At 63.2% G+C, this 55985-nt stretch carries 51 protein-coding genes, 1 tRNA gene and 1 riboswitch (1 of these 53 running past the window's edge); of the genes, 37 read left to right on the top strand and 15 right to left on the bottom strand.

Annotated elements, in window-relative coordinates; all coding sequences use genetic code 11:
• The 4 genes from ACF8EA_RS14430 to ACF8EA_RS14415 all read right to left on the bottom strand — a co-directional run.
• On the bottom strand, positions 1-202 hold the beginning of the coding sequence (locus tag ACF8EA_RS14430) for an META domain-containing protein (RefSeq protein ID WP_021782541.1). 203 nt of this gene lie to the left of the window's left edge; the window shows 202 of its 405 coding nt (coding positions 1-202); the start codon lies at positions 200-202; the stop codon falls past the left edge of the window.
• Positions 199-636, bottom strand: a complete 438-nt coding sequence (locus tag ACF8EA_RS14425; protein ID WP_021782540.1) for a hypothetical protein — start codon at positions 634-636, stop codon at positions 199-201. The genes ACF8EA_RS14430 and ACF8EA_RS14425 overlap by 4 nt, the downstream gene beginning before the upstream one ends.
• 31 nt (positions 637-667) lie before the next feature.
• Complete coding sequence (locus tag ACF8EA_RS14420; RefSeq protein WP_021782539.1) at positions 668-1657, bottom strand: 2-hydroxyacid dehydrogenase; 990 nt, start codon at positions 1655-1657, stop codon at positions 668-670.
• Between the two features lie 284 nt (positions 1658-1941).
• A complete protein-coding gene (locus ACF8EA_RS14415; protein WP_392522403.1) occupies positions 1942-4695 on the bottom strand; it encodes a response regulator in 2754 nt (917 codons plus the stop codon).
• Positions 4696-4888: 193 nt separating this feature from the next.
• On the opposite strand from ACF8EA_RS14415, the gene ACF8EA_RS14410 reads away from it, so the two are divergent.
• The 10 genes from ACF8EA_RS14410 (at position 4889) to ACF8EA_RS14365 (ending at position 17662) form a co-directional block, all read left to right on the top strand.
• Positions 4889-5608 (top strand): response regulator transcription factor, encoded by a 720-nt coding sequence (locus ACF8EA_RS14410; protein ID WP_021782537.1) that lies wholly within the window; start codon positions 4889-4891, stop codon positions 5606-5608.
• 3 nt (positions 5609-5611) lie between these two features.
• Entirely contained in the window at positions 5612-7003 is a 1392-nt protein-coding gene (locus ACF8EA_RS14405; protein ID WP_274118842.1) for a sensor histidine kinase, read from the top strand.
• A gap of 141 nt (positions 7004-7144) precedes the next feature.
• The gene (gene cysM / locus ACF8EA_RS14400; protein WP_392522401.1) at positions 7145-8044 is read left to right on the top strand and encodes a cysteine synthase CysM; all 900 of its coding nucleotides are present in this window, start codon (positions 7145-7147) and stop codon (positions 8042-8044) included.
• Entirely contained in the window at positions 8045-9403 is a 1359-nt protein-coding gene (rlmD, locus tag ACF8EA_RS14395) for a 23S rRNA (uracil(1939)-C(5))-methyltransferase RlmD (RefSeq protein ID WP_392522399.1), read from the top strand.
• A 96-nt stretch (positions 9404-9499) separates the two neighbouring features.
• Positions 9500-11740 (top strand): GTP diphosphokinase, encoded by a 2241-nt coding sequence (gene relA / locus ACF8EA_RS14390; RefSeq protein WP_021782534.1) that lies wholly within the window; start codon positions 9500-9502, stop codon positions 11738-11740.
• A 123-nt stretch (positions 11741-11863) separates the two neighbouring features.
• Entirely contained in the window at positions 11864-12697 is an 834-nt protein-coding gene (gene mazG, locus ACF8EA_RS14385) for a nucleoside triphosphate pyrophosphohydrolase (protein WP_028698018.1), read from the top strand.
• A gap of 26 nt (positions 12698-12723) precedes the next feature.
• On the top strand, positions 12724-13263 hold the full coding sequence (locus ACF8EA_RS14380; protein ID WP_021782532.1) for a DUF2058 domain-containing protein: 540 nt from the start codon (positions 12724-12726) through the stop codon (positions 13261-13263).
• Positions 13264-13570: 307 nt separating this feature from the next.
• On the top strand, positions 13571-14911 hold the full coding sequence (locus tag ACF8EA_RS14375; RefSeq protein ID WP_392522398.1) for a cytochrome C: 1341 nt from the start codon (positions 13571-13573) through the stop codon (positions 14909-14911).
• 4 nt (positions 14912-14915) lie between these two features.
• Positions 14916-15407: a sorbitol dehydrogenase gene (locus tag ACF8EA_RS14370; RefSeq protein ID WP_104962419.1), complete on the top strand. Its 492-nt coding sequence runs from the start codon at positions 14916-14918 to the stop codon at positions 15405-15407.
• Positions 15404-17662 carry a GMC oxidoreductase gene (locus ACF8EA_RS14365; RefSeq protein ID WP_392522396.1) on the top strand — a complete coding sequence of 753 codons (2259 nt, stop codon included), beginning with the start codon at positions 15404-15406 and terminating at the stop codon, positions 17660-17662. The genes ACF8EA_RS14370 and ACF8EA_RS14365 overlap by 4 nt, the downstream gene beginning before the upstream one ends.
• A 99-nt stretch (positions 17663-17761) precedes the next feature.
• On the opposite strand, the gene ACF8EA_RS14360 is transcribed toward ACF8EA_RS14365, so the two are convergent.
• The 4 genes from ACF8EA_RS14360 to purM all read right to left on the bottom strand — a co-directional run bounded on the left by ACF8EA_RS14360 (position 17762) and on the right by purM (position 20575).
• On the bottom strand, positions 17762-17944 hold the full coding sequence (locus ACF8EA_RS14360) for a hypothetical protein (protein WP_021782528.1): 183 nt from the start codon (positions 17942-17944) through the stop codon (positions 17762-17764).
• Between the two features lie 200 nt (positions 17945-18144).
• A complete protein-coding gene (locus ACF8EA_RS14355) occupies positions 18145-18855 on the bottom strand; it encodes a DUF3108 domain-containing protein (protein ID WP_084850379.1) in 711 nt (236 codons plus the stop codon).
• An 8-nt stretch (positions 18856-18863) separates the two neighbouring features.
• Positions 18864-19517 (bottom strand): phosphoribosylglycinamide formyltransferase, encoded by a 654-nt coding sequence (gene purN / locus ACF8EA_RS14350; protein WP_021782526.1) that lies wholly within the window; start codon positions 19515-19517, stop codon positions 18864-18866.
• Positions 19517-20575 (bottom strand): phosphoribosylformylglycinamidine cyclo-ligase, encoded by a 1059-nt coding sequence (gene purM / locus ACF8EA_RS14345; protein ID WP_021782525.1) that lies wholly within the window; start codon positions 20573-20575, stop codon positions 19517-19519. Before purM ends, purN begins: the two co-directional genes overlap by 1 nt.
• A 369-nt stretch (positions 20576-20944) precedes the next feature.
• Here purM and ACF8EA_RS14340 point away from each other — a divergent pair, with 369 nt between their 5' ends.
• From ACF8EA_RS14340 to ACF8EA_RS14245, 20 genes are all read left to right on the top strand, one after another.
• Positions 20945-22012, top strand: coding sequence for a DUF2066 domain-containing protein (locus tag ACF8EA_RS14340; protein WP_392522394.1), 1068 nt, complete (start codon positions 20945-20947; stop codon positions 22010-22012).
• A gap of 12 nt (positions 22013-22024) precedes the next feature.
• Entirely contained in the window at positions 22025-23098 is a 1074-nt protein-coding gene (locus ACF8EA_RS14335) for an AI-2E family transporter (RefSeq protein WP_135192383.1), read from the top strand.
• 179 nt (positions 23099-23277) lie between these two features.
• Complete coding sequence (hda, locus tag ACF8EA_RS14330) at positions 23278-23985, top strand: DnaA regulatory inactivator Hda (protein ID WP_003252443.1); 708 nt, start codon at positions 23278-23280, stop codon at positions 23983-23985.
• Positions 23986-24112: 127 nt separating this feature from the next.
• Entirely contained in the window at positions 24113-24751 is a 639-nt protein-coding gene (locus ACF8EA_RS14325) for a C40 family peptidase (RefSeq protein ID WP_021782522.1), read from the top strand.
• Positions 24752-24891: 140 nt separating this feature from the next.
• The gene (locus ACF8EA_RS14320; protein ID WP_021782521.1) at positions 24892-25425 is read left to right on the top strand and encodes a C40 family peptidase; all 534 of its coding nucleotides are present in this window, start codon (positions 24892-24894) and stop codon (positions 25423-25425) included.
• Positions 25426-25547: 122 nt separating this feature from the next.
• Positions 25548-25769, top strand: a riboswitch (cobalamin riboswitch).
• Between the two features lie 119 nt (positions 25770-25888).
• Positions 25889-26500: a cob(I)yrinic acid a,c-diamide adenosyltransferase gene (gene cobO / locus ACF8EA_RS14315; protein WP_014754250.1), complete on the top strand. Its 612-nt coding sequence runs from the start codon at positions 25889-25891 to the stop codon at positions 26498-26500.
• A complete protein-coding gene (locus ACF8EA_RS14310; protein ID WP_021782520.1) occupies positions 26497-27792 on the top strand; it encodes a cobyrinate a,c-diamide synthase in 1296 nt (431 codons plus the stop codon). The genes cobO and ACF8EA_RS14310 overlap by 4 nt, the downstream gene beginning before the upstream one ends.
• On the top strand, positions 27789-28439 hold the full coding sequence (gene bluB, locus ACF8EA_RS14305) for a 5,6-dimethylbenzimidazole synthase (RefSeq protein WP_392522392.1): 651 nt from the start codon (positions 27789-27791) through the stop codon (positions 28437-28439). The genes ACF8EA_RS14310 and bluB overlap by 4 nt, the downstream gene beginning before the upstream one ends.
• Positions 28436-29344, top strand: a complete 909-nt coding sequence (gene cbiB, locus ACF8EA_RS14300; protein WP_103443846.1) for an adenosylcobinamide-phosphate synthase CbiB — start codon at positions 28436-28438, stop codon at positions 29342-29344. Before bluB ends, cbiB begins: the two co-directional genes overlap by 4 nt.
• Complete coding sequence (gene cobD / locus ACF8EA_RS14295) at positions 29337-30329, top strand: threonine-phosphate decarboxylase CobD (RefSeq protein WP_392522389.1); 993 nt, start codon at positions 29337-29339, stop codon at positions 30327-30329. The genes cbiB and cobD overlap by 8 nt, the downstream gene beginning before the upstream one ends.
• On the top strand, positions 30326-31780 hold the full coding sequence (locus ACF8EA_RS14290) for a cobyric acid synthase (protein ID WP_319298464.1): 1455 nt from the start codon (positions 30326-30328) through the stop codon (positions 31778-31780). Before cobD ends, ACF8EA_RS14290 begins: the two co-directional genes overlap by 4 nt.
• 1 nt (position 31781) lies before the next feature.
• Positions 31782-32303 (top strand): bifunctional adenosylcobinamide kinase/adenosylcobinamide-phosphate guanylyltransferase, encoded by a 522-nt coding sequence (cobU, locus tag ACF8EA_RS14285; protein ID WP_003252463.1) that lies wholly within the window; start codon positions 31782-31784, stop codon positions 32301-32303.
• On the top strand, positions 32300-33355 hold the full coding sequence (cobT, locus tag ACF8EA_RS14280; protein WP_392522387.1) for a nicotinate-nucleotide--dimethylbenzimidazole phosphoribosyltransferase: 1056 nt from the start codon (positions 32300-32302) through the stop codon (positions 33353-33355). Before cobU ends, cobT begins: the two co-directional genes overlap by 4 nt.
• Positions 33352-33918 carry a histidine phosphatase family protein gene (locus ACF8EA_RS14275; RefSeq protein WP_021782514.1) on the top strand — a complete coding sequence of 189 codons (567 nt, stop codon included), beginning with the start codon at positions 33352-33354 and terminating at the stop codon, positions 33916-33918. The genes cobT and ACF8EA_RS14275 overlap by 4 nt, the downstream gene beginning before the upstream one ends.
• Before the next feature lies 1 nt (position 33919).
• Complete coding sequence (locus tag ACF8EA_RS14270) at positions 33920-34642, top strand: adenosylcobinamide-GDP ribazoletransferase (RefSeq protein ID WP_319298467.1); 723 nt, start codon at positions 33920-33922, stop codon at positions 34640-34642.
• Positions 34643-34874: 232 nt separating this feature from the next.
• Positions 34875-35990: a glycoside hydrolase family 5 protein gene (locus tag ACF8EA_RS14265; RefSeq protein WP_392522442.1), complete on the top strand. Its 1116-nt coding sequence runs from the start codon at positions 34875-34877 to the stop codon at positions 35988-35990.
• Positions 35991-36051: 61 nt separating this feature from the next.
• Positions 36052-36456, top strand: a complete 405-nt coding sequence (locus ACF8EA_RS14260) for a MarR family winged helix-turn-helix transcriptional regulator (protein ID WP_003252473.1) — start codon at positions 36052-36054, stop codon at positions 36454-36456.
• A gap of 64 nt (positions 36457-36520) precedes the next feature.
• Entirely contained in the window at positions 36521-37723 is a 1203-nt protein-coding gene (locus tag ACF8EA_RS14255; RefSeq protein ID WP_103469341.1) for an MFS transporter, read from the top strand.
• Complete coding sequence (locus ACF8EA_RS14250; RefSeq protein ID WP_010952738.1) at positions 37720-37842, top strand: hypothetical protein; 123 nt, start codon at positions 37720-37722, stop codon at positions 37840-37842. Before ACF8EA_RS14255 ends, ACF8EA_RS14250 begins: the two co-directional genes overlap by 4 nt.
• 46 nt (positions 37843-37888) lie before the next feature.
• A complete protein-coding gene (locus tag ACF8EA_RS14245; RefSeq protein WP_014592086.1) occupies positions 37889-38440 on the top strand; it encodes a glutathione peroxidase in 552 nt (183 codons plus the stop codon).
• 213 nt (positions 38441-38653) lie between these two features.
• On the opposite strand, the gene ACF8EA_RS14240 is transcribed toward ACF8EA_RS14245, so the two are convergent.
• The 3 genes from ACF8EA_RS14240 to ACF8EA_RS14230 all read right to left on the bottom strand — a co-directional run bounded on the left by ACF8EA_RS14240 (position 38654) and on the right by ACF8EA_RS14230 (position 41044).
• A complete protein-coding gene (locus ACF8EA_RS14240) occupies positions 38654-39940 on the bottom strand; it encodes an OmpP1/FadL family transporter (RefSeq protein ID WP_101196191.1) in 1287 nt (428 codons plus the stop codon).
• 147 nt (positions 39941-40087) lie between these two features.
• Positions 40088-40570, bottom strand: a complete 483-nt coding sequence (locus tag ACF8EA_RS14235; protein ID WP_392522384.1) for a hypothetical protein — start codon at positions 40568-40570, stop codon at positions 40088-40090.
• 249 nt (positions 40571-40819) lie between these two features.
• Positions 40820-41044 carry a hypothetical protein gene (locus ACF8EA_RS14230; RefSeq protein ID WP_016501083.1) on the bottom strand — a complete coding sequence of 75 codons (225 nt, stop codon included), beginning with the start codon at positions 41042-41044 and terminating at the stop codon, positions 40820-40822.
• A gap of 949 nt (positions 41045-41993) precedes the next feature.
• On the opposite strand from ACF8EA_RS14230, the gene ACF8EA_RS14225 reads away from it, so the two are divergent.
• Entirely contained in the window at positions 41994-42413 is a 420-nt protein-coding gene (locus tag ACF8EA_RS14225) for a tetratricopeptide repeat protein (RefSeq protein ID WP_028698010.1), read from the top strand.
• Between the two features lie 445 nt (positions 42414-42858).
• Positions 42859-44232 carry a DNA recombination protein RmuC gene (gene rmuC, locus ACF8EA_RS14220; RefSeq protein WP_162149588.1) on the top strand — a complete coding sequence of 458 codons (1374 nt, stop codon included), beginning with the start codon at positions 42859-42861 and terminating at the stop codon, positions 44230-44232.
• Here the strand turns inward: rmuC and ACF8EA_RS14215 are convergent.
• Complete coding sequence (locus ACF8EA_RS14215) at positions 44204-47683, bottom strand: PAS domain-containing hybrid sensor histidine kinase/response regulator (protein WP_021782506.1); 3480 nt, start codon at positions 47681-47683, stop codon at positions 44204-44206. The genes rmuC and ACF8EA_RS14215 overlap by 29 nt on opposite strands.
• A 126-nt stretch (positions 47684-47809) precedes the next feature.
• Positions 47810-48988: an MFS transporter gene (locus tag ACF8EA_RS14210; RefSeq protein ID WP_392522382.1), complete on the bottom strand. Its 1179-nt coding sequence runs from the start codon at positions 48986-48988 to the stop codon at positions 47810-47812.
• A 242-nt stretch (positions 48989-49230) separates the two neighbouring features.
• On the opposite strand from ACF8EA_RS14210, the gene ACF8EA_RS14205 reads away from it, so the two are divergent.
• The 4 genes from ACF8EA_RS14205 to ACF8EA_RS14190 all read left to right on the top strand — a co-directional run bounded on the left by ACF8EA_RS14205 (position 49231) and on the right by ACF8EA_RS14190 (position 54225).
• Positions 49231-49962 (top strand): GntR family transcriptional regulator, encoded by a 732-nt coding sequence (locus ACF8EA_RS14205; protein ID WP_392522380.1) that lies wholly within the window; start codon positions 49231-49233, stop codon positions 49960-49962.
• 95 nt (positions 49963-50057) lie between these two features.
• Complete coding sequence (locus ACF8EA_RS14200; protein WP_021782503.1) at positions 50058-51332, top strand: MFS transporter; 1275 nt, start codon at positions 50058-50060, stop codon at positions 51330-51332.
• A 24-nt stretch (positions 51333-51356) separates the two neighbouring features.
• On the top strand, positions 51357-52190 hold the full coding sequence (locus ACF8EA_RS14195; protein ID WP_103443850.1) for an amidohydrolase: 834 nt from the start codon (positions 51357-51359) through the stop codon (positions 52188-52190).
• A gap of 157 nt (positions 52191-52347) precedes the next feature.
• Complete coding sequence (locus ACF8EA_RS14190) at positions 52348-54225, top strand: MFS transporter (RefSeq protein ID WP_028698006.1); 1878 nt, start codon at positions 52348-52350, stop codon at positions 54223-54225.
• 3 nt (positions 54226-54228) lie between these two features.
• On the opposite strand, the gene sugE is transcribed toward ACF8EA_RS14190, so the two are convergent.
• Complete coding sequence (sugE, locus tag ACF8EA_RS14185; RefSeq protein ID WP_010952753.1) at positions 54229-54546, bottom strand: quaternary ammonium compound efflux SMR transporter SugE; 318 nt, start codon at positions 54544-54546, stop codon at positions 54229-54231.
• 223 nt (positions 54547-54769) lie between these two features.
• Positions 54770-55690 carry a recombination-associated protein RdgC gene (gene rdgC, locus ACF8EA_RS14180; RefSeq protein WP_176685465.1) on the bottom strand — a complete coding sequence of 307 codons (921 nt, stop codon included), beginning with the start codon at positions 55688-55690 and terminating at the stop codon, positions 54770-54772.
• 216 nt (positions 55691-55906) lie between these two features.
• Here rdgC and ACF8EA_RS14175 point away from each other — a divergent pair.
• Positions 55907-55982: transfer RNA gene (locus tag ACF8EA_RS14175), tRNA-Val, on the top strand.
• The last annotated feature ends 3 nt before the right edge of the window (positions 55983-55985 follow it).

The raw sequence follows: 55985 nt of genomic DNA, 5'->3' as shown, positions 1-55985 counted from the left end.
GCGCAAACCAGTGGTTGCAGCCGCCGTTGCCATAGGCACGGCCGTCGCTGGCCAGGGTCAAGGTCAGGTGGCTGTAGTCGATCAGTGGTCGTTCGCCAATCCACTCCAGCACGTAGCTGCGCTCCTGCTGCAGCTTGGAAGGTTCTGTGGCGCAGCCGAGCAGGCCGGTTGCAATCAGCACGCCGGTCAGCAGATTTTTCACTCGGCGCTCTCCTGGCAACGTGGGCACAGGTGTTTTTCGCCACGGCTGGTCCAGCCCAGCTCTGCAATACGGGCGCTGGCCGCCGGTTGACGAGCTGCCTTGCCGAGCTTGGCGTCTACCGCGAACTCGAAGCCCAGCACCGCATCGCAGTTATCGCATTCGACCTGCCAGGTGAGGATTTCCAGCTCGTTGAACACCGGGCCGCTCGCCACGGCAACCCACTGGCCGCGTGGGTTGATCAGGTGGCGCACGCTTTCCACGGTCAGGCGCATGGACAAATCCTTGCTGCCCTTGAGCGTGACCAGCAGGCTGTCGCCTTTGTGCATCGAGCCGCCGTTGCCAGTGACCTGATAGCGGCCCGGCACCAACGCACGGCACTCGATCAGGGTGTGTTGCGGGTTGAAAAGGGTGTAGCGAAAATCGTGTTCGACCATGGGTCCTCCAGAAATGCCGCGTATCCTAGCACTAACCCATCACCAGATTCTGTGGATTGCCTGCCGCCCAGCGGTTGATGTTGTGCAGTGTGGTCGCGGCAATGGCATCCAGCGCCTCGCGGGTGAGGAAAGCCTGGTGGGCGGTGATGATTACGTTGGGGAAGGTCAGTAGCCGAGCCAGCACATCGTCTTGCAAGGGCAGGTCGGAGCGGTCCTCGAAGAACAGTTGGGCTTCTTCTTCGTAGACGTCCAGGCCCAGGTAGCCAAGCTGGCCGCTTTTCAGTGCGTCGATCAGCGCAGGGGTGTCGACCAGCGCACCGCGACCGGTGTTGATCAGCATGGCGCCGGGCTGCAACTGGGCCAGGCTTTGCGCATTGATCAGGTGGCGAGTGTGCTCGGTCAACGGGCAGTGCAGGCTGATGATGCGGGCTTCGCGCAACAGCTCGGGCAGGGGCATGTAGCGGGCGCCAAGGGCCAGCAGCTCTGGGTTGGGGTAGGGGTCGTACGCCAGCAACTGGCAGCCGAAACCGGCCATGATGCGGGCAAAGGCGGCACCGATCTGGCCGGTACCGACCACCCCGACGGTTTTGCCGTGCAGATCGAAGCCGGTGAGCCCGTGCAAGGTGAAGTCACCTTCGCGAGTGCGGTTGTAAGCCCGGTGCAGACGCCGGTTGAGTGCCAGGATGAGCGCCACGGCATGCTCGGCAACCGCGTGTGGCGAGTAGGCCGGCACCCGCACCACGGTCAGGCCCAAGCGCTCGGCGGCGGCCAGGTCGACGTGGTTGTAGCCGGCTGAACGCAGGGCGATCAACCGCGTGCCGGCGGCGGCCAGGCGCTGCAGCACCGGCGCGCCGAGATCGTCATTGATGAAGGCGCAGACCACCTCAAAGCCATCTGCCAGGGCGGCGGTGTCGAGCGTCAGGCGGGCGGGCTGGAAATGCAGCTCCAGGGTGGTGCCGCGGGCAGCCTCGGTGAAGCTTTCCTGGTCGTAGTGCTGGCTGCTGAACAACAGGACGCGCATGGTGGGGCTCCTTGGGTTGGTTGCTGGCTGTGAGATCGAGCGCCGCCCGCGCGGTGCAACGCGAGCTCCTACGTTTGTTTCGGCCCAATTATTCCTGAGGATGTGCGCGCGAGTATTTTGCTGCATGGCGCGATATCACGTTGGACGAACAAAGCGGTCGCGCGCGTCTGGCACAGGCGTTACTGGCCCGAAACAAACGTAGGAGCGAGCATGGCTCGCGATGCGCCGCGCGGGCGGCGCTCGATCTCACAGGCGCCGCATGCTCCAAGCCAGGCCCCATGCGCTCACACATTCAGCCGGGCCTGCGCAGCCAGGCGACCGATCGCTGCATCCAGTTCATCCAGGGCCTGCTGCGCCAGCAGACTGTCCTGCTTCAGCAATGTCTCGCTACGCTGACACGCTGCCCTTAATTGCGGCACACCGCAATAGCGCGAGGCACCGTTCAGACGGTGTACTTGCTCGATCAGGCCATTGTGGTCATCGGCTGCGCGGGCGGCGCGTATGGCTTCGCGGTCGGTATCCAGCGAGGCCAGCAGCATGCTCAGCATGTCAGCCGCCAGATCTGGCTTGCCAGCGGCCAGGCGCAGGCCCTCTTCGGGGTCGAGTACCTTCAGTTCGTCACCGTTGGGCAGTAGCTCGGCCTGCGCCTGCTGGGGTGTGCCCAGGCTCAGGCCGGTCCACTTCATCACCACCTGGGCCAGTTGCCGTTCGCTGATCGGTTTGGTCAGGTAGTCGTCCATACCGCTGTGCAATAACGCGCGCTTCTCGTTGGCCATGGCATGGGCCGTGAGGGCGACGATCGGAAGGGGGTTGCCGCTTTGGGTGTTTTCCCATAGGCGAATCTGTTCAGTACAGGCGCGGCCGTCCATGCCGGGCATCTGCACATCCATCAGCACCAGGTCGAACAGCTCGTCCTGCACGGCCTGTACCGCCGCATAACCATTGTTGACGGCCAGTACCTCGGCACCCAAGTCTTCGAGCAGGGTTTTTACCAGCAGCAGGTTGGCGGCGTTGTCGTCGACGCAGAGTATTTTCGGCCGTCGCTGGCCGTTGACGTTATTCACATCGGCCAGCGACCGGCGTGGCTGCACAAGCTCCAGCAAGAGGCGCCGCAGTTTGCGAGTGCAGGTTGGCTTGGACAGCAACTGGCCATGGCCGTTGGGCAGGTATGGGTGGTAAAGCGCCTGTTCGGTGGTCGGGCACAACACCACGCATTGGCAGTGGTAACGCTCGAGTTGCTGGTGATAATGGCCCAGTTGCTCGGGCGACAGGCTACCCAGGTTAGCCCCGAGCACGGCGAACTCGAACGGCAGGCCAGCCTGGCTGGCGGCCTGTACCCCTTGCAGCAACTGGTCGTAGGAGCCGAACAGGCTCACGCTGAGGCCGCAGTCTTCCAATTGGTGTTCCAGCGCCTGGCGTGCCAGTTCGTGGCCATCGACAATGGCGGCACGGCGGCCAAGCAACGGCTGCGGTGGCAGGGCTTCGACATCGTCATGAGCCTTGGGCAGGTTGAGGCTGATCCAGAACTGCGATCCTTCACCCGGGGTACTGTCTACGCCGATCTCGCCGCCCATCTGTTCGATCAGGCGCTTGGAAATCACCAGCCCCAGGCCGGTGCCGCCGGGCTGGCGGGCCAGTGAGTTGTCAGCCTGGCTGAAGGCCTGGAACAGTGTGCGCACATCCTGTGGTGACAGGCCGATGCCGGTGTCCTGCACGCTGATGCGCAACTGCGCGCAGTCTTCGTGCTCGTCTTCCAGCATGGCGCGCACGACGATGGTGCCTTCGCGGGTGAACTTGATGGCGTTGCTGACCAGGTTGGTGAGAATCTGCTTGAGCCGCAATGGGTCGCCAACCAGCGAAGCAGGCGTGTCGCGGTAGATCAGGCTCAGCAACTCCAGCTGCTTGGCGTGGGCGGCCGGAGCGAGGATGGTCAGGGTGTCCTGGATCAGGTCACGCAGGTTGAACGGTATGCTGTCGAGCACCAGCTTGCCGGCCTCGATCTTGGAGAAATCGAGGATCTCGTTGATGATCCCCAGCAAGTTGTCAGCAGATTTCTCGATGGTGTTCAGGTAGTCGAGCTGGCGCGGTGTCATCTCGCTTTTTTGCAGCAGGTGGGTAAAGCCGAGGATGCCGTTGAGCGGGGTGCGGATTTCGTGGCTCATGTTGGCCAGGAACTCCGACTTGATACGGCTGGCCTCAAGTGCCTCTTTGCGCGCCATGTCCAGCTCGATGTTCTGGATTTCGATGGTTTCCAGGTTCTGGCGCACGTCTTCGGTGGCCTGGTCGATGCTGTGCTGCAGTTCTTCGTGGGCGTTTTGCAGGGTTTCGGCCATGCGGTTGATGCCGTGGGCCAGTTCGTCCAGCTCATGGCTGCCCATGGTTGGCAGGCGTTCTTCGAGGTGGCCGTCCTTGAGTTGATTGACCGCGTGCTTGATGCGTTCGATGGGGTCGTTGATGGTGCGGCTCATGCGCAGCGCCAACAGGCCGCTGAGTGCCAGGCAGGCGAGGATCAGCAACAGGCTGGTAAACAGGTTGCGGTAGCCGCGCAGCAGCGTGCCGTCGTGCGACAGCTCGATCTCTACCCATCCCAGCAGGCGCTCGGCTTCGGCCGGCACGGCGTCGGTGGCCAGGTCGCGATGGTGGCCGAACACGGGCATCAGGTAGCGGGTGGCGTCGTTACCGCTGCGCTGCAGGAGTTGGGTGCCAGTACCGCCGCTGGGCGGCAGGTTGAGCATGCTCGGGCCTGCGTGGGCCAAGCGCTTGCGGTCGGGGGCCAGAAACGCAACTGCGCGCACATCGGCCTGCTCCAGGGTTTGTGCGGCAATTCTCTCCAGTTGCGCAGGCGCGAGCCGGGCCATGGCGGGTGCGGCCAGTGGCGCCAGTTGTTCGGCGATCATTTTGCCGCGCTGCAACAGCTGGGTGCGCAGGTCGTTCTGTTGCAGCCAGGTGAAATAGCTACCCAGCACCAGGGCCATCAAGCCGGCCGGTAGCAGTGCCAGCAGCAGGACCCGACTGCGGATTCCCAAACGATCGAGCACACTCGCCTCCTTTGATGTGCCTGGATGCCGTCAAGTGGTAACGGCCAAGCCGCGAAGTTACTCCGCCTGCCGCACCATTGCATCTCTTTAGTATGTGTCATGCGCTGTTGCCGGGGTTATGGTCACAGCGCGGTTGCCTGGCAGGTGGCGAATACTCAATAATCGCTCAATTGAGAATTAGTGGCAGTTGCCAATGAATCCTGTAGCTATTTACAACTCCAACATCCTTGCCATCGAGGACGACCCGGTTCTTGGCGCATATCTGCAAGAAGAGCTGCAGCGCGGCGGCTTCCAGGTCACCTGGTGCCGCAATGGCCTGGAGGGCCTGGAAAAGGCTGGCCGCCAGGCTTTCGATGTTGTGCTCATGGATATACTGCTGCCCGGGCTTGACGGGCTGGACGCCTTGGCACAATTGCGCAGGCGCAGCGCCACGCCGGTAATCCTGATGTCGGCGCTGGGGGCCGAGGCCGACCGTATCAGCGGCTTTCAGCGCGGCGCCGACGATTACCTGCCCAAGCCATTCAGCATGGCCGAGTTGCAGGTGCGCATCGAGGCGATTCTGCGCCGCGTGGCCCTGGAACGGCGGCATCAGGGCCCGCTGGAACCAGCCAACGGCGGCGGGCTGCAGTTCGACGAGGGGCTGTGTGACGTGTGCCTGGATAGCCGCCTGGCGGGCCTGACCCCCAGCGAATATCGCCTGCTGGACATCCTGAACCGCAACCTCGACGAGGTCCTCAGCAAGCCGTTCCTGTACCAGCAGGTGTTGCAGCGCGGCTATTCACGGCATGACCGCAGCCTGGACATGCACGTCAGCCAGATCCGCCGCAAGCTAAAGGGCATTGGTTATCACGAACGGCAGATCCGCACCGTGTGGGGCAAGGGTTACGTGCTCAGTGCCGGCGAGGCGGAGTGAACCATGCTCGACCGCCATTCGCTGTTCTGGAAGCTGGCCGTCTTGCTGGTGGGCTTCTGCCTGCTGATGATCGGCCTCAGTTACACCTGGGGCCGGCACATGGAAACCCAGAACGCCTTCCTCTCGGAGCCGGCACGGCAGACCTTGCGAGGTTATGCCGCCGAAGCTGAGCAGGCCTGGCGCAGCGGCGGGCGGGCAGGGCTGGACCAGTGGGTGGCGGCCATGCATCAGCGCGAACGGGGCTGGGTGGGCGTGCTCGACATCAACCTGCGCCCGCTCGACAACGCCACACTCAACCCGCAGATCATGCAGCGTCTGACACGCCTGCGGGGTGTCGATTGGCCGATGAGTCGGCGTAGCGTCGACCAGCCGTGGGTGCGCATACCGTTCCCGGGGGCCCCGGAGCAGGGGATGCTGGTGATCGAACTGCCGCAGCGCTTCAATCCGGGCCAGCACCGCTTGCTGTGGCGCATCGTCACCAACGGCATCATTCCGGGGTTGTTCACCTTGCTGTTGTGTGTAGGCCTGTACCGCATGTTGATCGTGCCGCTGAATCAACTTCGCGAGCAGGCCAATGCCTGGCGGGCCGATCAACTGTCGGCCCGCCTGGACTCGCGCACCATCGCCCGGCATGACGAGCTGGGTGAGCTGGCGCGTGCCTTTGACCAGATGGCTGAGCGGCTGCAAGGCACGGTGGCTATGCAGCAGCAGTTGCTGCGCGACCTGTCCCACGAAATGCGTACGCCGCTGAGCCGGCTGCGGGTGGCCTGCGATGGTGAAACCGACCTGCAGCGTCTGCGTGATCGCCTGATCCGTGAAGTGGACTGCATGCAGCACCTGGTCGAAGACACCCTGCAACTGGCCTGGCAGGACGCCGAGCGTGCACCGATGAACCTGGAACCGATCGAGGTCCACGCCTTGTGGGAGTTGCTGGCCGAAAATGCCAGCTACGAGAGCGGCTGGTCGCCTGCGCAATTGCGCTGCGAAGTACCGGCCGACTGCTGGGTGCAGGGCAACCTCAACCATCTGGCTCAGGCGCTGGAGAACATGTTGCGCAATGCCATTCGTCACTCGCCGGCCGAGGGTGTGGTGCGGCTGGGAGGCCAGCGCGAAGGCGGTTATTGGTGGCTGTGGCTGGAGGATGAAGGCGGCGGTGTGGCTGAAGAGGACCTGGAGCGGATCTTCGCGCCGTTCTCGCGGCTGGACGGTTCTCGACCGGGGGATGGGGGCTTCGGTCTGGGCTTGAGCATCGCCCGCAGTGCCATTCAGCGCCAGGGCGGGACCTTGTGGGCACAGAATGGCAAACGCGGGTTGCGCTTGTGGATGAGGTTGCCGTTGCATGTGCCGGCCTTTTCGCGGGTAAACCCGCGCCTACAGGGATCCGCTAGCCTTTAGGCGCGTTTTTACCCGCGAAGAGGCCCGCACATGTCTCACCGTTATAGCTTGTAGCTATATGTACTACAGATTGCGTGATATGGCCGCGAAGGGTTTGCCGGTATGATAGGCACCCCGCCGTCCGGATTGCGAAATACGCCCATGACCGTGCAGTACCCAACCATCGCCGATTGCGTCGGCAATACGCCACTGGTTCGCCTGCAGCGCATCGCTGGCGAAACCAGCAATACCCTCCTGCTCAAGCTTGAAGGTAACAATCCCGCCGGCTCGGTGAAGGACCGCCCGGCACTGTCGATGATCGCTCGCGCCGAACTGCGGGGCCAGATCAAGCCGGGCGACACCCTGATCGAAGCCACCTCCGGCAACACGGGCATTGCCCTGGCGATGGCGGCGGCGATCAAGGGCTACAAGATGATCCTGATCATGCCCGACAACTCCACCGCCGAGCGCAAGGCCGCCATGACGGCCTATGGCGCCGAGCTGATCCTGGTGACCAAGGAGGAGGGTATGGAAGGCGCCCGTGACCTGGCCGAGAAGCTGCAGGCCGAAGGCCGTGGCCTGGTGCTCGACCAGTTCGCCAACGGCGACAACCCGATCGCCCACTTCAACAGCACCGGCCCGGAGATCTGGCAGCAGACCCAGGGCACCATCACCCATTTCGTCAGCTCCATGGGGACCACCGGTACCATCATGGGCTGCTCGCAGTACCTCAAGGAACAGAACCCCGCGGTGCAGATCATCGGCCTGCAACCGATGGAAGGCTCGGCCATTCCGGGCATTCGCCGCTGGCCCGAGGAATACCTGCCGAAGATCTTCGACGCCACCCGGGTCGACCGCGTGGTCGACATGTCGCAGCAGGAAGCCGAAGACACCACCCGTCGCCTTGCGCGTGAAGAGGGCATTTTCTGCGGCGTGTCTTCTGGTGGTGCGGTGGCGGCCATGTTGCGCCTGTCCCGCGAAGTGGAAAATGCCGTGATGGTTGCGATCATTTGCGACCGCGGCGACCGTTATCTGTCCACTGGCCTGTTTGATCCACGCTAAATGTCCAAGAAAAAAAGCAACAGCGGCCTGCGCTTCCAGCCGGCCGGCGGCAATCGCACCCCCCAGGTCCCCGTGGGCAAGAAGCAGCGCCTGGACATCGAGCGCCTGGCCGGGGACGGCCGTGGCATCGCCTTCCTCGACGGGCGTACCTGGTTCGTCAGCGGCGCTTTGGCCGGTGAGGTCGTGGAGGCGCGGGTGCTCAACGCCCGTGGCAAAGTGGTCGAAGCCCGCCTGGAGCGGTTGCTGCAGGCCGGGCCCGAGCGCCGTGAGGCGCCATGTCGCTACTACGCCCGCTGCGGTGGCTGCAACCTGCAGCACCTGCCGCACGAAGCGCAACTGGCGCTGAAGCAGCGCACCCTCGCCGAGCAGCTGCAGCGGGTGGCCGGCGTGCAACCTGAGGAATGGGCCACCCCCCTGAGCGGGCCGGAATTTGGCTACCGGCGCCGGGCCCGTGTGGCTGTGCGTTGGGACGTCAAGGCGCGTCAACTGGAGGTGGGCTTCCGCGCCGAAGCCAGCCAGGACATCATTGCCATCGACGATTGCGCCGTGCTGGTACAGCCCTTGCAGTCGATTCTGCGCCACTTGCCGACTGTGCTGCGCTCGTTGAGCAAACCGCAGGCGCTGGGCCATGTGGAGCTGTTCAGTGGCACCGCCGAGGCGGTTCTGGTGCGCCACGTCATGCCGTTGCCGGCTGAGGACCAGGCCAGGCTGCAAGCGTTCTGCGAGCAGGCCAATGCCCAGCTGTGGCTGCAAGGCGAAGCTGAGCCGGCGCCCGTGGACGCTGCTGCACAGTTGGGCTTTGCCCTGGCACCCTGGCAGCTGGAGCTGGCCTGGCGCCCGGGCGACTTCGTGCAGGTGAATGCCCAGGTCAATACCGCGATGATCGAGCAGGCCTTGGCCTGGCTCGCGCCACAGGCCGACGAGCGTGTGCTGGACTTGTTCTGCGGGCTGGGCAACTTTGCCCTGCCGCTGGCTCGCCAGGCGCGTGAGGTGGTGGCAGTGGAAGGTGTACAGGCCATGGTCGATCGGGCCGCGGCCAATGCCCGGAACAACAATGTGCATAACGCACGGTTTTTTCAGGCCGATTTATCGCAGCCTTTGGCAGGCACCGGATGGGCCGCCGAGGGCTTTTCTGCGGTACTCTTGGATCCACCGCGCGACGGTGCTTTCGAGGTGGTGCAAGGCATCGCCCGCCTCAAGGCCAGAAGGCTGGTCTACGTATCGTGCAACCCGGCCACGCTGGCGAGAGACGCCCAAGTGCTGGTCGGCCAGGGGTACCGGTTAAAAAGGGCCGGGATTCTCGACATGTTTCCTCAGACGGCGCATGTCGAGGCCATGGCGTTATTCGAAGCGGGCTAGCTGACTGGCCCCTTGGTGCGGTTGCCACGGAAGGGCGGCCGCACGGTGATCGCCAGCACACCCGTATGGTGTGCTGCATGGAAAGGTAAAACAAAGATGGTACAGGTGAGAGTGCACCAGCCGGTCAATACAGACGGCAGTATCAATCTCGAAGCATGGTTGGACCATGTGGTAAGCGTCGATTCGGCACTGGATCGCGCAGCGCTGAAAGAAGCCTGCGAGTTTGCTCTTGAGGTAGAGAAAAAGGGCAACCCGGCCAAGCATTCCTGGGCGGATGGTACGTCCAGCTTCCAGGCTGGCCTGGAAATCGCCGAAATTCTGGCTGACCTCAAGCTCGACCAGGATTCCCTGGTGGCTGCGGTGATCTACCGTTCGGTGCGCGAGGGCAAGGTCACCCTCGCCGAGGTCAGCCAGTGTTTTGGCCCGGTGGTGTCCAAGCTGATCGACGGCGTGCTGCGCATGGCCGCCATCAGTGCCAGCCTCAGCCCGCGACAGTCGCTGGTGCTGGGCTCGCAGGCGCAGGTCGAGAACCTGCGCAAGATGCTGGTGGCCATGGTCGACGACGTGCGCGTGGCACTGATCAAGCTGGCCGAACGCACGTGCGCAATCCGTGCGGTCAAGTCCGCCGACGATGAGAAACGCCTGCGCGTCGCACGTGAAGTGTTCGATATCTATGCGCCACTCGCGCACCGCCTGGGTATCGGTCACATCAAGTGGGAGCTGGAAGACCTTTCTTTCCGCTACCTGGAGCCCGACCAGTACAAGCAGATCGCCAAGCTGTTGCATGAGCGGCGGCTGGACCGCGAGCGCTTCATCAGCGACGTGATGACCCAGCTGCAGAACGAGTTGCTCGCCACTGGCGTAAATGCCGACATCAGTGGTCGGGCAAAACATATCTATTCGATCTGGCGCAAGATGCAGCGCAAAGGCCTGGAGTTCAGCCAGATCTACGACGTGCGTGCGGTGCGCGTGCTGGTGCCGGAAATCCGCGACTGCTACACCGCGCTGGGCATCGTGCACACCTTGTGGCGGCATATTCCCAAGGAGTTTGACGACTACATCGCCAACCCCAAGGAGAACGGCTACCGCTCCTTGCACACGGCGGTAATCGGCCCCGAGGGCAAGGTGCTGGAAGTGCAGATCCGTACCCACGGCATGCACGAAGAGGCCGAGCTTGGGGTATGCGCGCACTGGCGCTACAAGGGCACCGACGTCAAACCCAGTTCCAACCACTACGAAGAGAAGATTTCCTGGTTGCGGCAGGTGCTGGAGTGGCACGAAGAGCTGGGCGACATCGGTGGCCTGGCCGAGCAGTTGCGGGTCGACATCGAGCCTGACCGGGTTTATGTGTTCACGCCCGACGGCCACGCCATCGACCTGCCCAAGGGCGCCACGCCACTGGACTTCGCCTACCGCGTGCACACCGAGATCGGCCACAACTGCCGCGGCGCCAAGATCAACGGCCGTATCGTGCCGCTGAACTACAGCCTGCAGACTGGCGAGCAGGTGGAGATCATCACCAGCAAGCACGGCAACCCCAGCCGTGACTGGCTGAACTCCAACCTGGGCTACGTCACCACCTCGCGGGCGCGGGCCAAGATCGTCCACTGGTTCAAGTTGCAGGCCCGCGACCAGAACGTTGCAGCCGGCAAGACCTTGCTTGAGCGCGAGCTCAGTCGTCTGGGCCTGCCGCAGGTTGATTTCGAGCGCCTGGCCGAGAAGACCAACGTCAAGACTGCCGAGGACATGTTTGCCGCGCTCGGTGCTGGTGACTTGCGCCTGGCTCATCTGGTCAACGCTGCCCAGCAGTTGCTGGAGCCCGAGCGTATCGAGCAGATCGAACTGGTGCCGCGCAAGCCTACTGGGCCGCGTACCGGCAAGCGTGGCGACATTCAGATCCAGGGTGTCGGCAATCTGCTGACACAAATGGCCGGCTGCTGTCAGCCGCTACCGGGCGATGCCATTGTCGGTTACATCACCCAGGGCCGTGGCGTGAGCATTCATCGCCAGGACTGTGCCTCGGTACTGCAACTGGCGGGCAAGGAGCCAGAGCGCATGATCCAGGTGAGCTGGGGGCCGATCCCGGTGCAGACCTACCCGGTCGACATCGTCATCCGTGCCTACGACCGCCCGGGTCTGCTGCGCGATGTGTCGCAGGTGCTGTTGAACGAGAAGATCAACGTGCTGGCGGTGAACACCCGTTCGAACAAGGAAGACAACACCGCGCTGATGTCGCTGACCATCGAGATCCCTGGCCTGGACGCGCTGGGGCGCCTGCTGGGGCGGATCTCGCAGTTGCCGAACATCATCGAGACGCGGCGTAATCGTACCCCTTGAGACCGTGGCGCCAGCTTCGCGTGCTTGCCCGCTCCACAGGATGGATGCAGGTTTCGAAATCTGCACCGTACCTGTGGGAGCGGGCAAGCCCGCGAAGAAGCCACCACCGAAGGACCTGCCTGTATGACCTACACCCTTGACGACCTGCTGCATCTCATGGCCCGCCTGCGCGACCCGCAGTACGGCTGCCCGTGGGACCTGAAGCAGAACTACGCCAGCATCGTCCCGCACACCCTCGAAGAGGCCTACGAGGTCGCTGACACTATCGAGCGCGGCGATTTCGAGCACCTGCAAGGCGAGCTGGGCGACTTGCTGTTCCAGGTGGTCTACTACAGCCAGCTGGCCCGCGAAGAAGGGCGTTTCGAGTTCGATGGGGTGGTCGACAGCATCACCCGCAAGCTCATCCGCCGTCACCCACACGTATTCCCCACTGGCGAGCTGTACGCGCCGGTGGATACACCCAGCCTGAGCGAAGCCCAGGTCAAGTCGCGCTGGGAAGAAATCAAGGCCGAAGAGCGCGCGGAGAAGAGCCAGCCCGAACAGCTGTCGCTGCTTGATGACGTGCCGGCAACCTTGCCGGCGCTGTCGCGGGCAGCCAAACTGCAAAAACGTGCGGCCACGGTCGGTTTCGACTGGCCGGCGGCGTTGCCGGTGCTGGACAAGGTCCGCGAAGAGCTGGATGAAGTGCTGCAGGCCATGGCCGACGGCGACGCCGATGCACTGGAAGATGAAGTCGGCGACTTGCTGTTTGCTGCGGTCAACCTCGCCCGCCACCTCAAGCAAGACCCAGAGCATGCGCTGCGCCGCGCCAATCGCAAGTTCGAACGACGTTTCCGTTTTATCGAACAGGCATTGCGCGACAGTGGCCGCCCCATTGAAGATTGTGACCTTGACGAGCTGGATGCCCTTTGGGGGGAAGCCAAACGTCAGGAAAAGAACCTGCCCAGCTGCGGCTGAGCTGTTGCATAAGTGAGTGAGTATTCATGAGCCTTTCCCTTCGCGACCAATTGCTCAAAGCCGGTCTGGTCAACCAGAAACAGGTCTCGCAGACCAACAAAGCTGAAAAGAAACAGAAGCGCATGGAGCACAAAGGCCAGGTCGAGATCGACGACAGCCAGCAGCGCATGGCCAAGGAAGCCATGGCTGAAAAAGCCAGGCGTGACCAGGAACTGAACCGCCAGCAGCAGGAAAAGGCCGAGCAGAAGGCCCGTGCCGCGCAGGTCAAGCAACTGATCGAGGCCACTCGACTGCCCAAGCTGAACACCGAGGATTACTACAACTTCGTCGATGACAAGAAGGTCAAGCGCATTGCCGTCAACGCCCTCATGCGTACAAAGCTGAGCAATGGTGCGCTGGCTGTGGTAGCCCATGCAGGTGGTTACGAGGTTATCCCCCGTGAGGCCGCATTGAAGATCCAGGAACGCGACCCCGACCGTATTCTGCTGCTCAATAGCCATGTCGAGGAAGCGGACGAAGACGACCCGTACGCGGCTTACAAGATCCCTGATGATCTGATGTGGTAAACAGGAAATCACCGCCCTGGCGGTAACGCGGTTCATTCAAGATAGCCAGGGCCGCTTTGCGGCCCTTTCGCGACGCAAGGTCGCTTCTGCGGCCATCGTGAAAAACGCGTTGGTTCGCAGCTCGCCGAACCGGCGCGATCAGTCAGCTGCGCCATTGCCTTGGTTCCTTCCGTTCGTCGGACATTTCCTAGGGTTCTGGCACAGCGGCTAGCCTCCAGCTTAGCGTCAGGGATAGCGCTGAACATTCGGTCCAGGAAGGGCCAGTACGCCTCGTCGTCCCGACGCTTTATCTGCTGAGGAGACGACAATGAAAATAACCCTGAAACGGTTGGCGTGCCTGGGTGCGAGCTTCACCAGTGCGCTCGCCATGGCCGATGCGGCCAGCCCGCCGGTGCTGTCACCTGCGGTTCCCTTCGACGTCACCGCCAATCCCCCCTTCACGCTGGACAGCCTGCAACACGATTTCGACGTGCTGTCGTGGCAGACCTTCGTCGCCCTGAACTGGCCCGCCAACGCCGATGGCAGCGCCAACACCTCGGCGCAGATCGGCGCACCCGGAAAGACGGTGTGGGAGTCGTGGAAAGAAAGCTACGAGATCTTCCTGCCCAAGGGACAGAAACCTGTTGGCTGGGACCAGCAGGCGCCAGTGCCCGCGGCCTGCCAAGGCAAGGGTGACTTGCCGGTGCTGCAGCAGATGGGCAAGGTCGCCGGCGTGCTCGATGAGTTCATCCAGCCGTTCAAGACCGGCCCGTTGGTCGACCAAAGTGGCACTTACACGCGCAACGCGATCATGGTCAACAAGCCGATGTTCGATGACATCGTCAACAATGGCCTGTACAGCAAGGAAGGCCAGCAAGCGTTCCTGAGCAAGGCCGACAACCGCATTGCTTTCGCCTGCGGTTCGCAAAAAGCCCGGCAGGTTGGCGCGATCATGGTCAAGTCGGCCTGGAAAGTGCTCGATGGCAGCGACAACCCGCAGGAATTCCACGCCGTCGACGCGCTGGTCTATACGCCCGGCAATGCCGACCCGAACAAGGGGGCGGTGATCCCCGAGTCGTGCAATGCACAAAAGGTCGGACTGGTAGGCCTGCACATCGTGCACAAGACCCAGGGCGCACCGCAGTGGGTATGGTCGACGTTCGAGCACGTGCGCAACGTGCCGGAAAAGACCACGCCAATGAACGAGCGCAAGGGGCCCTACCTGTTCTACGACGCCCAGGCCAGCGATCGCCCGGTGAACGAGCCGCCCGCGCAACCGTGGGACCCCTCGAAGAAGGCCATCCCCTCGCAGATCGTGCGTGAAGTTCCCGTCACCGCCGCTACCCAACAGCTCAACGCGCAGTGGCAAGGCGCGCTCAAGGGCACGGTGTGGGCCAACTACCACCTGATCAGCACCCAGTGGCCCACCGCCCCGGCCGATGACTGCCAGGTGCCGTCGCCGACCAACCCGTTAGGTACGCCTGCGCCGAACTTCCTGGCCAACGCCACCCTGGAGACCTACAACCAGGGCACCACCCCACAAGCGTCGTCCAGCTGCATGGAATGCCACAACAACGCGACCACCCGCGTGACTCAGTCACCGCGCACCAGCTTCGCCGATTTCACTTTCCTGCTTGAACGTGCCCAATCCACCGGCGCCAAGGAGTGATGCCATGAGCGACCAGAACCTGCAAAACTTCATCGGCTTGTCCGCCGTGCTCACTGGCCTGTCGGCCAAGCTGCTGGCGCCGTCCGTCGACCCGATCAACCTGCCGCCGGTGTTCTTCGCCACCGCCCAGCAAGGCATGGGCCTCGAGGCGTTCAGCAGCCTGCTGGAGCTGTACGCCAGCATCCAGAGCCAGCCGCCTGCGCAAATCGCCAGTGCCGTGCTCGATAACGCGAACCCGCAAATTGCCCAAGGCGCCCGCTCGATCATGAAGCTGTGGTTGCTCGGCAGTTGGTATCAACCCTACGACCTGGGCAACGCGCGCACGGGTGACACGCGTGTGGTCTCCGACCAGGCCTACAAGGAGAGCTGGGCGTGGAAGATCGCCCAATCCCACCCCATGGGCTACAGCCAGTTCCATTTCGGATACTGGGGTGAGCAGCCACCGACCCTCAAGCAATTCACCGGTGTCGACGCCAAGGAAGGGCAGCAGCCATGAGCAATGTACAAACCCAGAACATCGAAACCGCCGATGTGATCGTGGTGGGCGCCGGCATGGCCGGCAGTGTCATGGCCTACCAGTTGGGCCTGGCCGGGTTGAAAGTGCTGGTGCTCGAATCGGGCCCGGCCATTCCACCCAATCGCAGCGAGTACCTGGAGCGCTTCTACACCGCGGTGCTCAAAGCGCCCGAGTCGCCGTACCCACCTGAGCAGAGCGAGCAGACCCCGGCCACGCAGTTCGCGCCGAGGGCGACCATCCAGGACCTGATCACCGCGGGTAGCCAAGACCCGAACAAGGCGCAGAAGAGCTACCTGGTGCAGAAGGGGCCGCAACTGTTCGCCAGCACTTACGAGCGGGTAGGCGGGGGCACCATGTGGCACTGGATGGGTACGGCCTTGCGCCTGCTGCCCAACGACTTTCGAATGCGCACTGCCTACAACGTCGGGGTCGATTGGCCGATCAGTTACGACGACCTGCAGATCGCCTACTGCCGCGCCGAAGAGGAGATGGGCGTGTCCGCCGATGTCGCCTCGCAGACTTACCTGGGCGTGACCTTCCCGCATGGCTACAAATACAGCATGCATGGCATCCCGCCGTCGCTGGTCGACCAGGGCCTGGGCAAGAACGTCACGGGGACGGTGTACCAGAGCCCGGAGAAGGGGCCCGACGGCAAGCCGTACCCAGGCGTCACCCTCAATGTCCGGCAGACCCCGGCCGGGCGCAACTCGCAGAATGATAACGGCCGCCGGGTGTGCGCTGGTAACACCAGCTGCACGCCGATCTGCCCGATCCAGGCCAAGTACGACGCCACCGTGACCATGGCCAAGGCACTGGATACCGGCAACGTGCGCATCCTCTACCAGACCGTGGCAAGCCAGGTGCAGGTCGATGCCAATGGGGTCACGGGAATCGATTTCATTCAGTACCAGAACAATGGTACGCGCCAGAACGGCACGGCCCAGGGCAAACGTTACGTGATTGCCGCCCACGCGATCGAAACACCGAAACTGCTGCTCAACTCCATCGGCCCGAACAGCCCTAAAGGGGTCGCCAACAGCAGCGGCCAGGTCGGCCAGGCGTTGGCTGACCACCCGGTGTACCTGGCCTGGGGCCTGATGCCCGAAGGCAAGCCGCTGTTCCCGTTCCGTGGGCCATTGTCTACCTCGGGGATCGAGGACATGCGCGATGGCCCGTTCCGCAGCCAGCGTGCCGCCTGGCGTATCGAAATCGGCAACGAGGGCTGGAACTGGTCGGTAAACGACCCCTACACCTCAGTCTGCGATTTCATCGACGGCACCAACCATGGCGGCGCTAACCCCAACAAGCTGGCATTGTCCGGCCAGGCGCTGGTGCAGCAGCTCAATAGCGTGCTGACCCGCCAGTTCCGTCTGGGCTTCTTGATCGAGCAGGTGGAAAAAGACCCTGACAAAGCGCTTTGCCGGGTGGAGAGGAGCACGGAGTTCACCGACGGCCTGGGCCTGCCTCGGCCACAGATCACCTACGAACTGTCCGACTACACCAAGGAGGGTTTCAAGCAGGCGCGCCTGGCCGCCACGCACATCATCACCGAGCTGATGGGCGCCACCGAGCTGACCGACCTGAACCCTAAGCTCGAGCCCGGCTCGCAAACGGTGTTCGAGTACGACGGCCAGAACTACGCGTTCTACGGCGCTGGCCACTTGATGGGCACCTACCGCATGGGTTCGGACCGCACCAAGTCGGTGGTGGACAAGGATCAGCGCAGCTGGGACCACCCCAACCTGTTCCTGGTCGGCGACGGTGTGTTCCCCACCACCGGCACCGCCAACCCGACCTTGACCATCACCGCGTTGACCTTCCAGGCCGCCGACGTGGTGGCCAGCGACCTGCTCAAGCGCACCGTACAGGTGCAGGCCAACCAGGCTTGGCAGGGCACGGGCATGCAGGTCAATGGGCAGAGCTGGCAGTTGGTGGTCTGTACGGGTGGGCAGTGGACGGCCAACCCGGCCACCGGGATGGTTGGCGCTGCGGGCAACCCAAGGTTGATCGCCAAGTCCGGTTATGCCTTGCCCGGTCAACCGGAAGGGGCGTTGATCGGGCGTATCGGCAACAGCGGCGTGCCGTTCCTGGTCGGCAACCAGGTGCAATTGCCGCGCGGCCAGCAAGGTGAGTTGCAGTTGTGCATCAATGACGACCTGGACGGGCGTTACGGGGCTGGCCTGAGCGATAACCTGGGCAGTCTGTCGGTGGAGGTGCGTTTCGGGGTGGTGTAGGCCCTGTCATGACAACCCCACAATGCTCCGGTAATGCGCGGTATTGTGGGGTTGCTCTCTGAGCCCAGATCAATCATGGGGTCGCAGTAATGGGCAGGGTCATTGCGTGGCGCGCTGGTTTTCCAGGTCTTCAAGCTCTACGCGGTATTGGTGTGCTTCGTGTTCGTTATGGAACATGCCCACCAGTTGGCCTTGTTGGTACACATCCCAGATCCGCACGCCAGCGGCCAGGCCTTCGTGGGACATTTTCGATTCGTCGCGTTCGGTTACTTGGACAGTCATCGGTAAACTCCACTTCTTCAAGATGGCTGCGACAGTGTGTCGCACACCCTCTTTATAGAGTTTGTTAGCAGACTAAGTAAGTAAAACAGGCATGAAACAAGTTTCATGAAGCAGGGAGGTATGCTGCCTGAGCGGGTCTCTTCGCAGCAAAGAAAAGCCCCGCACTGGGCGGGGCTTCAGGTGTTGCAGGCAGTGCCGGATCAGTTGCCCTTCACCGGCTTGCCATCGACCGTGCCATCCTGCAGCACGATCACGTACTCCTTGCCATCGGTCTCTACCTGGCGCAGTTGCACCAGCAGGTAGTCCCAGTTCTTGGCGAACCACAGCTCGGTGATGCGCTTGCTCTGGCTTGGATCGCGCACGCGCTCGACCTTCACTGCATCGACCTGGCCGGTCTTGGTAGTGACCTTCTCGGTGCCCAGTACGCGGAAGTCGTAGGTGTCGATCTCGTCGCCGTCGACCACCTGATAGGTCATGCTCTTCTTGCCTGCGGCCACGTCGTGCTGCAGGGCCAGTTGGTAGGACGACTTGTCCAGTACACCGCGGTTCAGTGGCAGGCTGACGGCATCGCCACGGTCGCTACCGGTGACCTTCTTGGTGCCCCAGTCGAAGTTCAGGTCTACCTTTTTGGCCTTACCCAGGCCGCCACGCTCGAAGTGGTACTTCTGCGGCAGCAGGGTGTCGTTGTCCAGACGTAGGGTGCTTTCCTCGGTCAGGCTGGCGATCATCATGGAAGCCTTGAAGTTAAGGTCCCAGGTACCGTTGGCATTTTTGACCAGGCTGCGCTCGGCGGTGCCGCTCATGGGCAGCTGTTTCCAGTCGGCGGTGTAGCTGGCCGAGAAGGGCTTCAGATCAGCTGCCTGGAGGGGCAGGGCGAGCACGGCGAGAGCCAAGAGCAGGGCGCGACGCATAAATTCTCCTAGGATCGAATCAAGTGACCGCTGGCCGCCAGTGGCTGGCCGTCCAGTAATGCACCCTGTTCGCCAAGACGCAAGCGCCCTTCAGCGAACCAGCGCACCGCCAGTGGGTAGATCAGGTGTTCCTGATGGTGTACCCGCTGTGCCAGGCTTTCGACGGTGTCGTCAGACGCCACCGGTACCACAGCCTGTACGACCAGTGGGCCGCCATCGAGTTCCTCAGTCACGAAGTGTACGCTGCAGCCATGCTCGGCGTCGCCAGCTTCCAATGCCCGGCGATGCGTATGCAGGCCCTTGTACTTGGGCAGCAGCGATGGGTGGATATTGAGCAGGCGGCCCTGATAGTGGCGCACGAAGTCGCCACTGAGGATGCGCATGAAACCGGCCAGCACCACCAGGTCCGGGGCAAAGCCGTCGATGTGCGCCATCAGCGCGGCATCGAAGGCTTCCCGGCCGTCGAACTGGGTGTGGTCGAGCACGACGCTGTCGATGCCGGCCGCCGCAGCGCGCTTCAGGCCGAAGGCATCGGCGCGGTTGGATACGACCGCGCGGATACGCACCGGGCTGTCCTGCCCTTGGCAGCTGTCGATCAGGGCTTGCAGGTTGCTGCCGGAGCCCGACAGCAGTACCACTACATTGCAGGTCTTGCTCGGCATCAGTGTGCCTTGAGGTTCTGCAGCTCGACCTGGGCAGCGCCTTCGGCGGCTTCGGCGATGTGGCCGATGACCCACGGTTGCTCACCGGCGGCACGCAGTTCGTTCAGGGCGGCTTCGACCTGGTCCTGGCCTACGCAGATGACCATGCCCACACCGCAGTTCAGTACGCGGTGCATTTCGTGCTCGTCGACGTTGCCTTTTTCCTGCAGGAAGTCGAACACCGCCGGGCGCTGCCAGCTGGCCACGTCAACCACGGCCTGGGCGTTTTTCGGCAGTACGCGCGGGATGTTGTCCAGCAGGCCGCCGCCGGTGATGTGGGCCATGGCCTTGACTGCGCCGGTGTTTTTGATCAGTTGCAGCAGCGGTTTGACGTAGATGCGGGTTGGCGCCATCAGCAGGTCGGTCAGCGGCTTGCCGTCCAGCTGGGTGTTCTCGATATCGGTAGCCGACACTTCGAGGATCTTGCGGATCAGCGAGTAGCCATTGGAGTGCGGGCCCGAGGACGGCAGGGCGATCAGCGCGTCGCCGGTGGTAACCTTGGAGCCGTCGATGATCTCGGCCTTTTCCACCACGCCTACGCAGAAACCTGCCAGGTCGTAGTCTTCGCCTTCGTACATGCCAGGCATTTCGGCGGTTTCACCACCGACCAGCGAGCAGCCGGCCAGTTCGCAACCGGCGCCGATGCCGGTGACCACGGTGGCGGCCACGTCAACGTTCAGCTTGCCAGTGGCATAGTAGTCGAGGAAGAACAGTGGCTCGGCGCCGCAGACGACCAGGTCGTTGACGCACATGGCGACCAGGTCCTGGCCAATGCTGTCGTGCTTGTTCAGGTTCAGTGCCAGGCGCAGCTTGGTGCCTACGCCGTCGGTGCCGGAGACCAGCACCGGCTGCTTGTAGCCGGCCGGGATCTCGCAGAGGGCGCCGAAGCCGCCCAGGCCACCCATGACTTCAGGGCGTGCGGTGCGTTTTGCCACGCCCTTGATGCGTTCGACCAGTGCTTCGCCGGCGTCGATGTCTACACCGGCGTCCTTGTAGCTCAGGGAGGGTTGCTTGCTCATTGATCCAGGCCTTTAGGAGGGAGGGATTCTTAAAAACGACCATGACGGCCAAGGCCGGCTGGTAAGCGGCGGCGGTCTGAAACGTCAGTGGTCTGTGAAGGCGCGCGATTTTATCAGGGTTGCCGGGCAGCGGCCATCCTCAGGCCGACGGGCAGGGCATGAAAAAGATAATTAGTTGGGGCGTTCGCCTTGAGGGAACAGCGATGCGCCGCGCGGGCAGGCGCGCGATCTCACTGGCGCTGAACCGCTCAAGGCGAACACCGGTAAGCCCGACAACACCTGCAAGCAATCTTTCACGCCCCGCGGCTGGTTACCTGGCGCCCCCGTGTATAAGGTATAGGCATTGCGGTAACTGGACAGGAATCCTCCATGCGTTTGTTCAATATTCTGGCAGCCGGTTGCCTGGCGCTGATCTCGGCCACTGCCCTGGCTGAAAATGTCTCAGGCCTTTATCAGGTGCGCGAGCCGGTCACCGGGCCGGGCGCCGAAGCCCGTACCGAGGCCACGGCCAAAGCTCTGGACACGTTGGTGCAGCGTCTGACCGGTGACCCAAAGGCAGCGCAAAGCCCGGCGTTGGCCGAGCTGCGCAAGGACCCTCGGCAAATCATCAACCAGGTGGGCAGCGAAGCCGGCCCGCCCGAGTCGGTGGTGGTCGAGTTCGACCCTGGTAGCACCGAGCGGGCTTTGCGCAAGGCTGGCCTGGCCCTGTGGGGCAGTAACCGGCCCTCGATACTGGGGTGGTGGTTGAACGACAGTGTTGAGGGCAGCAGCCTGGTCGGTGATGGCCAGGCCAGTGCCCAACCCCTGCGCCGCGCCGCGCAGCACCGTGGTCTGCCGCTGCGCTTGCCGCTGGCCGACCTGCAGGAGCAACTGGTCGCCAATGCCAAGCAGATCGAAGGCAGCGACCCGGCGCAGCTGCGCGAAGCATCCGAGCGCTACGGTGCCGATGCTTTGCTGGCGGTACATGCCCAGGAAGCCGACGGCAAGTGGCAGGGCAAGTGGCAGCTGTGGCTGGGCGACCAGCGTGAGCAGGGCAATGCCGAGGGTGCCGATCAGGCAGCCTTGGCTGACGCGGTGATGCTGGCGGTGAGCAGCCGCCTGGCACCGCGCTACGTTACCCGGCCGGGTGCCAGCAGCCAATTGCAGGTGCAAGTGCAGGGCATGAACCTGCAGCGCTACGCCGAACTGGCCCGCGTGCTGGAGCCCTACGGCCCACACTTGCAGGCGGCCGAAGGCACTACCTTGACCTACGGCGTTACTGGCAATCGTGAACAGTTGCGTGCCCAGCTTGGCCTGGCCAAGCTGCAGGAAGTGCCCGTAGAGCAGGTGCCCGCGGTGCCGGCCATGCCAGCACCGGCAGTGGACGCCGCTGCCGGGCAGGCCGTACCTGCGCAGCCAGCGCCCAAGCCGTTCGACGGCTTGCGTTTTCGCTGGTAAGGGGCGCTCGCCGTGACCGACATGCGTCGCTGGATCTGGCTGGGCGCTGCGCTGCTGATCGCTGTGCTGCTTTATAGCCTGCACAGCATCCTTACGCCGTTCCTGGTCGGCATCATGCTGGCCTACCTGGCTGACCCGCTGGTCGATCGCCTCGAGCGCCTGGGGCTATCGCGTACCTGGGGTGTGGTGGTGGTGTTCGGCCTGTTCACCCTGGTGCTGTTGGGCTTGTTGCTGGTGCTTGTGCCGATGTTGGCCAAACAGTTGGTGCGCCTGTACGAGTTGGTGCCGCAGATACTCGACTGGCTCGAGCATGTAGCGCTGCCGTGGGTACAGGGCAGCCTTGGCCTGGCCGATGGTTTCTGGAAGTTCGACAAGATCAAGGCCGCCATCGGCGCGCACATGGGGCAGACCACCGATATCGTCGGTATGCTGCTGTCTCATGCCACCGCCTCCAGTCTGGCGTTGGTGGCCTGGCTGGCCAACATGGTGCTGATCCCGGTAGTGGGCTTCTATCTGCTGCGCGATTGGGACCTGATGATGGGCAAGCTGCGCGGCCTGCTGCCGCGCCAGCGCGAGCCGCAAGTGATGGGCCTGGCAGGTGAATGCCATGAAGTGCTGGGCGCATTCGTGCGCGGGCAACTGATGGTGATGCTGGCTCTGGGCATCATCTATTCTGCCGGGCTTATGCTGGTAGGGCTCGAACTCGGTCTGCTGATCGGCATGCTCGCAGGCCTTGCGGCCATCGTGCCGTACATGGGCTTCATCATTGGCATTGGTGCTGCGCTGGTGGCCGGCCTGTTCCAGTTCGGTGGCGACCTGTACCCGATGCTGGGCATCGTTGCCGTGTTCATGGTCGGGCAGGCACTGGAGGGTATGGTGCTGACCCCGCTGCTGGTGGGCGATCGCATCGGCCTGCACCCGGTTGCGGTAATCTTTGCCATCCTCGCCGGTGGCGAACTGTTCGGCTTTACTGGCGTGCTGCTGGCGCTGCCGGTGGCAGCGGTGATCATGGTGCTGCTGCGGCATGTGCATGCTCTGTACAAGGAATCGGACATGTACGCCGGGAATATCGACCCGGAGCTTTGAACGCCACGCGTTTTGTCTTGGGCCTTTTCGCGCCTGCATCCGCGGTTCGCTTGCACAGCGCAACTTGTTGATTTTGCTTGCCCTATCCGCAGTCGAGATTGTGCGCCCCGCGTTGCGGGTATAGACTTTGCACATTGTTCACCAAAGGCCCCCTGCGGTCCTGTCGACCGCCCGCGAGCATGAAACCACCGATCCAGTTGCCCCTGGGTGTGCGCCTGCGCGATGACGCCACCTTCATCAACTACTATCCGGGCGCCAATGCTGCGGCATTGGGTTACGTCGAGCGGCTATGCGAAGCCGACGCCGGCTGGACCGAGAGCCTTATCTACCTGTGGGGCAAGCAGGGTGTTGGCCGTTCCCACCTGCTGCAGGCTGCCACCCATCGCTTCCAGCAACGCGGCGAGCCCGCTGTCTACCTGCCCCTGGCGCAATTGCTCGATCGTGGCGTAGAGCTGCTCGACTACCTGGCCCAGTACGAACTGGTATGCATCGACGATCTGCATGTGATCGCCGGCAAGGCCGATTGGGAAGAGGCCATGTTCCACCTGTTCAACCGCCTGCGCGACAGCGGCCGACGCTTGCTGCTGGCAGCCTCGGCATCACCGCGCGAGCTGCCGATCAAGCTGCCGGACCTGAAGTCGCGCTTGACCCTGGCCCTGGTGTTCCAGATGCGCGGCCTGTCCGATGAAGACAAGCTTCGCGCCTTGCAGCTACGTGCTTCGCGCCGTGGCCTGCACCTCACCGACGAAGTCGGCCATTTCATCCTCACCCGCGGCGCGCGGAGCATGAGCGCGTTGTTCGACTTGCTCGAGCGTCTCGACCAGGCCTCGCTGCAGGCGCAACGCAAGCTCACCATTCCTTTTCTCAAGGAAACCCTCGGCTGGTAACCCCCTGAAAACACTGGGCCAGAGCGGAAGAACAAAAAAGTCACATCTTTTTCGATAAAATTTGCAAATGGCCATGATAGAGGGCATAGTTTCACCCTTCTAAAGGATTACAGACACGGTCGTGCCCATGCTGAAGCGCTTCGCACCCCTCGTGCCACTCGCACTCGTGACCCTGCTTTTTGGCTGCGCGGCCCAAGGCCCGGTATCTCAGCCCCAGGATCACACCCCGGTCACCGCACAATCGGCAATCAAGGCCAAAGCCTCTCCCTCGGCGGTATTCGGCGAGCCGGAAGAGCTGGCCACCGAAGATGACCTGGCGTCTTTCTCTGGCAGCAAGCCTTACCAATTGCCCGTTCTGGCTGACAGCATTCTCGAGCGCGGCATGTCGTTGATCGGCACCCGCTACCGCTTCGGTGGTACCTCGGAAAAGTCCGGCTTCGACTGCAGTGGCTTCATCGGTTACCTGTTCCGCGAAGAGGCGGGCATGACGCTGCCGCGCTCCACGCGTGAAATGATCAAGGTAGATGCGCCAAAAGTGGCCCGCAACAAACTCAAGCCAGGTGACTTGCTGTTCTTCAGCACCAATGGCCGAGGCCGGGTGAGCCATGCCGGCATCTATCTGGGTGACAATCAGTTCATCCACTCCAGCAGCCGCCGCAGCGGTGGTGTGCGCATCGACAACCTCGGTGATCGCTACTGGAGCAAGACCTTCATTGAAGCCAAGCGAGCCTTGGCCATGGCGCCGACCAACATCGCGCGCAACTGATATCAAAATGATGTACCCTGCCGCGGCGGTGATGCTTTGAAAAAAAGCACACCGCCGTGCGCATTTACAGAAAGCGTCTAATCTAAATTCTCAACTCTTTTCGGCTGCAGCGCAGCGGTCTCAGACAGGATGTTCTGGCCATGGTAAAGATGGCGCGCTTCGCATTTCTCTCCTTGGCAGCCTTGCTGGCTGCATGCTCCAGCCGTGCGCCTGCGCCGGCCCCTGTGGTACAGCCGCAGGTTACCTATAGCCAACCCAGTCCTTCGCCGGTTGCCGATGACGTGCTGATTCGTGCCATTGGTCTGGTTGGCACGCCTTATCGTTGGGGTGGCAATACGCCGGACTCCGGCTTCGACTGCAGCGGCCTGATCAAATATGTGTACCGTGATGCTGCCGGCATCAGCCTGCCGCGCTCGACACGAGAGATGATCGTCATGCGCGCACCGACGGTGGATGCCAGTTCACTGCAGTCCGGTGACCTGGTGTTCTTCGCCACCAGTGGCGGCTCGCAGGTCAGCCATGCCGGCATCTATGTAGGGGACGGGCGCTTCGTGCATGCTCCCTCCACGGGTGGCACTGTCCGCCTGGACTACCTCTCCAACAGCTACTGGGCCAAGGCCTACCTGCAGGCCAAGCGGGTGATTCCGCAAGGGCATCTGGCGCAGAACCCCTGATATCCATGCCTGTTCAGCGGCCCCGTTGAGCTCGGGGCCGCTAGCGGCTGCCGAGATTCATGTTGCTTTGCTCACCCGCCTGATCACCCGCTTCGATTGACGCTCCCGGTGCAACCCTCTAACCTTCGCGGCGTGTTTCAGGTGCCCTGCCAGCCCCGACTGGGCAGGGTGAAACTGGGAAACCGGTGGGCGCCAGCATGGCGCGATTCCGGCGCTGCCCCCGCAACGGTAAATGAGTAAAAGGCCGCGCAGGGCCACTGGATGCCAGCATCCGGGAAGGCGCGCAGGCCAGGGCAAAGGCCCACTCACAAGCCCGGAGACCGGCCTGATACTGCCAACGGCATCACGGAGGGTGATGCGCGGTGCACCGTGGCGCCCTGCCATGGCCTCTGCGCGTTCTCCGTTTGCCTGCCTATTACCTGTCGCCGCGCGTTGCCGTGGTGCCAGCCAGCGGAGAACCCTGATGAGCGAATCCACCGAACGCGACGAACGCCACCTGGCGCGCATGCAGCGCAAGAAGGCGGTCATCGACGAACGCATCGCCAATTCCCCTAACGAATGCGGCCTGCTGCTGGTGCTGACCGGCAATGGCAAGGGCAAGAGCAGTTCGGCCTTCGGCATGCTCGCGCGCGCCTTGGGCCATGGCATGCAGTGCGGCGTAGTGCAGTTCATCAAGGGCCGCAACAGCACCGGTGAGGAACTGTTCTTCCGTCGCTTCCCCGAACAGGTGCGCTACCACGTGATGGGCGAGGGCTTTACCTGGGAAACCCAGGACCGCCAGCGTGACATCGCTGCTGCGCAAGCCGCCTGGGCGGTGTCGCGCCAGTTGCTGCAGGACCCAGGTGTACAGTTCGTGGTGCTGGACGAGCTCAACATCGCCCTCAAGCATGGTTACCTCGACCTGGACCAGGTACTGTCCGACATTCAGGCCCGCCCGCCCATGCAGCATGTGATTGTCACTGGCCGCGCTGCGAAGCCCGAGATGATCGAACTGGCCGATACCGTGACCGAAATGGGCATGCTCAAGCACGCCTTCCAGGCCGGTATCCGCGCACAGAAAGGCGTCGAACTGTGAGTCGATCGCGCCACTGTCCCGCCGTGTTGATCGCGGCACCGGCCTCTGGCCAGGGCAAGACTACCGTCACTGCTGCGCTGGCCCGCCTGCACCGTAACCTCGGGCGCAAGGTGCGGGTATTCAAGTGCGGGCCCGACTTTCTTGACCCGATGATTCTCGAACGGGCCAGTGGCGCGCCGGTGTATCAGCTGGACCTGTGGATGATCGGTGCCGAGGAAAGCCGTCGCCTGCTGTGGGAGGCTGCCGGCGAGGCTGACCTTATCCTCATCGAAGGGGTGATGGGGCTGTTCGACGGCACCCCGTCTAGCGCCGACTTGGCACGCCACTTTGGCGTGCCGGTGCTGGCGGTGATCGATGGCACAGCCATGGCCCAGACCTTCGGCGCCCTGGCTCTGGGCCTGGCGCGTTACCAGGCCGATCTGCCGTTCGCCGGCGTGCTGGCCAATCGGGTAGGCAGCCTGCGCCATGCGCAACTGCTGGAAGGCAGCCTGACCGAAGGCTTGCGCTGGTATGGCGGCTTGTCTCGCGAGCGCGGCATCGAACTGCCCAGCCGCCACCTGGGCCTGGTGCAGGCCAGCGAGCTGAATGACCTGGATACCCGTCTGGACGCTGCCGCCGAAGCGCTGGGTGCCAGTTGCGATGCGGCGTTGCCGCCGCCAGTGAGCTTTGCCGAGCCCGAACCGCAAACCTGCGCTGCCTCGCTGGCCGGTGTGCGCATTGGCGTGGCGCGGGACGAGGCGTTTGCCTTCACGTATGGCGCTAACCTCGACCTGCTGCGCAACCTTGGTGCCCAGCTGGTGTTCTTCTCGCCGCTGCACGACCGCGAACTGCCGGCAGTCGACAGCCTGTATCTGCCGGGTGGTTATCCAGAGCTGCATCACCATGCGCTGGCCGCCAACGCACCGATGTGCGAAGCGATCCGCGCCCACCATGCGCAGGGCAAGCCATTGCTGGCCGAGTGCGGTGGCATGCTGTACCTGCTCGATGCCTTGACTGACGTGGCCGGTGAACGTGCCGAACTGCTCGGCCTGCTGCCGGGTGAGGCGACCATGCAGAAGCGCCTGGCCGCCCTGGCGCTGCAGGCGGTGGAGCTGCCGGAGGGGACCTTGCGCGGTCACACCTATCACCATTCGCTGACCAGTACTGCACTGGAACCGATTGCCCGCGGTCTGAGCCCCAACGGCGGGCGTGGCAACGAGGCGGTCTATCGTCTGGGCCGGCTGACGGCCTCTTACGTGCACTTCTATTTCCCTTCCTGCCCGGATGCGGCGGCGGCGCTGTTGCGACCATGAATGATCACGCCTATAGCGACGCCGAGCGCGCCGCAATTTACCGGGCCATCGGCGAGCGCCGCGACATGCGCCATTTCGCGGGTGGCCAGGTAGCGCCCGAGCTGCTTGGCCGCTTGCTGGCCGCCGCGCATCAGGCGCCCAGTGTCGGGCTTATGCAGCCATGGCGATTTATCCGTATCACCCGGCGTGACCTGCGCGGGCGCATCCAGGCCTTGGTGGAGGCGGAGCGGATACGCACGGCCGAGGCATTGGGCGAGCGATCCGATGCCTTCATGAAGCTGAAGGTGGAGGGCATAAACGATTGCGCCGAGCTGCTGGTGGCGGCCTTGATGGACAACCGCGAACCACACATCTTCGGCCGCCGCACCCTGCCGGAGATGGACCTGGCCTCGCTGGCCTGTGCCATCCAGAACCTGTGGCTGGCCGCGCGTGGCGAAGGGCTGGGCATGGGCTGGGTGTCGCTGTTCGACCCGCAGGCGTTGGCCGCGCTGCTGGGCATGCCCGTCGGTGCCAAGCCGGTGGCGGTACTGTGCCTTGGGCCGGTCGCCGAGTTCTACCCGGCGCCGATGTTGGTGCAGGAAAACTGGGCCGAAGAGCGGCCGCTGAGTGAAATGCTTTACGAAAACCAATGGGGAGAGCGTCAATGAGCGTGGCCTTGCTGACCGTGGCCGGGGTGGCCCTGGACGCGTTGCTGGGCGAACCACAGCGCCGCCACCCCTTGGTGGCCTTCGGCAATATGGCTGGCAACCTTGAGCGCCGTCTGAATGCTGGCGGGCGCGGCTGGCGTAGCCACGGCGTGAGTGCGTGGTTTCTGGCGGTGGTACCGCTGACTCTGGTGGCGCTGGTCCTTTCGTGGCTGCCATATATCGGCTGGCTGGTTGACGTACTGGCGCTTTACTGCGCCGTGGGGCTGCGCAGCCTGGGCGAGCATGTGCTGCCGGTGGCCAACGCTTTGCGCCAGGGCGATCTGACGGAGGCGCGGCGCCGGGTTGGCTACCTGGTCAGCCGCGAAACGCGCGAACTGGACGAGCCAGCGGTGGCCCGAGCGGCCACCGAGTCGGTGCTGGAGAACGGCAGCGATGCAGTATTCGCCGCGTTGTTCTGGTTTGTGGTGGCCGGTGCGCCCGGCGTGGTGCTGTACCGCCTTAGCAACACGCTGGATGCCATGTGGGGCTATCGAAACGAACGCTTCGAGCGCTTTGGCTGGTGCGCGGCGCGCATCGACGATGTGCTCAACTATATACCTGCGAGGCTGGTGGCCCTGACTTATGCCCTGTTGGGCAAGACCCGTCTGGCCCTGGTCTGCTGGCGCAAACAGGGCCCGCTGTGGGACAGCCCCAACGCCGGGCCGGTGATGGCTGCCGGCGCCGGTGCGCTGGGCGTGGAGCTGGGTGGCCCGGCGGTGTACCACGGCGAGCTGCATGAGCGGCCGCGCCTGGGCGAGGGGCCAGTGGCCGATGCCGATGCCATCGAGCGCGGCTGGCAGTTGGTGCAGCGCGGCGTGTGGCTGTGGCTGCTGGTGATCTGCCTGGGGGCGTATATCAATGCTTGAACATGGTGGCCGCCTGCTTCGCGCGGTGCAGCAATACGGTATCGCCCGTGAGCAGTGGCTCGACCTGTCCAGCGGCATTGCGCCCTGGCCATTCCCGATCCCGCCGATTCCCGTCGACGCCTGGGCCCGCCTGCCGGAAACCGAGGACGGCCTGGAGGACGCCGCGCGCGCGTATTACGGCGCCCGCCAGTTGCTGCCGGTCGCCGGCTCCCAGGCCGCGATCCAGGCCTTGCCGCTGCTGCGAACAGCCGCCCGGGTAGGCGTGCTGACGCCGTGCTATGCCGAACACCCCTATGCCTGGCAACGGGCGGGGCACCAACTGCTGGCGCTGGAGGAGGCGCAAGTTGAGGCTGCGCTCGACGGCCTCGATGTGCTGGTGCTGGTGAACCCCAACAACCCGACCGGCCACCGGGTGTCGCGCGAACGCCTGCTGGCTTGGCATGCCCGCCTGGCTACCCGCGGTGGCTGGCTGCTGGTCGACGAAGCATTCATGGACAACACCCCGGCAGACAGCGTGGTGGACTGCGCCGAACGCCCGGGGCTGATCGTGCTGCGCTCGTTTGGCAAGTTCTTCGGCCTGGCCGGCGTGCGCCTGGGCTTCGTTGCCGCCGAACGCAGCTTGCTGCTGCGCCTGGCCGAGCTGCTCGGCCCATGGACCGTCAATGGCCCGACCCGGGTACTGGCCCAGGCCAGTCTGGCTGATCAAGCTGCCCAGCGCGCGCAGGCCGAACGCTGTGCTGCTGCCAGCCAGCGGCTTGCGCACGTGCTGCGCACGGCCGGCCTGGCGCCCAGCGGCGGCTGCGACCTGTTCCAGTACGTGCGTAGCGCGCACGCTGCGCGACTGCATGAATTTCTCGCCCGACGCGGCATCCTTGTACGGTTGTTCGAACAGCCAGCGGCCGTGCGCCTGGGGTTGCCTGCCTGCGCCGCGGACGAACAACGCCTGGCCCAGGCCTTGGCGGCTTATCAAAAGGAAACGGCATGACGACCCTCATGGTGCAAGGCACCACCTCCGACGCAGGCAAGAGCACACTGGTGACCGCGTTGTGCCGCTGGCTGTTGCGCCAGGGTGTCGCTGTGGTGCCATTCAAGCCACAGAACATGGCGCTGAACAGCGCGGTGACGGCTGATGGCGGCGAAATCGGCCGTGCCCAGGCGGTGCAGGCCCAGGCCTGCCGGCTACAACCGCACACCGACATGAACCCGGTGCTGCTCAAGCCCAACAGCGATACCGGCGCCCAGGTCATCATCCACGGTCGCGCGGTCACCAGCATGAATGCAGTGGCCTACCACGACTACAAGACCACGGCCATGCAGGCAGTGCTGGCTTCTCACCAGCGCCTGAGTGCCGCGTACCCGGTGGTCATGGTCGAAGGCGCGGGTTCGCCGGCAGAGATCAACCTGCGTGCCGGCGATATTGCCAACATGGGCTTTGCCGAAGCGGTGGATTGCCCGGTGATCCTGGTGGCCGACATCAACCGCGGTGGAGTATTCGCCCATCTGGTGGGCACGCTGGAATTGCTGTCGCCCACTGAACAGGCGCGGGTCAAAGGTTTTGTCATCAACCGCTTCCGTGGCGATATCGCCCTGCTGCAGCCAGGCCTGGACTGGCTGGAACAACGCACCGGCAAACCGGTGCTGGGCGTCCTGCCTTACGTTACTGACCTGCACCTGGAAGCCGAAGACGGCATCGATGTGCGCCAGGGCGTCAAGCACGAGCGTGTGCTCAAGGTGATCGTGCCGGTGCTGCCGCGTATCAGTAACCACACCGACTTCGACCCGTTGCGCCTGCACCCGCAGGTGGACTTGCAGTTCATCGGCCCGGGCCAGCCGATTCCGGCTGCCGACCTCATCATCTTGCCGGGCTCCAAGAGCGTGCGCGGCGACCTGGCACAACTGCGCGAGCGCGGTTGGGACAAGGCTATCGAGCGGCACCTGCGTTATGGCGGCAAGCTGATCGGTATCTGCGGTGGCCTGCAGATGCTGGGGCGCGAAGTGCATGATCCGCTGGGGCTGGAGGGGGCCGCAGGTTCAAGCCAGGGACTCGGCCTGCTCGACTATGCCACGGTGCTCGAAGCCGAGAAGCAACTGCGAAATGTTGCCGGCACACTGAGCCTTGGGGCGGCAACGGTAACCGGTTATGAAATTCATGCTGGCGTGACCACCGGGCCTGCTCTGGAGCAACCCGCAGTCCAACTGGCTGATGGCCGCCATGATGGTGCTGTCAGTGCCGATGGCCAGATCCTCGCCACCTACCTGCATGGCCTGTTCGAAGGCAGCCAGTCGTGTGCCGCGCTATTGCGCTGGGCCGGGCTGGAGGATGTGCAGGTTATCGACTACGAAGCGTTGCGCGAACACGACATTGAGCGCCTGGCCGATCTGGTGGAAAAGCACCTGGACACCGCACAATTGCGCCAGCTGTGTGGGGTGGCCTGATATGCGTAACCTGATCCTCGGTGGTGCCCGGTCTGGCAAAAGCCGCCTGGCTGAACAGTTGGCCAGTGCCAGCGGCTTGCCGGTGACCTACATCGCCACCAGCCAGCCGCTGGATGGTGAAATGAACGAACGCGTGTTGCTGCATCGCCAGCGTCGGCCGGATGACTGGGGGTTGATCGAAGAGCCCTTGGCCCTGGCTGCGGTACTGCGCGCCGAGGCGGCCGAAGGGCGCTGCCTGCTGGTGGATTGTCTGACCCTGTGGCTGACCAATTTGTTGATGCTCGAAGATGACCAGCGCCTGGCCGAGGAGCGTGATGCCCTGCTGGCGTGCCTGGAACAGTTACCTGGCACCCTTATCCTGGTCAGTAACGAAACCGGCCTGGGCGTGGTGCCCATGGGCGAGCTGACCCGGCGCTATGTCGACCTGGCCGGCTGGCTGCACCAGGCTGTGGCCGAACGCTGTCAGCGTGTCGTGCTGACCGTGGCCGGCCTGCCCCTAATCCTCAAAGGACCTGCACTATGACCCAAGCCTGGTGGCGTGACGCCTGCCAACCCCTCGACAACGCCGCCATGGACCAGGCCCGAGCCCGTCAGCAGCAACTGACCAAACCTGCTGGCTCGCTCGGCCAACTTGAAGAGCTGGCCATTCAGCTGGCTGGCCTTCAGGGCCTTGAACGACCAGCACTGGATCAGGTAGCCATCACCATTTTTGCAGGCGACCACGGCGTGGTCGAGGAGGGCATCTCGGCCTACCCGCAGGCGGTGACCGGGCAGATGCTGCGTAACTTCGTCGGCGGGGGCGCGGCGATCAGTGTGCTGGCGCGGCAACTGCAGGCCAGCCTGGACGTGGTCGACCTGGGCATCATTGACGCGCAGTTGGAGCTGCCCGGCGTGCGCCATCTGCGTCTGGGCGCCGGTACTGCCAACTTTGCCCGTCAACCCGCGATGAGCGAAAACCAGCTGCAAGCGGCCTTGCAGGCCGGCCGCGACAGTGCCCAGCGCGCTGCCGAACAGGGCGCGCAGCTGTTCATCGGTGGCGAGATGGGCATTGGTAACACCACCGCCGCCGCAGCTTTGGCCAGTGTTCTGCTAGGGTGCCCGGCGTCGGCGCTGAGCGGTCCGGGTACCGGCCTGGACAACGCCGGGGTGCAGCACAAGGCCGAAGTCATCGAGAGGGCACTGCGCCTGCATGGCCTGCGTGCTGAAGATCCGTTGCAGGTACTGGGCTGTGTTGGCGGTTTTGAGATCGCGGCGTTGGCCGGTGCCTACCTCGGTTGCGCGCAGGCGGGTGTCGCGGTGCTGGTGGATGGCTTTATCTGCAGTGTCGCTGCGCTCGTGGCAGTGCGCCTCAACCCGCAGTGTCGGGCCTGGTTGTTGTTCGCTCACCAGGGTGCTGAGCCTGGGCACAAGAGCTTGCTTGCTGCGCTGCAGGCCGAACCCTTGCTGGCCTTGGGCTTGCGACTGGGTGAGGGCAGTGGCGCTGCCCTGGCGGTGCCGCTGTTGCGCCTGGCCTGTGCGCTGCATGGGCAGATGGCGACCTTTGCCGAGGCCGCGGTGGCGGACCGCCCGGCATGATCCTCGACTTGCTGCGCCATGGTGAAACGGAACAGGGCGGCCTGCGTGGCAGCCTTGATGATGCCTTGACCGACAAGGGCTGGCTGCAGATGCGCCGCGCCGTGGCCGACGCCGGTCCATGGCAGGTGCTGGTCAGCTCGCCGCTGCAGCGCTGCGGGCGTTTTGCCGATGAGCTGGGTGCGCAATTGAAACTGCCAGTGCAGCGTGAGCCCGCCCTGCAGGAACTGCACTTCGGTGATTGGGAGGGCCAAACTGCGGCGCAGATCATGGAGCACCAGGCCGATGCACTGGGGCGTTTCTGGGCCGACCCTTACGCCTTCACACCGCCCAATGGCGAACCGGTCGAGGCGTTCGCCGAACGGGTGCTGGCGGCGGTCGAGCGTTTGCGCCTTCAGCATGCCGGCAAGCGCGTGCTGCTGGTGACCCATGGCGGCGTGATGCGGCTGTTACTGGCCCGTGCCCGTGGCTTGCCCAGGGAGCAGTTGCTGCAGGTCGAGGTTGGCCATGGCGCATTGATGCGGCTGGCGGCAGGTGACGACGGGCAACTGGTCGAGGCACCCTGAGATGTTGCCGTTCTGGATCGCCTTGCAGTTTCTCAGCAGCCTGCCGGTGAGCCTGCCGGGCATGCCGGCACCGCGTGAGGTGGGGCGTTCGCTGCTGTACTACCCGCTGGTCGGGCTGCTGTTCGGCTTGCTGCTGTGGTTGGCCAGTCATCTGCTACAGGGCACGCCGCCGCCGCTGCACGCGGCTTTGCTGCTGACGTTGTGGGTACTGCTCAGTGGTGCCTTGCACCTGGATGGCCTGGCGGACAGTGCCGACGCCTGGCTAGGTGGTTTCGGCGACCGTGAACGCACTTTGCGGATCATGAAAGACCCGCGCAGTGGGCCGATAGCCGTGGTCACCCTGGTCTTGGTGTTGTTGCTGAAGTTCTGCGCATTGTGGGTGCTGGTCGGGCAGGGCGTCGGGGCGCAATTGCTGCTGGCGCCGTTGATCGGGCGGGCGGCGATGTTGGGCCTGTTCCTTGGCACACCTTATGTGCGACCGGGCGGGTTGGGCCAGGCGTTGGCCGAACATTTGCCCCGGCGTGCAGCCGGGTGGGTGTTGCTGGTTTGTGTGGTGTTCTGCCTGTTCCTGGGCGGATGGAGCGTGCTGCTGGCGCTGGCGGTGTTTGCCTGGTTGCGGCATCTGATGTGCCGGCGTCTGGGCGGGACAACCGGGGATACTGCGGGTGCGTTGCTGGAGTTGCTGGAGCTTGCCGTCGTGCTCGGGTTGGCGCTGGGGCTTTGAGCGCTTGGCCCGGACGGCCCTTCCGGGGCTGCTTTGCAATGCTTTGGCGAAAGGCCTCATAGGTGGAAGGGGGGGGCCAGTAACTTCTGGCAACGGTCCGATAGCGCCGGCATCTCCTTTGTCGGCGTATCCTCAGCCTCCCCTCATGCAACCAGGTAGGCTTCCCGTGCGTCACTGGATCTTTGCCAGTCTATTGGTCCTGTTCACCCTCCCAACCACTGCGGCAGACCTCATGGCGTTCTGGGACACCCCACGCCACGGCGGCAACAGCTTCAACCGGCTGCCACCCGATCAAGCCTACTTCGATGCCCTGAGGGGGTACGGCGCCACCTGGGTGCGGCTGTCGTACGACAAATGGCAACCGGTGAAACGTGATTTCCTCCTCGGCAGCGCCGATACCTATGAAGGCCTGCCCGAAGCCGACCTGGCTGTGCTGCGTGCCACCCTCGACCGGGCGCACCAGGCGGGGCTCAAGGTGGTCATCGCGCCACTCTCGCTACCGGGTATGCGCTGGGCGCAAAACAATCAGGGCCAGTTCGATGATCGCCTGTGGCAAGACAAACGCTACTGGTCCCAGGCTGCGGCCTTCTGGCGAGATATGGCGCGCGAACTGAAGCACCATCCGGCCATCGCTGCTTACAACCTGATCAATGAGCCAGCACCGGAGAAACAGAGCGGCCTGGCTGAACATGCCGAACGTGGGCAGATGCAGCAGTGGTATGCGCAAGAGCAGGGCGGTGCGCGCGATCTGCCCTTGCTGTACCGGCAACTGATAGCGGCCATTCGCGAAGAAGACGCTGATACGCCGATCATGGTCGATGCTGGCTGGTATGCAGGTGCAGACGCGTTCGGCTACTGGCCAGCCCCACTGGAAGATGCGCGAGTGCTGTACAGCGTGCACATGTACGAGCCCTATGCCGCTACCAGTGCGCCGAACATGGCGCGCAAACATCCCATTGCCTATCCAGGTCCCGTACCTTTTGCCGGGCAGACCCAGCTGTGGGATGGGCAACGAGTTGAACGCTATCTGCGCCAGCCGCTGGCATGGGCCGAAGCCATGGGTGTGCCGCTTTCTCGCCTGGTGGTGGGCGAGTTTGGCTGCATGCGCAGGCTGCCGGGTTGCCGGCAGTATCTTGAAGATGTGCTCGTCGTGCTGGATCGCAACCGGTTGCACTGGGCGTTCTATAGCTTCCGTGAAGACAACTGGGATGGCATGGACTACGAACTGGGCACGGCGAAGGTGCCGTGGCGCTACTGGCAGGCGATCGAGCAGGGCGCGCCAGACCCCTTGGCGCGCCAGGCCACGGTTGAGTTCGAGCCGATCCGCAGGCGCTTGAACCCGGACTGACGCTTCTCATCCCTTGTGAAACTTCTTGCAACAGTCAGTACGCGGGTATATACACGTATCCATGCTGACCAGTGAATGTATCTGTACCCATCTGCGCCGTGCCGCCCGCGGGGTGAGCCGGCATTACGACGAAGCCCTGGCCGGCTTTGGGGTCAATGTCGCCCAGTTTTCCCTGCTGCGGCACCTGCAGCGGCTCGACCGGCCCAGTATCACAGCATTGGCCGAAGCCATGGGGCTCGAGCGCAGTACCCTGGGCCGCAACCTGCGTGTGCTGGAGGCGGATGGGCTGGTCGCTCTGGGCGATGGCGACGACCAGCGTAACCGCGTGGTGCTGTTGACCGAGGCGGGTAAGCAACTGCTGCACGTTGCCCACCCAGCCTGGGAGCAGGCCCAGAAAGAACTGGTTGAACGGCTTGGGGTGGGGCAGCGGGATGAACTGGTACGACTGCTGGAACAACTGGCCTGAATTGATACGACTATAAGCGGGTATATACCCGTAAAAACCTTGCGATGTGCTGGAGATAACGACAATGACTTCGGTGTGGCGAACCAGCGGATGGGTATTGGTGGGGGCGGCCTTGATACTGGCGCTGTCTCTGGGCGTACGGCACGGCTTCGGACTGTTCCTGGCGCCGATGAGTGCTGACTTTGGCTGGGGGCGTGAGGTGTTTGCCTTCGCCATTGCCCTGCAGAATCTGATCTGGGGGCTGGCGCAGCCGTTCGCTGGCGCCTTGGCCGACCGGCTTGGCGCGGCACGGGTGGTCATCATCGGCGGTATTCTCTATGCCGTCGGTTTGATCCTGATGGGCATGGCTGATTCGGCCTGGTCGTTGTCGCTGAGTGCGGGCTTGCTGATTGGCATCGGCCTGTCCGGCACGTCGTTCTCGGTCATCCTCGGTGTGGTCGGGCGTGCTGTGCCGGCCGAAAAACGCAGCATGGCCATGGGTATCGCCAGCGCCGCCGGGTCATTCGGCCAGTTCGCCATGTTGCCGGGCACCCTTGGCTTGATTCAGTGGCTGGGCTGGTCGGCAGCGTTGCTGGTGCTGGGGCTGATGGTGGCGTTCATCGTGCCTTTCGTCGGCTTACTGCGCGATCGCCCGTTACCCAGTCACGGTGGCGAGCAGACCCTGGGCCAGGCGCTGCGCGAGGCGTGCACGCACTCCGGTTTCTGGTTGCTGGCGCTGGGCTTTTTTGTCTGTGGCTTCCAGGTCGTATTCATTGGCGTGCACCTGCCGGCCTATCTGGTTGACCAGCACCTGGCTGCGACCACCGGTACGACAGTGCTGGCGCTGGTCGGCCTGTTCAACATCGTCGGTACCTTCACCGCTGGCTGGTTGGGCGGGCGCATGTCCAAGCCACGCCTGCTGACCGGGTTGTACCTGCTGCGCGCGGTGGTGATCGTGCTGTTCCTGTGGGCGCCGGTGAGCGAGTTCAGTGCTTACCTGTTCGGCATTGCCATGGGCCTGCTGTGGTTGTCCACGGTACCGTTGACCAATGGTACCGTGGCCACCGTGTTCGGGGTGCGCAACCTGTCCATGCTGGGCGGTATCGTGTTCCTGTTCCATCAGTTGGGCGCGTTCCTGGGAGGCTGGCTGGGAGGGGTGGTGTATGACCGCACCGGTAGCTACGACCTGGTTTGGCAGATTTCCATCCTGCTCAGCTTGCTGGCCGCTGCCCTTAACTGGCCGGTGCGTGAACGCCCGGTCTCACGCCTGCAGGCCCAGGCTGCATGAACCGCTACCTGATACGCGGCCTGTTGGCTATTGCCGCTTTGCTGCTGCTGGCACTGGTGTGGTGGGGCTGGCATCAGGGTGGGATGGCGCTGATGCAACTGGGCATGAGTGTGTGTTAGGCGCTACCCTGCAAGCTCAAGGATTGTCATGCGGGAGAAACGAGTCATGCGTGCACATTGGTTGACGGTGCCGGTGCTGGCCCTGCTTGCCAGTACATCGAGCTGGGCAGCGGATTGCCCGGCGTTGTTGCAGGGCAGCCTGCCGGAATTGCGCGGCAAGGGGCAGGTCGAGCTGTGCGAGCGCTTTGCCGGCAAGCCGCTCGTGGTAGTGAACACTGCCAGTTATTGCGGTTTTGCCCCGCAGTTCGAGGGGCTTGAGGCGACGTACAAGGAATATCACGAGCAAGGGCTGGAAATGCTCGGCGTGCCGTCCAATGACTTCAAGCAGGAGGACGCCGACAGTGAGAAGACGGCCAAGGTTTGCTATGCCAACTACGGTGTCACCTTCACCATGACCAAGACGCAGGCGGTGCGGGGCAAGGATGCGATACCGCTGTTCGCGGAGCTGGCCAGCCAGAGCAGTGCACCGAAGTGGAATTTCTACAAGTATGTTGTCGACCGCAAGGGCAAGGTGATCGGTAACTTCTCCAGCCTGACCAAACCGGATGATCCCGCGTTCCGCGCCGCTATCGAAAAGGCCATCGCCTCTCAGCAGTAACCAGGCTGCACCGGCATCGCCAGCTGGACGGCCTGTGCTTCGAAGCGGCATTCGGCAGTGTATTGATCCGCGACGATATCGATGCCCTGAGTTAGATGGCATCGTACCTCGAACCTGGCATTGGGTGCCTGGGTAGTGCCCGGGCGACAGCTGGCAAAAGTGCAGGCATGAAAAAAACCGCCACGAAGGCGGTTTTCATGTAACGCGCAAGAATCAGAAGCGGTAGGTGAGGGAAGCACCGATGCCGTGAGCGCTGTTCTCGTACTTGGCCTGGTAGCTGCCTTTCAAGGCGCCTTCCGTCAGTGAGTCTGGCTGATTATTGACCTTGGTGTCCTCTTCCCACAGATAGGAGTAGGCAACATCGATGGTCATGTCATCGTTCGGGCTCCAGCCGGCACCAAAGCTAACCGCTTTGCGGTCGCCGGTAGGAATACGTGGCGAGCGATCATGGTTGTTGGTGGGCGACTGATCGACGGAGAAGCCTGCACGCAGGGTCCATTCCTTGTTCACCTTGTAGGCAGCACCGATGGCGTGTGCCCAGGTGTCATGCCAGTTCTGTTCCTCGGTGATGGTCTGCAGCGGGTAGCTTGCTAGTGCTTCGTTTTTGACGACGATGCTTTCCAGGCGGCTCCAGCGCGTCCAGGTGCTCCCCGCATACAGTGTCCAGTGGTCATCCAGTTCATGCGTGACCGAGAAGTCTACGGACTCTGGTGTCTTGATTTTCAGGCTGGCGTCGAACTTGCCACTGAGACCAGCAAGGGCAACCGGGTAGGAAACACGGGTATCGCCTTCAAGCTTGTAGTCGACCATCGAGTGGTAGGTCAGGCCCAGGCGGGTGCGATCTGTGGCTTGAACAAGGACGCCGATGTTGTAGCCGATAGCGGTGTCGTCGCCCTTGATTTTGACTTCGCCATCAGGGCCGCCACCCACAACCCCGGGGAAGGCCTTGCTGCTCAGGTTCGAACCCAGTTCACCCTTGATGCGGTTGATGGTCGGGCCAAAACCGATCGACACCTTGTCGTTGAAGGCGTAGCTGACGGTTGGCTGGAAGGTGACAACCTCGACCTTACTCTTCTTGCCCCAGTAGCGCGCGGCATCGTCGCTGCCGTAGTCGGTTACCAGGCCGAACGGTACGTAGACACCAAAACCGACGCTCCAGTGGTCATCGATCGGCTTGACGTAGTAACCCATGGGTACGCCAACGACAGGCACCATGTCACCATCGGTTTCCCCCCCGAAGTTGCTGCCTGGGCCCGATATATCGGTCTTAGCGATGACGGCAGCGCCGCCCACGGTGAATTGTTCGCGTTTGAGGCGGGACATGCCGGCCGGGTTGCCATACACAGTGCTGGCATCTTCGGCAGAAGACGAGCGCCCCGCGAAACCGGTTCCCATGCCGCTGATACTTTGTTCGTTCAGCGCGAACCCGGCGGCGAACAGTTGGCTGGAAGCAAGCGCAACAGCTACGCCGAGGGAGGTTTTGAGCATTACTTTTTTCATTATTAGAAAACTCCTTGGGATCTCCGGGGCGAAAAGCTACCAACAAATCACGCGCTGCGCTATAGGCTCAATCGCAGGAGTTAGAGCTGTTTTGTAGGACAATCCGACCAAAATTCCCTTTTTTCCGGTTTAGTTGTAGGACGCGTCTCAAGATGCCTGTGGCATTTTCTGATCTATGCAGGCCTGCCAGGCGTGAGTGAAGTCGCGCAGGCGACCTTGGGGGTTGAAAATCTGTCGCCAGATCCGCGCCAGTGCCAATAGATCGTCCGCCGCAGGCAATGGTGTGGCCTGCTCTTCGATGAGCATCCAGGCAATGGCGGTGGAATAGCGCAGGTTGACGGTGAGCTCCAGGTGCGGGCCACCAAGGAAGGCGTGCTGGCTGGCCAGGCCGCGGACCAGGCTGGCCAGGTCGGGATCACGGGCCAGGTAATCGTCCCAGAGCGCCTGGTGACGCTGTTCACCGATACGGTAAAGACCGTGCCCGCGTCGGTCATGCAGGGCTGAGCCGAGGGCTGACTGGCTGGCAGCGATGCCCAGTAACAAGGCTTCGGCGCTGGCGCAGTGACGGTTCAGGTAGACCAAGGTGGGTCGGATCACATACTGACACAATTCATTCGCCGCAATACCCATGATGCCCTCGAGCAGGTAAGGGCCGGACGGGCGCTGGAGCTTGGCAGCTGGTGAATGATCAGGCCCGCCGGGAGCGGAAAGCACCGCTCGAGTTGAAGTGTAGTGTGATAATCGTGGTGTAAAGAGCTGTTTTTAAATCGATTGCTGCCTGATGCTCCGGGCTATATGCCCTACGGCAATTACGCCGCGAGCGTTCAGGCAGACTTGCGATGGGATGATTCAGCGCTTGAATACACCGGTATTCGCCGGTCACGCGGTGAGCGACTGACGAGTCCGGGCGATCACCGCCTGCAGCGGTTCGTTGCGGCTGTACTGCTCGTGGTACAGGCGTTCGGTATGGCAGGCAACGCCGTGTTCGTCTACCAGGGTGAAGCTGAAGCTGCCCTTGCGTGGGGCAACGATAAGGCACTTCAACGGCGAGAAGGCCTGGGAGAGGGTGCCAATGGCAGCCTGAATCTGATGATGAGTTTGCATATTGTTGGAGGTTCCTGCTTTAAACACGGGGGATATGATCCGTGCATGATAGAAACGTTCCAGTGACGCCTTTATTAAGGGACGAACGAACCTGACTGGAACAGGGCAGCCAGAGGGGGCGCAATCAAATGTAGGCGCTTGGGCTGACTGGTAGGTACTTCGGAAGGCAGGCAGCACGCCGGGGCCAAGGTTCTAGGCCGTCGAGGTGGGATCCTGATCAATCTGTCATGTGATTCGTGCTTGCGCAGCGCTAGGCTGGCGAGTGAACCATTGAATGGGCCGGTCCTGGTTTCAGCAGAGCTGCTTTTGGGGGAGCGAGTCTGCAAGGACGCTTGCGGCCAGAATTGACTTTCAGCTTGGTACTAACGAGGGGCACCTTACCGGAAGTGCAGATGTTTGGCAAGCACTACGTTTGTTCAGGTGAGCCGCGCAGTATGGCGCGAATTCTCGCTGCTGGGAAGAGGGGGTAAATGGCCCAAATGCCGGCCGATGTGCCCTTTTCGGGCACCCAAATGGAGGTTTATGGTGCACTTGTTCACATTCGGGGCAGCGCTTGTAACGGCTTGGCAACACCACCCCGCAGCCTCGCCAATGCCTTGACTGCGTGGTTAAGTCAATGAAAAAAAACACTATTTTTAGCTGGTGAAAAAATCGTCAGTTTGACCAAAACCCCCAATTCATGGGGGTTTGAGGGGTGTGAGAGGGGGTTGTCCACCGAGTTATCCACAGGAACTGTGGATTGTCCCGAGCGCTTGCTCTAGCACGGGCGTGCCAGCAATGGGATGAACTGTCCGACAATCGTCATGCTCCAGCAGACCGGTTGGTCATCCACCTGAAAACGTCAAGAAAAGATCATTGAATTTTTTTTCAATCCGCCAGAAATCGACAGGCCAAGGCGAAAAAAAAAGAGTAGAGTGGCGCGCCTTTCGAGTCACCAAACCTGTTGCTCATGAAGTTTCGCGGTAAACACCTCGCCAGCCCCACTGCATCGACACTTGCACCTCCCGCTAAACGCTTTTCCCTGAAAGTGGCCCTGTGGTTGCTCGACAGCCCGCGCCTGGGCGACAAACCTCAGGTCAAGCACCTGGCCGGGCACCTTTTGAAGCAGCCGGCGCGCGAGGGGGTGGTAGTGGCGCAAAGCCGACTGGGGCAGATGTTGTGCCGCGATTGTGGCAACGCCCGCGACCGCCGTATTGGCCATGAGCTGCTGCGTCAGGCAGCCCGCGCAGGGGATCGGCGGGCGCAGCTGGAGTACGCTCGGCTGTGTCAGCACAACGAGCCGGAGCAGGCGCGCTATTGGCTCGAGCTTGCCGCAGGGCAGGGGTCGCAGGAAGCGCGCCGGTTGCTGCGACAGTGGTTTGCTGCCTGAGCGCTGTTGCCTGCGCGGGCCCTTTCGCGGGCAAGCCCGCTCCCACCGGGTTACCTCTGTCTTCAGGCTTGCGCGGCACTTGCAGAAGCGGGTTTACCCGCGAATACGGTAGCAGCAGCAAAGGTGGACGGCGGGTGATAATTGGCCAGCAGGCCCGGTCCTTTCGCGGGTAAACCCATCTACAGGCGACCGCGCAGGCTTTTCAGATTTTGAGCAAGACAGTTGCTTCCATCTGTGGGAGCGGGCTTGCCCGCGAAGAGGTCGATGCAGGCAACACACCAGTCAGGCTGATAAGCTGCACTCAATTTGCATCAGAGCGTTCGGGGTAAGCATGACAGTGGATCTGGCCAGCATTCTGCTGGGCTTGGTGGCAGGCGCAATACCCTGTCTGGTGTGGGTCATGCAGGTGCAGCGCCGCCAGGGCGCACGGCAAGGTGAGCAGGCCTTGCTCGAAGAGCGCCTCAACGCTGCCCAGCTGGCCCAGGCCGGTCTGCAGGCGCAACTGGATGCCAGTCGCGACGAGGTCAGCGACCTCAGTGAAGCCAATGCCGTCAAACAGGCCCAGCTGGCCGCCCAAGGCCGTGAGCTGGAGCTGCTGCAGATCGACCGCGACAATGCCCGTGACGCCGCCCACGCCTGGAGCCTTGAACGCGCCAACCGCGAAGCCGAACTGCGCCGCCTGGAGGCGCAAACGGCGCGCCTGGACGCAGAACTGCGTGAACAGCAGGAAAGCCACCAGCAACGTCTGGAAGACCTGCAGGAGGCCCGTGACACCTTGCGCGCCCAGTTCGCCGACATGGCCACCAAAATCTTCGACGAGCGCGAACAGCGCTTCGCCCAGACCAGCCAGCAGCACCTGGGCCAGTTGCTCGACCCGCTCAAGGAGCGCATCCATGCCTTCGAAAAACGCGTGGAGGAAAGCTACCAACAAGAGGCCCGCGAGCGCTTCTCGCTGGGCAAGGAGCTGGAGCGCCTGCAACAGCTCAACCTGCGTCTGTCCGACGAAGCCACCAACCTTACCCAGGCCTTGAAAGGCCAGAAGACCCAAGGTAACTGGGGGGAGCTGATCCTCGAACGTGTGCTGGAGCATGCCGGCCTGGAAAAGGGCCGCGAATACCAGACTCAGGTCAGCCTGAAAAGCGCCGACGGCGAGCGCTTCCAGCCGGATGTGCTGATCATGCTGCCCGGCAACAAGCAGGTGGTGGTGGACGCCAAGGTCAGCCTCACGGCGTACCAGCAGTTCGTTGCCGGCAACGACGAAGCCGCGCTCAAGCAGCATGTGCAGTCGCTGCGCAGCCACGTCAAAGGCCTGTCGAGCAAGGACTACAGCCGCCTCGAAGGCCTGCACAGCCTGGATTTCGTGTTGTTGTTCGTGCCCATCGAGGCGGCCTTCTCGGCGGCCCTGCAGGCCGAGCCGAACCTGTTCCAGGAGGCCTTCGACCGGCAGATCGTGATTGTCAGCCCTACCACGTTGCTGGCGACCTTGCGGGTCATCGACAGCCTGTGGAAGCAGGAACGTCAAGGACAGAACGCCCGCGAGATTGCCGAGCGTGCCGGCTGGCTCTACGACAAATTCGTGCTGTTCATCCAGGACCTGGACGAGCTGGGCAGCCGCCTGCAGCAGGTGGACAAGGCTTATGCCGCAGCGCGCAACAAGCTGTGCGAAGGGCGTGGCAACCTGGTCAGCCGAAGCGAGCAGCTGAAGCTGCTGGGGGCCCGCGCCAGCAAGAGCTTGCCGGCAGACCTGCTGGAGCGGGCGCTGTCCGACGAAGCGCTGCCCGACGTAGCGGTTACTGAGCCAGGCTCAGATGGCGATTGAGCAGGGCGCGCAAGGCCGCCGGCTTGACCGGCTTGGCCAGGTAGTCCAGGCCTGATGCGTGTACCAGGGCAATGGTTTCCTTGCTGCCGTCGGCGCTGATCACTACACCGGGTACTGGCTCACCCAGCCGCGCACGAAGCCAGCCCATCAGCCCTGTGCCGGTCTCGCCGTCGTCCAGGTGATAGTCCACCAATGCCAGGTGCGGGCGCATGCCCTTGGCCAGCAAGGCTTCGCATTCGGCCTGGTTGCGCGCGGTCCATACCTGGCAACCCCAGCGGCTTAGCAGGCTGTTCATGCCGATCAGGATGCTGTCTTCGTTATCCACGCATAGCACTTGTAGCCCGGCCAGTGGCTGGCCGCCCTGTTGTTCCACGGGGGCGCTTGGCGCCGCGGCGGCCTGGCGCGCAATCGGTACGCTGACGCGGAACACCGTGCCTTTGCCCGGCCATGAGCGCACTTCCAGCGGATGCCCCAATACCCGGCACAGCCCGTCTGCGATTGCCAGACCCAGGCCTAGCCCCTTCTCGGCGCGGGTCTGGTGGCTGTCCAGGCGCTTGAACTCCTGAAAGATCACTTGCAGCTTGTCGTCAGCAATGCCCGGGCCACGGTCCCAGACCTCCAGCCACAGGCGCTCGCCCTGTCGGCGCGCGCCCAGCAGGATCGGGCTCTTGCCATAGCGCAGGGCATTGGTGAGGAAGTTCTGCAGCACCCGGCGTAGCAGTTTCATGTCGCTGTCCACCCGCAGGCGGCTGCCGCGCAGGCGGAACTCCAGGCCCTTCTCGGCCGCCAGCAGCTTGAACTCGGCGCCCAGGGTGTCGAACAGCTCATTGAGGGCGAAGGGTTTGGCATCCGGGGTGATCTTGCCGTTTTCCAGGCGCGAGATGTCCAGCAGGTCGCTGATCAGCTCTTCAGCCGAGCGCAGCGAGCTGTCCATGTGCTGTACCAGCTGCTGGGCCTCTTCGTTCATGCCCTCGGCCTGTTGCGACAAGGCGGCAGAGAAAAGCCGTGCGGCGTTCAAGGGTTGCATCAGGTCATGGCTGACGGCGGCCAGGAAGCGGGTCTTGGACTTGCTCACCGCTTCGGCCTGGCTTTTGGCTTCGGACAGCGCCTGGTTCAACTGCGACAGTTCGTGGGTGCGCTCCGCCACGCGTTGCTCAAGGCGTTCGTTGGCATCGCGCAGGGCCTGCTCGGCCTCGCGGAACGGGGTGATGTCGGTGAAGCTCATGACAAAGCCGCCGCCCGGCATGGGGTTGCCGATCAGCTCGATCACCCGGCCATTGGGGAACAGCCGCTCTGAGGAGTGCGCGCGGCCCTGGCGCATCCAGTGTAGCCGCCGCGCCACATGCACCTGCGCTTCGCCGGGGCCGCACAGGCCGCGCTCGGCGTTGTAGCGGATGATGTCGGCAATCGGTCGCCCTACGCTGATCAGCCCGTCCGGGTAGTTGAACAGCTCCAGGTAGCGGCGGTTCCATGCCACCAGGTGCAGGTTCTGGTCGACCACGCTGATGCCTTGGTTGATGTTTTCGATGGCGCCTTGCAGCAGGGCGCGGTTGAACTGCAGCACCTCACTGGCTTCGTCAGCGATGCGCACCACGTCTTCCAGCTGCATGTCGCGGCCTTCGATGGCCGCTTTGACCACGGCGCGGGTCGAGGAGGTGCCGAGCACCCCGGCCAGCAGGCGTTCGGTGTGCTCGATCCAGTCGCCATCGGCGTTCTGGTTCGGGTTGAAGCCCTTGCCCTGGCGGTAGGCAAAGCGGATGAAGCTCTGCCGTGCGCGCTCTTCTCCGACAAAGCGCGAGGCCAGGGTCAACAGGTCGTCGATCTGCACCGCCAGCAGCGGCTTGCTGCTGGGCCGCGCGCTGGTCTGCTGGCCAATGAAGCGGCCGGCCTGCCAGTGCTCGGAAACCCGTGTGCGCGACAGCACCGAAACCCAGGCGAACAGGGTGAAGTTGCCTGCCAGTGACAGCACCACACCTTGGGTCAGCGGACTGATCGGCAGGTTCAGCGGGTTGCCATGCAGCCACGCAAGGCCAGGGAACAACTGCAACGACCAGCCCAGGCTGTGCGCGGCAATCGGCAGCACCAAGGTGTAGAACCACAGGAAAATGCCGGCGGCCAGGCCGGCGAACACACCGCGACGGTTGGCCTGCTTCCAGTACAGCGCGCCAAGCATGGCCGGGGTGAGCTGGGTCACGGCTGCAAAGGCGATCTGGCCGATGGTCGCCAGGCTGGCGGTGGAACCCAGCAGGCGGTAGCTGACATAGGCCAGCAGCAGGATCACCACGATGGTTACCCGGCGTACCGAAAGCATCCAGTGGCGGAATGCTTCGAAAGGCCGCTCGGCGTTATTGCGGCGCAGCAGCCAGGGCAGCAGCATGTCGTTGGACACCATGGTCGACAGCGCCACGGCCTCGACGATCACCATGCCGGTGGCCGCCGAGGCGCCGCCGATGAACGCCAGCAGGGCAAGGCTCGGGTGCGCCTCTGCCAGCGGCAGGCTGATGACGAACGAGTCGGAGATCACCGTGCCTGGCAGCAGCATCTGCCCGGCCAGGGCAATCGGCACCACGAACAGCGCGGCCAATGCCAGGTACATGGGGAATACCCAGCGCGCCAGGCGCAAGTCCTGCGGCTCGATGTTCTCCACCACGGTAACGTGGAACTGCCGGGGCAGGCAGATGATTGCCATCATCGCCACGGCGGTTTGCACCACCATGGACGGCCAATTGATGGTTTCTTTCCAATAGTCCTGCAAGTGGATCGACTGGCGGGCCTGGCTGAACAGGTCGTCGAAACCGTCATACAGGTTGAAAACGATGAAGATGCCCACGGCAAGGAACGCCAGCAGCTTGATCATTGATTCGAAGGCGATCGCCAGGACCATGCCGCGGTGGTGCTCGGTCACATCCAGGCTGCGGGTACCGAAGACGATGGCGAACAGCGCCAGTACCAGCGATATCACCAGCGCGGTGTCCTGCACGCGGGTGCCGGTGGCATCGGCGTTGGCGCCGATCAGCAGGTTCACGCCCAGTACGATGCCCTTGAGCTGCAAGGCGATGTACGGCAGCACGCCGACCAGGCAGATCAGCGCCACCACCACTGCCAGGGTCTGCGACTTGCCGTAGCGCGCGGCAATGAAGTCGGCGATCGAGGTGATGTTCTGCTGCTTGCTGATCAGCACCATCTTCTGCAGCACCCAAGGCGCGAAGATCAGCAGCAGTACCGGGCCCAGGTAGATTGGCAGGAACGCCCAAAGCTGTTCGGCGGCCTGGCCCACCGCGCCGAAGAAGGTCCAACTGGTGCAGTACACGGCCAGCGACAGGCTGTACACCCAGGCGCGCAGCTTTGGCGGCAAGGGCGTGCTGCGACGGTCGCCGTAGAAGGCGATGGCGAACATGATGGCCATATAGGCCAGGGCGACCACGGCGATCAGCCCGCTGGACAACGACATGAAGACTCCGAAGCAAAAAGGTAACGCGGTCCCGATCAATCAGTCTGGCACGCAAGTGCCGCTTCGTCAGCGCAGACGATGGTTGTAGGAGCGGGTTCACCCGCGAATAGGCAGGAACAGGCAACATCAAACCCTGCGGGTACCCAACCCGTAAAACACCCCTGCCAGTATCACCGACAACACCAGCAGGTAGAAGACCGCCCCTGGCCACAGGTGTGCCAGTGCAAACCCCACCATCACTGGCCCCAGCGCCGCCCCCAGATTGGACAGGTTCTGTGCGCCGTAATACACCCCGCGCAAGTGCTCCGGTGCAATCAGGTCGATGAACATGTACTCGGCCGGGATCACGATGATTTCACCCAGCGTGAACACCAGCATCGCCAGGCACCAGGCCAGCACCGAGCCAGCCATTGCAAAACCCAGCAAGCCGGCGATAAACAGGCCCATGCCGGCCAACAGCCACGGCATCAGGCGCTGGCGGCTGATACGCCGGCCAATCAGATACTGCAAGGCAATGACCGTCACGGCGTTGGTGGTGACCAGATAGCCGATCAGCCGTGCGGCTGCGGTGGGGTTGCTGGTTACCACCAGGTACTGGGACAGGTAGGCGGTGAACTGGCCGAACACCACCGCGCTCAGCACCCCTCCCGCGGTAAAGCACACCAGCCGACGATCCCGCGCCAGCCCCAGCGCCACTTGGCCGAAGCCGGCCGCAGGTTTGTCCGGCGCGCGGGCCTGCAGGCTGCGATCACCCAGGCGCCAATAAGCCAGGCACATGGCCAGGCCAAGCAGGGCAGAGGCGAGGAACGGCACATGGTCGTTCAGTTCAAGCATGGCCACGCCCAGCAACGGGCCGGCGGCGTAGCCAACGTTGCTGAGGGTGTACTTGATGGCGAAAACCTCGGCCCGCTCATCCACTGGCAACAACGCGCAGAAGCCCGCCTTGGCGGCGATGTCGACCACTGCCAGAGCCAGGTTGATCAACACCAGACAAAAGAAGAACGGCAGTGCCGAACGGCTGGCGACCGCGCCGACGAAGGCCAGGGCGAACAGCAGGGTACTGATGCTGACCAGCGCGTGGTTGCTCAAGGTGTCGACCAGATGGCCACCGTACAGACTCAATAGCGAGGCGACGATCAGCGCGCCACCGATCAGCAGGCCGATCTGGCTGATCGGCAGCTGGAAATTGTCTGCCAGGTAAACCACCAGGTAGGGCAGGGTGAGGGCGCGGGCGATGGTAAGCGTGAAGGTGGTGGTGAGCAGCAGGCGAACGGTGTGCGGGTAGCGTTTTATGGCGGCGAGCATTGCCACGTCCTTGTTATGCGGGTTTGCCGGGCACAAGCATAAGCCACAAGCGGCCCTTGCAGCAGCACCGACAACATTCGAGTGAATGCGGGAATTCTCCGGCCGCTTCACAGCCCTCCGCGACACAAGGCCGCGTCACAAGCAAAAGGGCGACGGGCGGAGGATTGACAGCCCGACAGGCTGGGGGAATACTCTTGAAAAATTCATATAGATGTTTATATAACAAAACGAGAGCGAGACCCATGCACCCATTGACCGGTGATGCTCGACTGCCCCGCTACCAACAACTGCGCGACCACATGGTCGCGCAAATTGCCAACAACCGCTGGCGTCCGGGGGAAGCGATCCCGACCGAAGCAGCCTTGGCCACCGAGTTCGACCTGTCGATCGGCACCGTGCGCAAGGCTGTCGATGTGCTGGTAGCCGAAGGCGTGCTGGAGCGTCAGCAGGGTCGCGGCACCTTCATTCGCCGCCCGCAGTTCCAGTCGTCGCTGTTCCGCTTCTTCCGTTTCGAAGCCGCCAATGGCGAGCGCGTGGTGCCGGAAAGCCGCATTCTCTCTATCGAGCCGCTTCCGGCGCCTTCGGCGGTGGCCGAGGCATTGGGCCTGGCGGGGGAGGCTGATGTGATCCGCATCGTTCGCACCCGTCTGCTTGGCGCCGAGCCGGTGCTGGCTGAAGAGATCTGGCTGCCGCGTCAAACCTTCCAGCCGCTGCTGGACGTGGATTTGAACAGCAAGGGTCCACTGCTGTACCCGATCTACGAAGCGCTGTGCGGTCAGGTGGTCGCCTACGCCGAAGAGACCCTGACCGCCGAAGCGGTCGACGCGGTGCATGGCCGCTTGCTGCAACTGCCGGCCGACAGCCCGGTGGTAGTGATCGAGCGCCTGGCCCGGGATTACGCCGGCAAACCTCTGGAATGGCGCCGCTCGCGCGGCCATGCGCAGCACTTCCGCTACCGCATCGACATTCGCTGAACCGGTCGCTTCACCCTTTTACCTGTCTGCGCCGTGCTGCCACGGCGCAGTGGCTTCGCCTGCCCGTCACACCCACGACTAGAAGGATAACAATCATGTTCAGCTGGTATCGCGAGATCACCTCACGGGAACGCAAGACATTCTGGGCCTGTTTCGGCGGCTGGTCGCTCGATGCGCTGGAAGTGCAGATGTTCGGCCTGGCCATCCCCGCGCTGATCGCCGCGTTCTCCCTGACCAAGGGCGACGCCGGCCTGATCAGTGGCCTGACCTTGGTGACCTCGGCAATCGGCGGCTGGCTGGGTGGCACCCTGTCCGACCGCTATGGTCGCGTGCGTACCCTGCAATGGATGATTCTCTGGTTCTCGTTCTTTACCTTCCTTTCGGCATTCGTCACCGGTTTCTACCCGTTGCTGTTCGTCAAGGCCATGCAAGGCTTTGGCATTGGTGGCGAATGGGCAGCCGGCGCTGTGCTGATGGCCGAAACCATCAACCCCAGGTATCGCGGCAAAGTCATGGGTACGGTGCAGAGTGCCTGGGCTGTGGGGTGGGGGCTGGCGGTGGCACTGTTTACGCTGATTTACTCACTGGTACCGCAGGAGTTTGCCTGGCGGGTGATGTTCTTCGTCGGTCTGCTGCCATCGCTGCTGATCATCTGGGTACGCCGCAACGTGCCTGAGCCGGACAGTTTCCAGCGCCTGCAGAAAGAAAAAGCCATCCCCTCCAGCTTCTTGCAGTCGATGGCTGGCATCTTCCGCCCGGAACTGCTGCGTGTGACCCTGCTGGGCGGCTTGCTCGGCCTGGGTGCCCACGGTGGCTACCACGCGGTGATGACCTGGTTGCCGACCTTTCTCAAGACAGAGCGCAACCTCTCGGTGCTTAACTCTGGCGGTTACCTGGCGGTGATCATCCTGGCCTTCTGGTGTGGCTGCGTGGTCAGCGGCCTGCTGATCGACCGTATTGGCAGGCGCAAGAACATCCTGCTGTTCGCCCTGTGCTGTGTACTGACCGTGCAGGCCTACGTGTTCTTCCCGCTGAGCAATACCCAGATGCTGTTCCTCGGCTTCCCGCTGGGCTTTTTCGCCGCCGGCATCCCGGCCAGCCTTGGCGCGTTTTTCAATGAACTGTACCCGGCTGACGTACGCGGCGCCGGGGTGGGCTTTTGCTACAACTTCGGTCGCGTGCTGTCGGCCGTGTTCCCCTTCCTGGTCGGGCACATGAGCGAATCGATGTCGCTGGGGAGTGCCATCGGCATCGATGCCGGCATCGCGTATGGCGTTGCGGTGATCGCAGCCCTGTGCCTGCCCGAAACCCGTGGCCGCAACCTTGAATCTGCACCTGCGCCGGAAGCGGCCGGTGCCGTCGCCAAGTAACCTGAACGTGTTTGTATGAGAACCATGCCCCACGCACCCGCTTTGCACCTGACCGCCATCGACAGCCACGCCCACGTGTTCAGCCGTGGCCTGAACCTGGCCAGCCAGCGGCGTTATGCGCCCAGTTACGATGCGCCGCTGGGCGACTACCTGGGCCGGCTGCGGGCTCATGGTTTCAGCCATGGCGTACTGGTCCAGCCCAGCTTCCTGGGTACCGACAACCGCTATTTGCTCAGCGCCTTGCAGACCGTGCCTGGGCAACTGCGCGGGGTGGTGATGCTGGAGCGGGATGTCGAGCGCGCGACGTTGGCGGAAATGGCCCGGTTGGGGGTAAGGGGTGTACGCCTCAACCTCATGGGGCAGGATATGCCTGACCTGACCGACGCGCAGTGGCGGCCGCTGCTGGAACACATCGGCGAGCAGGGGTGGCACGTGGAACTGCACCGTCAGGTGGCGGACATTCCAGTGCTGGTGCGGGCATTGCAGCCCTATGGCCTGGACATCGTGATTGACCATTTCGGCCGGCCAGATGCCCGCCTTGGCCTGGGCCAGCCGGGGTTTGCCGAACTGCTCACCCTGAGCGGTCGGGGCAAGGTATGGGTGAAGGTGTCCGGCATCTACCGGCTGCAGGGCTCGCCGGAACAGAACCTGGCATTCGCCCGTCAGGCGCTGTGCGCGCTGGAAGCCCATTACGGCGCAGAGCGGTTGATGTGGGGCAGTGACTGGCCGCATACCCAGCATGAGTCGGAGGTCAGTTTCGGCACCGCTGTCGAACAGTTCGAGGCCTTGGGGTGTTCAGCGCAGTTGCGCCAGGCACTCTTGGTGGATACCGCGCGGGCGTTGTTTGGCTTCGAGTGACTTAGCGCCAGTGCTGCAACTGCCAGCAGGTCCTTGATAGCAATCTCGTCTGGCCATGTCTGAGGTGGTGCTTGCCAGCCAGCGCATTTCCCATGCAGATTTGTGGCCCGGCGCGCTTGGCGAGCCTCCAATTGAAAAGCCCTCAGGACCAAGGACGATGAGTCACTCTTCGCAATTCACCTTGCTCGGCAAGCGGCGTTTCCTGCCGTTTTTCATCACTCAGTCGCTGGGTGCCTTCAACGACAACCTGTTCAAGCAGTCGCTGATCCTGGCGATTTTGTTCAAGCTCAGCCTGGGCGATGGTGACCGATCGATCTGGGTCAACCTGTGTGCCTTGCTGTTCATCCTGCCGTTTTTCCTGTTTTCGGCGCTGGGCGGGCAGTTTGGCGAGAAGTTCGCCAAGGATGCGCTGATCCGCGCAATCAAGCTGGCCGAAATCGTGATCATGGCGATTGGTGCGCTGGGCTTTGTCACCAACCATCTGGCGCTGATGCTGGTGGCGCTGTTCGGTATGGGGACCCACTCGGCGCTGTTCGGCCCGGTGAAGTATTCGATCCTGCCGCAGGCCCTGCGCGAGGAAGAGCTGGTGGGCGGTAATGGGCTGGTGGAAACCGGTACCTTCCTCGCCATCCTCGCCGGCACTATCGGCGCCGGGGTGATGATGTCGGCCGACAGTTACGCAACGGTGGTGGCCGGTGGCGTGGTCGGCACGGCGGTACTCGGCTATCTGGCCAGCCGCTGGATCCCCCGGGCTGCTGCCGCCTCGCCGCAAATGCCGCTGGACTGGAACATCTTCAAGCAGTCGTGGGTGATCTTGCGCATGGGCCTGGGCCAGCCGCCGGCGGTGTCGCGTTCGATCGTCGGCAACTCGTGGTTCTGGTTTGTCGGCGCCATCTACCTCACGCAGATCCCGGCCTATGCCAAGGATTGGCTGCACGGTGACGGCACGGTGGTGACCCTGGTGCTGACACTGTTCTCGGTGGGCATCGCCCTGGGCTCACTGCTGTGCGAGCGGCTCAGTGGACGTAAGGTGGAAATCGGCCTGGTGCCGTTCGGCTCGTTCGGCCTGACCCTGTTCGGCCTGCTGTGGTGGTGGCACTCCGGTGATGTGCCGGCTGCAGCAGCGCCGCACGACTGGCTGGCATTGCTGGGCATGAGCCAGGCGTGGTGGATCTTGCTGTCGATCATTGGCTTGGGTGTGTTCGGCGGTTTCTACATCGTGCCGCTGTATGCGTTGATCCAGGCCCGCACGGCCGAGGACGAGCGCGCCAGGGTGATCGCGGCCAACAACATCCTCAATGCCTTGTTCATGGTGGTGTCGGCGGTGCTCACCATCATCCTGCTAGGCGTGGCCAAGCTGAGCATCCCGCAGCTTTTCCTGGTGGTGTCGCTGCTCAATATCGCGGTCAACACCTACATCTTCAGGATCGTCCCCGAGTTCACCATGCGCTTCCTGATCTGGCTGCTCAGCCATTCGATGTACCGCGTGCAGCACCGAGACCTTGAGCGCATCCCCGACGAGGGTGCAGCGTTGCTAGTGTGCAACCACGTGTCGTTCGTCGATGCGTTGCTGCTGGGCGGGGCTATCCGCCGGCCGATCCGCTTTGTCATGTACTACAAGATCTACAACCTGCCGGTGCTCAACTTCGTGTTTCGCACTGCCGGTGCCATCCCGATTGCCGGGCGTAACGAAGACCAGGCGACGTACGAGCGGGCCTTCGCGCGCATTGCCGAGTACCTGGCGGATGGCGAGCTGGTGTGCATTTTCCCGGAAGGCAAGCTGACGGGCGATGGCGAAATCGATGTCTTCAAGGGTGGGGTCAGCCGCATCCTCGAAGAAACGCCGGTACCGGTGATTCCGCTGGCCTTGCAGGGGTTGTGGGGAAGCTTCTTCAGCCGTGACCCGGCCAAGGGTTTCTTCAAGCGCCTGTGGTCGCGGGTGACCATCGTGGCAGGCGCCGCCGTCCCGGTGGAGGCGGCGCAGCCTGAAGTGTTGCGCGAACAGGTCAGCCGCCTGCGCGGCCATCTGCGATAGGGGTTAGCTGGCGCTGACTTTCAGGCCCACAAGGCCGCAGACGATCAGCGCCACGCTGACCAGCCGCACCAGGGCCATGGACTCGCCGAACAGAATGATCCCGGCGATGACCGTACCGACTGCGCCTACGCCGGTCCAGATGGCATAGGCGGTGCCCAGCGGCAATTCCTTCATGGCCAGGCCCAACAGGCCCAGGCTGATGACCATGGCGCCGACGGTAAGGACAGTGGGTAGCGGTCGAGTGAAACCGTCGGTGTATTTGAGGCCGACGGCCCAGCCGACCTCGAACAGGCCGGCGAAAAACAGGATGATCCAGGACATGAGTGTGTCTCCATCGTTTGAATGATGGGGCCGTCCCCGGAGTGGTCACGCGGTGCGTCGTGAGGTCGTCCTCACCGTGGGCACCATGGTGCCTGTCTGCGGCCTTGCGGGCAAGACCGCGCCTGCAAGGGGTTACCACGTCCACTTGCAGGCGCGGGTTTACCCGCGAAGAGGCCGGTGCTGGCAGAAAACGATTCAGGCCAGCACCTGCATTTCATACCAATCAGACCCCTTGCGGGATCTCTTCCCCACCCAGCGCCTCGAACAGCACCGGCAGGAATTCGGCAAAGGTCATCATCATCAGCTGGAAGCTGGCATCGAACTGCTGCGCAGCCTCATCGCCACCGTCCTGCTCGGCCTGCTCCTGCAGCAGCTCTTCGAACTTCAGGCGCTTGATGACCATCTTGTCGTCGAGAACGAACGACAGCTTGTCTTGCCAGGCCAGGGCCAGCTGGGTCACCACCTTGCCAGTGGAAAGGTGCAACTGGATCTCTTCGCCGGTCAGGTCCTGGCGCTTGCAACGCACGATACCGCCATCTTCGGCGGTGTCACGCAGTTCGCACTCGTCCAGCACATAGAAGCCTTCGGCGGCTTGCTGCGATTTGACCCAGTCGGTCATGGTGGCTACCGGCGCAATCTTCACCGTGGCCGGGCGCACCGGCAGCGAGCCCATCACTTCACGCAGGGTCGACAGCAGGTCTTCGGCGCGCTTGGCGCTGGCCGAGTTGACCAGGATCACGCCCAGGCGCGGGGCAATGGCAGCGAAGATCATCGAGCGGCGGATGAACGCACGCGGCAGGAACGCCTGGATGATTTCGTCCTTGATCTGGTCGCGTTCCTTTTTATAGACCTTGCGCATTTGCTCGGTCTCGATCTCTTCGACCTTTTCCTTGACCGCGTCGTTGACCACGCTGCTCGGCAGGATGCGTTCTTCCTTGCGCGCGGCAATCAGCAGGTACTCGCCGCTGACATGCACCAGGGGAGCGTCTTCGCCTTTGCCGAACGGCGCGACGAAACCATAGGTGGTCAGCTCCTGGCTGGCGCAGGGGCGGGCCGGCTTGCTGGCCAGGGCGGCTTCCAGCGCTTCAGGCTCGAACGGAACTTCCTGGGTCAGGCGGTAGGTCAGCAGGTTCTTGAACCACATGAGGGGCAATCTCTCCTTAATGCATAAGGCGGGCATTATTCTCCGAGCGGTGAGTTGAGGCCAGCCCTGTCAGAGGGCCAGCAGTGGCTTATGCATGAAAGAATCGGCCGACAACGCTAGGTCTTTGAAAGGCCTGAGGTTTTTTTTGCAAAAAGTTTAAAAAGTGCTTGCCAGGGTGCGGGACGCTCCGTAGAATGCGCGCCACACCGAGACGAAGGGTGATTAGCTCAGCCGGGAGAGCATCTGCCTTACAAGCAGAGGGTCGGCGGTTCGATCCCGTCATCACCCACCACTC

This window comes from Pseudomonas sp. YQ_5 (assembly GCF_043103305.1).
Lineage (GTDB): Bacteria > Pseudomonadota > Gammaproteobacteria > Pseudomonadales > Pseudomonadaceae > Aquipseudomonas > Aquipseudomonas putida_Y.
This window is presented reverse-complemented; position numbering and strand designations above follow the sequence as displayed.

Coding starts and splice junctions, on each gene's coding strand:
- cobU (WP_003252463.1), top strand. CDS start 31,782: ATGCGTAACCTGATCCTCGGTGGTGCCCGGTCTGGCAAAAGCCGCCTG.
- ACF8EA_RS14245 (WP_014592086.1), top strand. CDS start 37,889: ATGCGTGCACATTGGTTGACGGTGCCGGTGCTGGCCCTGCTTGCCAGT.
- ACF8EA_RS14265 (WP_392522442.1), top strand. CDS start 34,875: ATGGCGTTCTGGGACACCCCACGCCACGGCGGCAACAGCTTCAACCGG.
- cbiB (WP_103443846.1), top strand. CDS start 28,436: ATGAGCGTGGCCTTGCTGACCGTGGCCGGGGTGGCCCTGGACGCGTTG.
- ACF8EA_RS14365 (WP_392522396.1), top strand. CDS start 15,404: ATGAGCAATGTACAAACCCAGAACATCGAAACCGCCGATGTGATCGTG.
- cobD (WP_392522389.1), top strand. CDS start 29,337: ATGCTTGAACATGGTGGCCGCCTGCTTCGCGCGGTGCAGCAATACGGT.
- mazG (WP_028698018.1), top strand. CDS start 11,864: ATGACCTACACCCTTGACGACCTGCTGCATCTCATGGCCCGCCTGCGC.
- ACF8EA_RS14240 (WP_101196191.1), bottom strand. CDS start 39,940: ATGAAAAAAGTAATGCTCAAAACCTCCCTCGGCGTAGCTGTTGCGCTT.
- ACF8EA_RS14195 (WP_103443850.1), top strand. CDS start 51,357: ATGCCCCACGCACCCGCTTTGCACCTGACCGCCATCGACAGCCACGCC.
- ACF8EA_RS14270 (WP_319298467.1), top strand. CDS start 33,920: ATGTTGCCGTTCTGGATCGCCTTGCAGTTTCTCAGCAGCCTGCCGGTG.
- cobO (WP_014754250.1), top strand. CDS start 25,889: ATGAGCGAATCCACCGAACGCGACGAACGCCACCTGGCGCGCATGCAG.
- ACF8EA_RS14355 (WP_084850379.1), bottom strand. CDS start 18,855: ATGCGTCGCGCCCTGCTCTTGGCTCTCGCCGTGCTCGCCCTGCCCCTC.
- purN (WP_021782526.1), bottom strand. CDS start 19,517: ATGCCGAGCAAGACCTGCAATGTAGTGGTACTGCTGTCGGGCTCCGGC.
- ACF8EA_RS14325 (WP_021782522.1), top strand. CDS start 24,113: ATGCTGAAGCGCTTCGCACCCCTCGTGCCACTCGCACTCGTGACCCTG.
- ACF8EA_RS14210 (WP_392522382.1), bottom strand. CDS start 48,988: ATGCTCGCCGCCATAAAACGCTACCCGCACACCGTTCGCCTGCTGCTC.
- cobT (WP_392522387.1), top strand. CDS start 32,300: ATGACCCAAGCCTGGTGGCGTGACGCCTGCCAACCCCTCGACAACGCC.
- ACF8EA_RS14255 (WP_103469341.1), top strand. CDS start 36,521: ATGACTTCGGTGTGGCGAACCAGCGGATGGGTATTGGTGGGGGCGGCC.
- ACF8EA_RS14410 (WP_021782537.1), top strand. CDS start 4,889: ATGAATCCTGTAGCTATTTACAACTCCAACATCCTTGCCATCGAGGAC.
- ACF8EA_RS14215 (WP_021782506.1), bottom strand. CDS start 47,683: ATGTCGTTGTCCAGCGGGCTGATCGCCGTGGTCGCCCTGGCCTATATG.
- purM (WP_021782525.1), bottom strand. CDS start 20,575: ATGAGCAAGCAACCCTCCCTGAGCTACAAGGACGCCGGTGTAGACATC.
- ACF8EA_RS14320 (WP_021782521.1), top strand. CDS start 24,892: ATGGTAAAGATGGCGCGCTTCGCATTTCTCTCCTTGGCAGCCTTGCTG.
- ACF8EA_RS14405 (WP_274118842.1), top strand. CDS start 5,612: ATGCTCGACCGCCATTCGCTGTTCTGGAAGCTGGCCGTCTTGCTGGTG.
- rdgC (WP_176685465.1), bottom strand. CDS start 55,690: ATGTGGTTCAAGAACCTGCTGACCTACCGCCTGACCCAGGAAGTTCCG.
- ACF8EA_RS14420 (WP_021782539.1), bottom strand. CDS start 1,657: ATGCGCGTCCTGTTGTTCAGCAGCCAGCACTACGACCAGGAAAGCTTC.
- sugE (WP_010952753.1), bottom strand. CDS start 54,546: ATGTCCTGGATCATCCTGTTTTTCGCCGGCCTGTTCGAGGTCGGCTGG.
- cysM (WP_392522401.1), top strand. CDS start 7,145: ATGACCGTGCAGTACCCAACCATCGCCGATTGCGTCGGCAATACGCCA.
- ACF8EA_RS14235 (WP_392522384.1), bottom strand. CDS start 40,570: ATGGGTATTGCGGCGAATGAATTGTGTCAGTATGTGATCCGACCCACC.
- ACF8EA_RS14370 (WP_104962419.1), top strand. CDS start 14,916: ATGAGCGACCAGAACCTGCAAAACTTCATCGGCTTGTCCGCCGTGCTC.
- ACF8EA_RS14225 (WP_028698010.1), top strand. CDS start 41,994: ATGAAGTTTCGCGGTAAACACCTCGCCAGCCCCACTGCATCGACACTT.
- ACF8EA_RS14380 (WP_021782532.1), top strand. CDS start 12,724: ATGAGCCTTTCCCTTCGCGACCAATTGCTCAAAGCCGGTCTGGTCAAC.
- ACF8EA_RS14205 (WP_392522380.1), top strand. CDS start 49,231: ATGCACCCATTGACCGGTGATGCTCGACTGCCCCGCTACCAACAACTG.
- relA (WP_021782534.1), top strand. CDS start 9,500: ATGGTACAGGTGAGAGTGCACCAGCCGGTCAATACAGACGGCAGTATC.
- ACF8EA_RS14275 (WP_021782514.1), top strand. CDS start 33,352: ATGATCCTCGACTTGCTGCGCCATGGTGAAACGGAACAGGGCGGCCTG.
- ACF8EA_RS14260 (WP_003252473.1), top strand. CDS start 36,052: ATGCTGACCAGTGAATGTATCTGTACCCATCTGCGCCGTGCCGCCCGC.
- ACF8EA_RS14375 (WP_392522398.1), top strand. CDS start 13,571: ATGAAAATAACCCTGAAACGGTTGGCGTGCCTGGGTGCGAGCTTCACC.
- ACF8EA_RS14340 (WP_392522394.1), top strand. CDS start 20,945: ATGCGTTTGTTCAATATTCTGGCAGCCGGTTGCCTGGCGCTGATCTCG.
- bluB (WP_392522392.1), top strand. CDS start 27,789: ATGAATGATCACGCCTATAGCGACGCCGAGCGCGCCGCAATTTACCGG.
- ACF8EA_RS14230 (WP_016501083.1), bottom strand. CDS start 41,044: ATGCAAACTCATCATCAGATTCAGGCTGCCATTGGCACCCTCTCCCAG.
- rlmD (WP_392522399.1), top strand. CDS start 8,045: ATGTCCAAGAAAAAAAGCAACAGCGGCCTGCGCTTCCAGCCGGCCGGC.
- ACF8EA_RS14425 (WP_021782540.1), bottom strand. CDS start 636: ATGGTCGAACACGATTTTCGCTACACCCTTTTCAACCCGCAACACACC.
- ACF8EA_RS14360 (WP_021782528.1), bottom strand. CDS start 17,944: ATGACTGTCCAAGTAACCGAACGCGACGAATCGAAAATGTCCCACGAA.
- ACF8EA_RS14290 (WP_319298464.1), top strand. CDS start 30,326: ATGACGACCCTCATGGTGCAAGGCACCACCTCCGACGCAGGCAAGAGC.
- hda (WP_003252443.1), top strand. CDS start 23,278: ATGAAACCACCGATCCAGTTGCCCCTGGGTGTGCGCCTGCGCGATGAC.
- ACF8EA_RS14190 (WP_028698006.1), top strand. CDS start 52,348: ATGAGTCACTCTTCGCAATTCACCTTGCTCGGCAAGCGGCGTTTCCTG.
- ACF8EA_RS14250 (WP_010952738.1), top strand. CDS start 37,720: ATGAACCGCTACCTGATACGCGGCCTGTTGGCTATTGCCGCTTTGCTG.
- ACF8EA_RS14200 (WP_021782503.1), top strand. CDS start 50,058: ATGTTCAGCTGGTATCGCGAGATCACCTCACGGGAACGCAAGACATTC.